Source organism: Cellulophaga baltica 18, from assembly GCF_000468615.2.
Classification (GTDB): Bacteria; Bacteroidota; Bacteroidia; order Flavobacteriales; family Flavobacteriaceae; genus Cellulophaga; species Cellulophaga baltica.
The window spans coordinates 4,210,011-4,267,681 of sequence record NZ_CP009976.1 but is presented as its reverse complement, the minus strand read 5'-3'; the positions used below and the strand labels follow the sequence as shown (position 1 = coordinate 4,267,681).

49 protein-coding genes and 1 pseudogene (2 of these 50 cut by a window edge) are annotated in these 57,671 nt (G+C 34.6%); 6 read left to right on the top strand and 44 right to left on the bottom strand.

What is annotated here, in order from left to right; translation table 11 throughout:
* Positions 1-93, top strand: the final stretch of a protein-coding gene (locus tag M666_RS18440; protein WP_029445689.1) for a bestrophin family protein. It extends 771 nt beyond the left edge of the window; 93 of the gene's 864 nt are visible here — the last part of the coding sequence; its start codon lies off the left edge, out of view; its stop codon occupies positions 91-93.
* Positions 94-104: 11 nt separating this feature from the next.
* On the opposite strand, the gene M666_RS18435 is transcribed toward M666_RS18440, so the two are convergent.
* The 26 genes and pseudogenes from M666_RS18435 to M666_RS18315 all read right to left on the bottom strand — a co-directional run bounded on the left by M666_RS18435 (position 105) and on the right by M666_RS18315 (position 24,716).
* Positions 105-557 (bottom strand): hypothetical protein, encoded by a 453-nt coding sequence (locus tag M666_RS18435; RefSeq protein WP_151198090.1) that lies wholly within the window; start codon positions 555-557, stop codon positions 105-107.
* Between the two features lie 112 nt (positions 558-669).
* Positions 670-1,275 (bottom strand): porin family protein, encoded by a 606-nt coding sequence (locus tag M666_RS18430; RefSeq protein WP_029445691.1) that lies wholly within the window; start codon positions 1,273-1,275, stop codon positions 670-672.
* Between the two features lie 225 nt (positions 1,276-1,500).
* Complete coding sequence (locus tag M666_RS18425; RefSeq protein ID WP_226989930.1) at positions 1,501-2,019, bottom strand: hypothetical protein; 519 nt, start codon at positions 2,017-2,019, stop codon at positions 1,501-1,503.
* A 239-nt stretch (positions 2,020-2,258) separates the two neighbouring features.
* The gene (locus M666_RS18420) at positions 2,259-3,437 is read right to left on the bottom strand and encodes an aspartyl protease family protein (protein ID WP_029445693.1); all 1,179 of its coding nucleotides are present in this window, start codon (positions 3,435-3,437) and stop codon (positions 2,259-2,261) included.
* Between the two features lie 56 nt (positions 3,438-3,493).
* A complete protein-coding gene (locus tag M666_RS18415) occupies positions 3,494-3,886 on the bottom strand; it encodes a hypothetical protein (protein WP_029445694.1) in 393 nt (130 codons plus the stop codon).
* A 95-nt stretch (positions 3,887-3,981) separates the two neighbouring features.
* Positions 3,982-5,079, bottom strand: a complete 1,098-nt coding sequence (locus tag M666_RS18410) for a carboxypeptidase regulatory-like domain-containing protein (RefSeq protein WP_029445695.1) — start codon at positions 5,077-5,079, stop codon at positions 3,982-3,984.
* Positions 5,080-5,435: 356 nt separating this feature from the next.
* Positions 5,436-6,188: pseudogene (locus tag M666_RS18405) on the bottom strand (ADP-ribosylglycohydrolase family protein); the annotation flags it as partial.
* A 60-nt stretch (positions 6,189-6,248) separates the two neighbouring features.
* Positions 6,249-6,641: a hypothetical protein gene (locus M666_RS20710; protein ID WP_226989929.1), complete on the bottom strand. Its 393-nt coding sequence runs from the start codon at positions 6,639-6,641 to the stop codon at positions 6,249-6,251.
* A 213-nt stretch (positions 6,642-6,854) separates the two neighbouring features.
* Entirely contained in the window at positions 6,855-7,463 is a 609-nt protein-coding gene (locus M666_RS18400; RefSeq protein WP_029445696.1) for a hypothetical protein, read from the bottom strand.
* Between the two features lie 226 nt (positions 7,464-7,689).
* Complete coding sequence (locus M666_RS18395) at positions 7,690-8,607, bottom strand: SH3 domain-containing protein (RefSeq protein ID WP_039326034.1); 918 nt, start codon at positions 8,605-8,607, stop codon at positions 7,690-7,692.
* A gap of 221 nt (positions 8,608-8,828) precedes the next feature.
* Positions 8,829-9,626: a lipid II flippase Amj family protein gene (locus M666_RS18390; protein WP_029445698.1), complete on the bottom strand. Its 798-nt coding sequence runs from the start codon at positions 9,624-9,626 to the stop codon at positions 8,829-8,831.
* Between the two features lie 356 nt (positions 9,627-9,982).
* Positions 9,983-10,306 (bottom strand): hypothetical protein, encoded by a 324-nt coding sequence (locus M666_RS18385; protein WP_029445699.1) that lies wholly within the window; start codon positions 10,304-10,306, stop codon positions 9,983-9,985.
* Between the two features lie 569 nt (positions 10,307-10,875).
* Positions 10,876-11,892, bottom strand: a complete 1,017-nt coding sequence (locus M666_RS18380) for an LLM class flavin-dependent oxidoreductase (protein ID WP_029445700.1) — start codon at positions 11,890-11,892, stop codon at positions 10,876-10,878.
* A gap of 171 nt (positions 11,893-12,063) precedes the next feature.
* On the bottom strand, positions 12,064-13,098 hold the full coding sequence (locus M666_RS18375) for a S41 family peptidase (RefSeq protein ID WP_029445701.1): 1,035 nt from the start codon (positions 13,096-13,098) through the stop codon (positions 12,064-12,066).
* A gap of 1 nt (position 13,099) precedes the next feature.
* On the bottom strand, positions 13,100-13,876 hold the full coding sequence (locus M666_RS18370) for a hypothetical protein (protein WP_029445702.1): 777 nt from the start codon (positions 13,874-13,876) through the stop codon (positions 13,100-13,102).
* 82 nt (positions 13,877-13,958) lie between these two features.
* A complete protein-coding gene (locus M666_RS18365) occupies positions 13,959-15,098 on the bottom strand; it encodes a helix-turn-helix domain-containing protein (protein ID WP_029445703.1) in 1,140 nt (379 codons plus the stop codon).
* A 119-nt stretch (positions 15,099-15,217) separates the two neighbouring features.
* Positions 15,218-15,877 carry a hypothetical protein gene (locus M666_RS18360; protein ID WP_029445704.1) on the bottom strand — a complete coding sequence of 220 codons (660 nt, stop codon included), beginning with the start codon at positions 15,875-15,877 and terminating at the stop codon, positions 15,218-15,220.
* 86 nt (positions 15,878-15,963) lie between these two features.
* Positions 15,964-17,103, bottom strand: coding sequence for an epoxide hydrolase family protein (locus M666_RS18355; protein ID WP_029445705.1), 1,140 nt, complete (start codon positions 17,101-17,103; stop codon positions 15,964-15,966).
* 48 nt (positions 17,104-17,151) lie between these two features.
* A complete protein-coding gene (locus M666_RS18350) occupies positions 17,152-17,472 on the bottom strand; it encodes an EF-hand domain-containing protein (RefSeq protein ID WP_029445706.1) in 321 nt (106 codons plus the stop codon).
* 537 nt (positions 17,473-18,009) lie between these two features.
* Positions 18,010-18,501: a nuclear transport factor 2 family protein gene (locus M666_RS18345; RefSeq protein WP_029445707.1), complete on the bottom strand. Its 492-nt coding sequence runs from the start codon at positions 18,499-18,501 to the stop codon at positions 18,010-18,012.
* 75 nt (positions 18,502-18,576) lie between these two features.
* Positions 18,577-19,656 (bottom strand): hypothetical protein, encoded by a 1,080-nt coding sequence (locus tag M666_RS18340; RefSeq protein WP_029445708.1) that lies wholly within the window; start codon positions 19,654-19,656, stop codon positions 18,577-18,579.
* A gap of 39 nt (positions 19,657-19,695) precedes the next feature.
* Positions 19,696-20,166, bottom strand: coding sequence for a hypothetical protein (locus M666_RS18335; RefSeq protein ID WP_024479795.1), 471 nt, complete (start codon positions 20,164-20,166; stop codon positions 19,696-19,698).
* 95 nt (positions 20,167-20,261) lie between these two features.
* Entirely contained in the window at positions 20,262-21,065 is an 804-nt protein-coding gene (locus M666_RS18330; RefSeq protein WP_029445709.1) for a BatD family protein, read from the bottom strand.
* 181 nt (positions 21,066-21,246) lie between these two features.
* Positions 21,247-21,912: a hypothetical protein gene (locus M666_RS18325; RefSeq protein WP_029445710.1), complete on the bottom strand. Its 666-nt coding sequence runs from the start codon at positions 21,910-21,912 to the stop codon at positions 21,247-21,249.
* 174 nt (positions 21,913-22,086) lie between these two features.
* Positions 22,087-23,007 (bottom strand): hypothetical protein, encoded by a 921-nt coding sequence (locus tag M666_RS18320; protein ID WP_029445711.1) that lies wholly within the window; start codon positions 23,005-23,007, stop codon positions 22,087-22,089.
* Between the two features lie 62 nt (positions 23,008-23,069).
* Positions 23,070-24,716 (bottom strand): M1 family metallopeptidase, encoded by a 1,647-nt coding sequence (locus M666_RS18315; protein ID WP_029445712.1) that lies wholly within the window; start codon positions 24,714-24,716, stop codon positions 23,070-23,072.
* 149 nt (positions 24,717-24,865) lie between these two features.
* Between M666_RS18315 and M666_RS18310 the strand changes: the two genes are divergently transcribed.
* Positions 24,866-25,807 carry a 3-keto-disaccharide hydrolase gene (locus tag M666_RS18310; RefSeq protein WP_029445713.1) on the top strand — a complete coding sequence of 314 codons (942 nt, stop codon included), beginning with the start codon at positions 24,866-24,868 and terminating at the stop codon, positions 25,805-25,807.
* 69 nt (positions 25,808-25,876) lie between these two features.
* On the opposite strand, the gene M666_RS18305 is transcribed toward M666_RS18310, so the two are convergent.
* From M666_RS18305 to M666_RS18295, 3 genes are read right to left on the bottom strand one after another with little or no spacing between them, the layout of a single operon-like run.
* The gene (locus M666_RS18305) at positions 25,877-27,214 is read right to left on the bottom strand and encodes a M28 family peptidase (protein WP_039326577.1); all 1,338 of its coding nucleotides are present in this window, start codon (positions 27,212-27,214) and stop codon (positions 25,877-25,879) included.
* A gap of 22 nt (positions 27,215-27,236) precedes the next feature.
* Positions 27,237-28,397, bottom strand: a complete 1,161-nt coding sequence (locus tag M666_RS18300; protein WP_029445716.1) for an MFS transporter — start codon at positions 28,395-28,397, stop codon at positions 27,237-27,239.
* Between the two features lie 41 nt (positions 28,398-28,438).
* The gene (locus M666_RS18295) at positions 28,439-30,646 is read right to left on the bottom strand and encodes a bifunctional alpha,alpha-trehalose-phosphate synthase (UDP-forming)/trehalose-phosphatase (RefSeq protein ID WP_029445717.1); all 2,208 of its coding nucleotides are present in this window, start codon (positions 30,644-30,646) and stop codon (positions 28,439-28,441) included.
* Positions 30,647-30,750: 104 nt separating this feature from the next.
* On the opposite strand from M666_RS18295, the gene M666_RS18290 reads away from it, so the two are divergent.
* The gene (locus M666_RS18290; RefSeq protein ID WP_029445718.1) at positions 30,751-32,556 is read left to right on the top strand and encodes a glycoside hydrolase family 15 protein; all 1,806 of its coding nucleotides are present in this window, start codon (positions 30,751-30,753) and stop codon (positions 32,554-32,556) included.
* A 283-nt stretch (positions 32,557-32,839) separates the two neighbouring features.
* On the opposite strand, the gene M666_RS18285 is transcribed toward M666_RS18290, so the two are convergent.
* The 5 genes from M666_RS18285 to M666_RS18265 all read right to left on the bottom strand — a co-directional run bounded on the left by M666_RS18285 (position 32,840) and on the right by M666_RS18265 (position 41,032).
* Positions 32,840-34,639 carry an acyl-CoA dehydrogenase FadE gene (locus M666_RS18285; RefSeq protein ID WP_025614405.1) on the bottom strand — a complete coding sequence of 600 codons (1,800 nt, stop codon included), beginning with the start codon at positions 34,637-34,639 and terminating at the stop codon, positions 32,840-32,842.
* A gap of 120 nt (positions 34,640-34,759) precedes the next feature.
* Positions 34,760-35,950 carry an acetyl-CoA C-acyltransferase gene (locus tag M666_RS18280; RefSeq protein WP_025614406.1) on the bottom strand — a complete coding sequence of 397 codons (1,191 nt, stop codon included), beginning with the start codon at positions 35,948-35,950 and terminating at the stop codon, positions 34,760-34,762.
* A 4-nt stretch (positions 35,951-35,954) separates the two neighbouring features.
* A complete protein-coding gene (locus tag M666_RS18275; protein ID WP_029445719.1) occupies positions 35,955-38,360 on the bottom strand; it encodes a 3-hydroxyacyl-CoA dehydrogenase/enoyl-CoA hydratase family protein in 2,406 nt (801 codons plus the stop codon).
* Positions 38,361-38,374: 14 nt separating this feature from the next.
* Positions 38,375-38,827, bottom strand: coding sequence for a MarR family winged helix-turn-helix transcriptional regulator (locus M666_RS18270; protein ID WP_029445720.1), 453 nt, complete (start codon positions 38,825-38,827; stop codon positions 38,375-38,377).
* 435 nt (positions 38,828-39,262) lie between these two features.
* Positions 39,263-41,032, bottom strand: coding sequence for an AMP-dependent synthetase/ligase (locus M666_RS18265; RefSeq protein WP_024479809.1), 1,770 nt, complete (start codon positions 41,030-41,032; stop codon positions 39,263-39,265).
* Positions 41,033-41,279: 247 nt separating this feature from the next.
* Between M666_RS18265 and M666_RS18260 the strand changes: the two genes are divergently transcribed.
* On the top strand, positions 41,280-43,880 hold the full coding sequence (locus tag M666_RS18260; protein ID WP_029445721.1) for a T9SS type A sorting domain-containing protein: 2,601 nt from the start codon (positions 41,280-41,282) through the stop codon (positions 43,878-43,880).
* A gap of 111 nt (positions 43,881-43,991) precedes the next feature.
* Positions 43,992-44,114: a hypothetical protein gene (locus tag M666_RS20820; RefSeq protein ID WP_262486527.1), complete on the top strand. Its 123-nt coding sequence runs from the start codon at positions 43,992-43,994 to the stop codon at positions 44,112-44,114.
* Positions 44,115-44,165: 51 nt separating this feature from the next.
* Here the strand turns inward: M666_RS20820 and purL are convergent, their stop codons facing one another.
* On the bottom strand, positions 44,166-47,825 hold the full coding sequence (purL, locus tag M666_RS18255; RefSeq protein ID WP_029445722.1) for a phosphoribosylformylglycinamidine synthase: 3,660 nt from the start codon (positions 47,823-47,825) through the stop codon (positions 44,166-44,168).
* A gap of 114 nt (positions 47,826-47,939) precedes the next feature.
* Complete coding sequence (locus M666_RS18250; protein ID WP_029445723.1) at positions 47,940-49,166, bottom strand: RsmB/NOP family class I SAM-dependent RNA methyltransferase; 1,227 nt, start codon at positions 49,164-49,166, stop codon at positions 47,940-47,942.
* A 164-nt stretch (positions 49,167-49,330) separates the two neighbouring features.
* Between M666_RS18250 and M666_RS18245 the strand changes: the two genes are divergently transcribed.
* Positions 49,331-50,359, top strand: coding sequence for a WD40/YVTN/BNR-like repeat-containing protein (locus tag M666_RS18245; RefSeq protein ID WP_029445724.1), 1,029 nt, complete (start codon positions 49,331-49,333; stop codon positions 50,357-50,359).
* A gap of 40 nt (positions 50,360-50,399) precedes the next feature.
* On the opposite strand, the gene M666_RS18240 is transcribed toward M666_RS18245, so the two are convergent.
* From M666_RS18240 to M666_RS18205, 8 genes are all read right to left on the bottom strand, one after another.
* Complete coding sequence (locus M666_RS18240; RefSeq protein WP_024479814.1) at positions 50,400-50,852, bottom strand: hypothetical protein; 453 nt, start codon at positions 50,850-50,852, stop codon at positions 50,400-50,402.
* Entirely contained in the window at positions 50,845-51,351 is a 507-nt protein-coding gene (locus M666_RS18235; RefSeq protein ID WP_029445725.1) for a hypothetical protein, read from the bottom strand. The genes M666_RS18240 and M666_RS18235 overlap by 8 nt, the downstream gene beginning before the upstream one ends.
* Positions 51,352-51,384: 33 nt before the next feature.
* On the bottom strand, positions 51,385-51,927 hold the full coding sequence (locus M666_RS18230) for an RNA polymerase sigma factor (protein ID WP_025614414.1): 543 nt from the start codon (positions 51,925-51,927) through the stop codon (positions 51,385-51,387).
* A gap of 250 nt (positions 51,928-52,177) precedes the next feature.
* The gene (locus tag M666_RS18225) at positions 52,178-54,001 is read right to left on the bottom strand and encodes an ABC transporter ATP-binding protein (protein ID WP_029445726.1); all 1,824 of its coding nucleotides are present in this window, start codon (positions 53,999-54,001) and stop codon (positions 52,178-52,180) included.
* Positions 54,001-55,710, bottom strand: coding sequence for a phospho-sugar mutase (locus M666_RS18220; RefSeq protein WP_029445727.1), 1,710 nt, complete (start codon positions 55,708-55,710; stop codon positions 54,001-54,003). Before M666_RS18220 ends, M666_RS18225 begins: the two co-directional genes overlap by 1 nt.
* A 30-nt stretch (positions 55,711-55,740) precedes the next feature.
* Complete coding sequence (locus tag M666_RS18215) at positions 55,741-56,712, bottom strand: glycosyltransferase family 2 protein (RefSeq protein WP_029445728.1); 972 nt, start codon at positions 56,710-56,712, stop codon at positions 55,741-55,743.
* Between the two features lie 34 nt (positions 56,713-56,746).
* Positions 56,747-57,268, bottom strand: a complete 522-nt coding sequence (locus M666_RS18210; RefSeq protein WP_029445729.1) for a DUF4199 domain-containing protein — start codon at positions 57,266-57,268, stop codon at positions 56,747-56,749.
* 92 nt (positions 57,269-57,360) lie between these two features.
* Positions 57,361-57,671, bottom strand: partial view of a DUF4199 domain-containing protein gene (locus M666_RS18205; protein WP_029445730.1) — the 3' portion only. The gene runs 196 nt beyond the window's last position; only the last 311 of its 507 coding nucleotides appear in the window; its start codon lies beyond the right edge, outside the window; the stop codon is at positions 57,361-57,363.

The window sequence follows — 57,671 nt, the reverse complement described above, 5'->3', positions numbered from 1 at the left end:
GAAATTGAAGATCCGTTTGGGTTTGATGCCAATGATTTACCGATTAAAAAAATAGCGGAGAATATTGAAAAACACGTGGGAGAGCTGCTTTAGAAGGAGTTTTTTTAGTGAAGTAGTTCTGCTAATTCAAAGTTTTTTGGTGCGCGCTCAGAGTTTATAAACTGATTAGCACTTATATATAACGTAGCAAGTAAGGTACCATGTAGTGTTATTTTATAAATAGCAATAGGGGTTTCTATAAGAGGCGTATTGGTGATACCTACTTTTTTATAAGCAACTTTTTTACCCTCTATAGTTCTTAATCTTTTTAAATACGTAGCAATTTCTAATTCAGATTTTACGGGAATAGGGTTCGATGCTTGGTACCCAAATTCTCCATAATCAGCTGTGGTAGTTTCTTCTTCAGATGTTGACATTTCAGTCATCATTTTAAATAGCGGATTTTCCTCAATTTCTTCCATAATATTTTTCGATTTCTTCTTTGGTTTGGAATTGAATAATTTCGAAATAATGAGGACAACAATTACAACTAATACGATGATAAAAATTCTTTTCATAGTCTGATTGTATACAGTAGCTAACGTTTATTATGTTATAAATAGTGTATTAAGATTGATGCTAGGGTCTTTACGTTTCACAGAGTTCCTCTGATACACAATAGTAACGGCATTACAGCACTTTCTTTACTCCAACGGCAACTCCAAAAGAATGATTAAATAAACTCTCACCTTCTGCTCTGATGATTTTGCTCCAGCCTCTATCTATACCACCCACTACTTCTAGAAATAGCTTATTTTTTACATTATACTTCACGCCAAGGCCAAAATTAGAACTCAAGTCAGACGTGCTGCGCAAGTCATCTTTAATGTCATTACCCATTTGTGTAGCAGATATAGTATAGCTGATGCCTGGACCTATTGCAATGAAAGGTCTCAGTTTATTTTCTTTCATTAGATAATACCGCAGTATTAAGGTGAGGCTGATATATTCAAGCTTTGTTCTAAGACCATCTATGCCGGAGCTAAGTTTTTCTTCTTCCTCAAAATTACCACCACCTTTCCCAATGTAGCCTAGTGAGCCCTCTAGAGACCACCGCTCAGATAACCTATATTCTGTGGTAAAACTGATAATAGGTCTTAGTAGTTTTTCGGTACTAGACTCGGCATATTTCAATTTGGTACTATTTAAACCGGCTCTTGCTCCTAATTCAAAGTTTTGAGCATGAAGCGAAGCGGAAATTAAGGTGAAAAGTGCTAGGAGTAGAGTTTTTTGCATTTTTTAATTTATATCTTTTAATTTATAGGAATTGTGATTTATTAATTACCGAATTTAAAACATTCTAATGTTATTATATCAGGAAGTCATAGGATGAAACTTAGCTTTAATTAACCGATTGCTTAAAATTACTTTGTTGCTTGACTTTTAAAAAGTAACTATAAACTGTTCTATTTTTTAGGGAAGCCAACAAATATTAATTTTAGTTTAGTAAAGTTATGTGTTCTAAAGTTTCATTATTTTTCCAGAAGTATCAATTTTAAAATTTTCTGTTTTTGGACTAGACATAATACTATCCTTAATTATAATAGAAGTAAGTTCAATCTCATGATTAGAAAAGAGTTTAAAAGTTGTTTTAGTACCATTTGCCAAATCGACATTCATCCCACCTTCAACATCAATTTCATAAGATTCTTGTTCAATTAATAACTTAGAAATTATTTTATTGTCGTTATAAACTAAGAGGTCTACCCACTCAGAATCATAGCAACCACTATTTGAAATTATTAAAACCTTATTCTCACTTAAATTTCCTAAATCATAGTAAGGTGTTTCGTCTCCACAAGAATACTCTGAGAATAAGGAGTTATTTGTAAGTTTATATCCAGATCTTTCAATTGAGTCCCAAATATCAGTGCGATCAATTGGAGGATTTTCTTGATTTTGATTTGAACTATTAAAATCTGTTTCAATCATTAATTTTGAAGATTCCTTTTCCTTAATTAATTTTTCTTTGTTGTTCATGTTACACGACATTAAAAAAATAGGAAAGAAAACTAAAATGTTGATATAATTATTTTTAGTCATTTTAATATTTATAATAGTAAATCTCATTAAATATTTGCTAAACGGCTTAGAATATGAAAAGTTGCGATTTTTAAAACGCAATTTTCCAATGTTTAAGGTTCGTATTTTTATATTTTATACACATTCTATATTGTTGAATTTAGCAATTTTTTATATGAATTGCTGGTAATAGTTTTTCAATTTATTAAAGTTTCTTTTTCTAGCTGTAAGGATTGTTTATTTCCGTTTCTTGAAAAAAGAATATTCATTGAGTCCATTTCCTTGATAGGATTATTAAATAAAATATTACAAGCATCTTTCGATATTAATTCTGAAAAATTCAAATCATTAACGCTTACTATTTCATCGCCCAATTGAACTCCTTTTTTTTCAGCGTTAGAATTTTTATACACGAGAGCGACAAATGCTTTTTGGTCAATTATACCAGTTTGAAAACCAAAATTTTCCAATACTGTATTACTGTATTCTTTTTGCTTTATCATATATATGTTATTCTCATCATAGCTTATGATAATCTTGAAATTTTTAAAGAATTTATTGCCAATTGTTGGAAAGTTTTCGTCAAAGGTCACAATCTGATTTTGCAGTTGTAAATCACCGATTTCAATAGAATTTACTTTTGAATCTACATATTTTTTGTTTTGGCCTTTACCATATATTGCAGTAGAAGCCTTACCATAATATTCAACACTTTTATTTATGTCAAGAACATTTGAGTAAAAATCCAATGGTAATTTAATTCCACCAGTAGAGCCAGTGTCAAATTTCACACCTTTTCTTTTCTTCTTATTTACTTTAACATTTATATTAGGCGAATAATATCCTTTTTTCTCATTTGTTTTAAACTTAATAATATCAGCACTTTCGGGAATTTGAAAATTATCAATATTGTCAGTGAGGCGAATTACCTTTTTTTCATAATCTATTTCCCAAATGGCATTCTTGATTAAATTATTTCCAATTACTCCATCTAAATTTAGACAACCAATTTCGAAACCAGCGCTTAAATCAGTTGTAAGGGTTTCAATTTTTTTAAAACTAATTCCTCCAACAATAATTTCATTAACTATAACATAACTTTCCTGTTTTTTGTTACCATTAACATCCATTCCCATTATATCGCGAATACTTTTCAGATTAAGTTCATTAGATATACTTTCTGAAAGAACAGTTGGCATTCCTGTATCAAATAGGAAGTTGTATTCTATATCATTAATTAAGGCTTTAATAATTGGTACTCCATAATCAAAATTGAACGGAATTTCTTTAATATAGTTAGTTTCTAACAATTCAGTTCTTGTAGTAAAACTAGATAATACAAAAATTAATGCTAGAGATGTAAGTAATTTATTCATATGTTTTTTTAAATATACGCAGACCTTTCGTTTTAGCCCAAAAGTCCGCATTACGTTTAGGCTTTGTTACCAGCTTTTTTAATTTCCCACAATTCATCTGTAAACCTCTCAATAAGTGTTAAAGTTTCGTTTTTTTCCGATTGATTAGGTATTCCTAGTGAATCCAAGAATTTTCCATTCGTCATATTAGAAATTAAGTTGTTTACTGCGGAGGTTTGTCCTTTCTCAATATTGGAGAATAGCTTATTTGTTAATTCTATAAAAGGGTTGTCATCTTCTTTAATAATTAATTCTATTTTTTCAGAAACCGTCAATTTTTGAACTTCATATTTTTTTGAGTCACTTATCAACGAGTCTATTTTCCATTCAGGTTGAGTAGAAAGTTTAGACCTTCGTGTTTTCCTGTATTCAAACAAGAAATTATTCGTCTTTACTTTTAATTCACTCATACTTTAGTTTCATTTTTTCAATTGCTGGTAACGGTTCAAGTAAAAAGTCGTTTTAATGCTTTTTACTTTTGTGTTATAAGTTATTTTTCTAGCTTTTATAATTCAACTAACTCCAAATCATCAAGCCATAAGTCTTCTAATTCGGTTCTTATGTATAAGAAATACGGATCGGTATTTTCACCATTATACACTGTAGTAGTGATAAACGTCCAATCATCTTCTCGATAGCCGTCAGAACCGATGTTATCGTCAGGAACTCGTAGGTCATTAAGTGTTACACCAGAACCTTCTTTTGTTAACTCTAATCTAAAATGCCAGTAACCACTATCTCCTCCTGATCCTTTTCCTTTATACCAGCAGGAAAACTTATACGAAGTGTTTGGTTTTAAATATATTTTTTTATTTACCCAAGCAGATATTTGTGAACCTGTGTTATTATTATAGTACAAAGATTTCGTTCCACTATACATAATCGCTTCGTCAAGAGTTATAGTACCGTTTCCATTGCTGTGCTCTATCAGATCTAATATTGAATGATCTTCAAAATTTCCAAAAGTAATAAGCTCACCTTCTTGAGTAGAAGTTTTGATTAAATTACTCCCGCCTAATCTTCCTACATCATTCATTACGTAAACTCTGTAAAAATATTCTTGATCAAACAAAAGATCGTTATCTACAAAAACAGTGTCATTTCGTACCGTAGATACATGTACTAATTCTCCTGTCGTCTCGTCTAATCCACTGTCAGTCTTTCTGTAAACTTTATATTCTCTAAAATCATCTGCTTGAGAAGAGTTCCAATTAAGCTTAATTGAATTTAAATTGATTTCAGGTTCATTAAGAGATACAGGGTTAGGGAGGGTTAATATATTCAATACAATATCGACAGCAGAATTTATTTCATATGATTTCTCAATAAAACTGCCTTCATCGAAATTTTTTGAAATCATTAATTGATGTTCACCTTTAGTTACATCTTCTATTTTAAAATAACCATTTTCATCTGTCTTTGTTGACCAGTTGATTTTAGAATCGATAATTACTGTTGCATTCGGTATTACCGAAGAATTTGTTTGTACTTTACCTTCAATCGTTATTACATCACTAATCTCATCAGAGTCTTTATCACAAGCGCATAAAATAGTAAGTAAAAAAAAGATGTTTAAAAATTTGTTTTTCATTCTGATTTTCATTTTGGTTCTTGTATAGATTAGTGTCTAGATACTCTAAATTGTTACTCTTGAATTAATAGAAATTACTTATAACGTTAAGTATAAGAAACGTAGGGCAGGTGATAAGCACTATCGTTTCGGTTTATTACTTAGCTAAATATAAATATTTTGCTTTTATCTTTTTTACTTTAAACGCCAAATTTTATATTTAGCGGACTCCATAAATAAGCACAGAACTTTCGGTTTAGCACAAATGCCCTATGTTTTTTATACATTGTTAGCACCTGGCTATTTTGTACTTGTCACTTAATTTATTAGTTAATTCCTCAATATCTTTTTTTCTTACAATTTTTTCAATCCATTCTTTAGGTATTGAGTTAATGCCATAAAAAAAGTCCAGCTAATCCACCAACTACAGCTCCAGTTGTATCTGTGTCTTCTCCTAAGTTTATTGCTTTTAAAACAGCTTCTTTATATGATTTTGTTGTCAATAAACACCAAATTGAAGCCTCAAGTGTATGAATTACATAACCCGAAGATTGAATAGAATTTTCTTTCAATTTTGCTAAATTACCTCCCGTTATTCTATCAAATAACTTTATTTCTTTAGGATTTATATCCAGTTCCTCTGTTAGTTTTAGTAGAGAATGGTTTGCAACTTTGTAAGCGTCTGTCATTGGATATTTAATCTCAGAACTAAGAAAAGAGGCAATTTCAAGGTAATAAAAACAAGCTAAGCAAGACCTAATATGTCCGTGGGTAATACTTGAAACCTTTTTAATTAAATCATATTTTTCTATTCGGCCTTTAATTTTCTGAACTTCAAACAGTAACGGTAGAATTCTCATTAATGAGCCATTCCCATTTGAGTTTTCTTCCCAATTTCCCGCTAATTCAGCTTTTTCTCCTTTTTTTAACCTAATTATTGCTTCTCTTGTTGAAATTCCAATATCGAATACTTTTCCGTGAGGTGTCCAATGATTTTCATAAAACCACCTAACAAAGCTATTCCCGATTTCTTGAAGGTTTAGTTCTTTTGTTAATTCATCTGCAAGGCAAAATGCCAAAGAACTATCATCAGACCAAGTCCCTTCTGGTTGATTGTAAGTTCCAAACCCAATCATATCGGTTAATGGATTTTGTTTTAGATAATCTCTGCTTTTGAATTCTACAGGAACGCCAAGTGCATCTCAAATAACTAAACCCCAAAGTCCGTTCTTTACAGGGTTATTTATTTCTCTGTTTGAGAGATATTCAATATGATTTTTGAAATTGTAAATATTTCTTTCATCATCTGCTTCTTTGTACTTTTCAAGATTTTGTTCAACCCTAAATTCGTTTATTTCACAACCATTTTCATTAAGATTCAGTTTTGCTTTGAAAATTTCGTAACCTGTCCAAGAACGGTTAAAATAGATATTATCATTATTGAAATAAACAAACCATTTATCTTCCATTTGGTTTGGAACTAACCCTAATTTTAGTTTATTTAATTGCTCAAAATTTAAAAATATAGATACATCCAGTCTTTTTGGATTATCCATTGGAATAGTTTTCCATTTGTCTTTAGTTGCTATTTCCATTTTTTTTCTGCTTGGTGCTAACGGTTTGGCTAAGCGTAGTGCGGGGGCAAGGAAACATTTTCGTTTCCGTATGCGCACGAAGCTAAAGCTTATTGTTTTGCTTTTTCTTTTTTTGTTCCAAAGCTAAATCCATAAGGTTTATTGACATTATAAATATACACAGACCTTTCGGTTTTAGCTTAAAATCCGCATTACGTTTAGGATTTGTTAGCCTTAGTTTTTCTTATCGTAAATTAATAATTCAGTAGGTCTTTGGAATTTCTGCCATAATGAGTAAGCTCCAAGCAAGGAAATAAATATTCCAATAAACAACGATAAAGTTGGCCCAAGGGATTCGAAAATTAAGCTGAGTAATTTGCCAGCTATTTTTCTTTTTCCACTCGAAGAATCGAAATCAAGATCATTCTGAGAACTTAGATAAGATAGGGTTAAGCCAAATATTAATATAATAACCCCTGGACTCTTATAGGCGCTTTTAAATTTGTTCTCAGTCACTTGTTTTTTGTTGAGTATCTGAATTTTATCTATAATTGATAAAAAATCTTTCAAATTCATTTCCGAGTCGAATGTAATGTCTTTTATTGATATGTCAAATCCGTCAGATTTTTGATTTCCTTTAAAATTAACTTTTTGATTTTCTACTTTAATTTGTTTGATTTCCGTAAAAGTAAATTTTAAAACTATGTCATACATTTCAGAGTATTCATACATCTTTATAAATTTACTTTTGTCCAAGACCCTTTTTTCAGCTAAATAAAATGTTGATTCGTCAATAAATATTGTTTTAATTCTTTTGCTTTCAACTTGGAATAGTTTTTCCATTTTAAATAAAATTTTCGTCTAATTAAGGCTAACGTTTAGGCTATGGTTATTACGAGGTTAAAAGAAACTTACCTTTCGATTAAGCACTTAGCCAAAACTTTTTATTTTGTTTTATCTTTTTTGTTCATAAAGCCAAATCAAAAGATTTGGCGGACTTGGTTTAAAGCTCAAAACTTAGGGTTAAGCACGTAAACCCGTATTAACTATAGCCATTGTTAGCTGTAGGCTATTTTTTTAATTCAAATTTTCCATTAAAATATTCATATTTAACATTGTTGTTTAGTATTAAAATATCTTCACTACCTGGTTTTAATAGCAATGAGTCAGAATTAAATAAAAATGTTTTCTTGTTGTCAATTTCTTTTATTGTTAGTATGTCAATTAGACTTTTTTCCATATCATTGGGTTCAATATCTAAATTCCCTAAATACTTTATTTTTTTATCTTTAATCAAGAAAACTTCTCCTCCAAAAAAATATTCATAAGATTTTAAACATACAACAATGATATCTTCGTTTTGGTTATTTTTATAAAAATAAGGTTTATATAAATATAAATCCCCAACTCCTTTTGATTTGAAATTAATGTTTTTTTTATCATCCAAAAAAAGTAATCTTTGTCCATAATCTTTAGTGAATTCTGTTATTTTTTCATTTGTAAAATGACCGACAGCGACATAATTTCCTTGTGTATAGTATAAGTATTCAGCCCTAAAGTTGTTGATATTAATATCTGATATTTTTTTTGGAGTAAATTTATAAAAATCTGTTAGCTCAATTTTTTCTGATAAAAAACCTCCGAATACATATTTTATCACTGTATCGTTATCTATTGTAACACCTAACCATTCACCAGATATTGTTTTATCATTATCCTTTATTTTTTGAAAAATATTACAATATTCTACTATTTGTATTTTTTGTCCATAACTTAGTTTGCCAATAATTTCACCTTTTGGTTTTTTTCTATAATTCAATCCTGATTTAGCTGATACAAATTTTTCAACAATATTTTTAGAATTATATTTTCCTGCATTTTCAATATTCTCTTTCTCAATTATTGTTTTGAGATTAGAATTACTTTTGTCATTGTTTCTACAGTTAAAAAAAATAACTAAGACAATAAAATATGCTAAATTTTTCATTTTCATTTCTTGCTTACAGCTAACGGTTTAGCTATGAACAGTACGGGAGCAAACTAGCGTTTGCTTTCCGCCACGCACATAGCGAAATCTTTTGGTTTTGTTTTTTCTTTTCCTTGTCAAAGCAAAATCCCAAAGATTTTGCGGACTTCATAAAAATACACAAACCTTTCGATTTAGCCCGAAGCCCGTATTGTTTATAGGTTTTGTTGTGCTTTCGTGTTTTATATTACTTTGGCGGCAAACGCAATAAAATGGGCAAAAGGAACTAGTAAAAACTGAGCAAGAACGGTACCTATCAATCTAGCAAGTACCATAAATCGTATAGTACGCCTAAATTCACTTTCCGAAAATTTACCTTCAACAACTTCATCAGTTAAAATCGAGAGATAAGGGTCAATAATCACAAACATAAGTATTGTGGCAAATCCATTTACGATAGCAGACATAGAGCTTGCTGTAGTTCTTAATTCGGGTGTAATAAACCCTGCATATAGTGAGGATAATACACCTACTGATAATATTGCTACCGCGATAATGTTAAATATGAATATTTTTAATGGAAATTTGGTTTTGGAGTTTAAAGTGAAATTTCCTTTGTCAGGGATACTAATTTCATTCCGCAATTGATTAACTCCTGTTTTCGTGAAACTATGTAAGATTAACTTAGGTATTGATTTATGAATACTGAAATTCATAACAGCTTTAGATAATATTCTTTGAAATGTTGGTATTAATAAAGCTCCAACGATAGTGGCTATAGTAGTGGCAAGTAAAATCAACCTTATTTCATAAGTTCCTGGGTCAATGTTTAGATTAATATTATTTTCAACCCATTTTGCAAGTAACGGAGCCTGAAAGGAATTTGAAGTTCTTGAAATCAGAACCATAATATTAAATAGTGCAAATGAAACTGCGATTTTCCGAGTTCTAGTTCCTACAATCCTAACCGAATAAGATAAAGTACTAATCAAGTGTATAACAAATGTTAGAAGTAGTACTATTATTATTTGTATTGTCATTTATTCTTTCTCATATTTTTTGACATGAAGCACAACAATTGTATAATGAACATATGTTCATTATACTGCCAATTTAAGATATATTGAACATATGTTCATTATATCTTTTATATTTTTCTAGGAATTAAGTGGATTTACTATTTTTTTAAGAGTGCTAGTAGCTATATGAGTGCTCAACTGCTTACGTCTATCGTCCTTAGAAGCTAAAATATAATACGGAGTAGAATATTAGAGCAAGCCTAAAGTTTTAGAGCTTTCTGACTTTTTTTGCTTTTTGAAGTACTGTTCATATAAGAAGCCTAGGGATGGTGTTAAATTGGAGCTTATAAATGTCAACTATAACTATTTTATTCTTTTTAGATAATACTCCAAGGGTCAAAACCCGCAGCTTCAATGGCCGGAGCTATAACCTCGCTTAAAAATTCTTTTTCCTCCGTATCTAAATCGTCCCAAGGGAGCTTATCAACGATATTCTGGATAGCAGTAAGCTTAGATTCTTTGGGGGTGTTAGCGTTTACAATTGTGCAGAGTTTATCAAGAAAATCATTGGTAGAAATCCGTAATATATGAACTACTTCGGCATCAGATTGATTTAATCCTCTTTCTTCCCAATGCTGTTTATTTTCATAAATAGCAGAGTTTTTTATGTTTTCTACGGTCTCTTTAAATTCTTTGGTCATATCAAAGTTTAAGTTAGTCCTACTGGTTTCTGTACTATAGCGGATGGTAATTTTTCTTCCATAAAAATAAACGGAATCAGTTTTTCTAAGGACCTCTGCATATGGCGGAATTACAATTTCTGCGAACGGTCATTAAGCCATCGCCTATTTATATTGCTATCGTTATCAGAAGATACGTCTAAAAATTTGCCACCTCCTTGCTGTTCTTTTTCTTTAACCAAGTATTAAGCGCCGTGTAAATTTCTAACGTAATACCTCTTAGATAAATTAACGTCGAGGAGCAAAAGTTGCTCCTAAAAATAACTATTATTTTCTTTATTAATTCAGCATTTAGACAAAGAAGTTGAATTTTTTTCTATAGCTAATTTATTTTGGGTCATTCAGAACGAAGGCTATAAGGGGGAGTAAGCCCAATGGTAGCCAATTAAAGTATTGCTTGTTTTATTGTTGAAATGTTTATTGCATAAAAAAAGTGTTGCTTGTAATTCGTTTAATATTACAAACGCTACAACCAACACTTTAGAATACCTTACCCTAGAGAGGAACTCCTAATAGCTATGTTTTATAGCTTAGGCGCTTTCCTCATTGAGCTCTTGCATGATTTCTGCAAATAATTGATATGATTTTATACGGTCTTCTGCACTGTAAATATTAGTCACCGCTATAAGCTCATCAACTTTAGTGGCCGCTATGAATTGTGCCACTTGTTTTTTTACCGTTGCTTTGCTTCCTATAAAAGAATATTTAAGCATCTGGTCTACTGCAGGGTGTTTTGCCATTTCTTTTAATTCTGGCGTCATAGGAGTAGGGGGTTGCATAAAATCTCTCTTCCCCGTCAGAAGCCCAATGATAATTTTGTATAAGGATGTGGCTATGGTTTCCGCTTCCTCATCCGTTTCTGCTACAATAACATTAACTCCAGCCATGGTGTAGGGTTTTGCTAAATAAGGCGAAGGGGTAAATTCTTCGTGATAAATTTTTAAGGCATCAAACAACTTAGCGGTAGCAAAATGGCTTGCAAAGGCATAGGGTAAACCTTTTTTAGCAGACAAATGTGCGCTGTCTGTACTAGAGCCCAAAATGTATAAAGGCACAGGAACACCTTCTGCAACGGTGGCACGTACGCGGGCATTTCTATTTTCTTCCGCAAAATACTTTTGAATTTCGCCTACCTCTTCAGGAAATGTAAATGCAGCTTGCCGATGGTCTGAACGTATGGCTTGTGCCGTTTCTTGATCTGTTCCTGGTGCTCTTCCTAAGCCTAAATCGATCCGATTAGGGTACAAGGTGCCCAATGTACCAAACTGCTCTGCAATAATAAGCGGAGAATGGTTAGGGAGCATAATACCCCCAGAACCAACTTTAATTGTTTTAGTGCCTTCTGCTACATAACCAATAAGCACAGCGGTAGCTGCACTCCCAATATGATCAGAATTATGATGCTCTGCGAGCCAGAAACGAGTGTAGCCCGCTTCTTCCGCTTTTTGGGCTAAGGTTAATGTGTTTTTAAAAGTTTCGTTTAATGTGTTGCCCTTAGATACTATGGCTAGATCTAAAACAGAATAGGCTATATTTTTTGTTGACATATGCTTAATTTTTTTTGAAAAAATGATACAAAGTAATAGATTCTTTACATTGGAATCTACTTATAATTTCATAAAAATTAGTCGTAACAAAACACCAAAAATTACACCTGCGTACTTAAATATAACCTTAGCTGCATAGCTTGTTTAGAACCATCGTTTTTTGTTTAAAAATTAATCTATACCATAGGTGTCTAACAAGTATTCTAGTGCGGTATCTAATACCTTATCTTCTTTAGCTGCAATATCTTCTACTGTGTTTTTTACGTACACGTCTGGGATATGCCCAATACCGTCTAAGCTTTCGCCATTAGGGAGTAAAACTTTCTGTATAGAATACCTATAATGCCATCCGTTGGGTAAAAAACGCATATTGCTTATGGTAGAAAAATCGCCTGCTGTAGTATCACCAATTTGAGTTACATGCTCAAAAGATTTCATATGCAGCAAAAAGATTTCTCCGGCACTGATGGTCTTCCTATCCGTAAGTATGACAACCGGTTTAGAAAATGTTTGGCTCGCATCATACGCAGTGTAATAGTTCTTTTTTGCATCAAAATCATCATGGTTAGGGCCATTACGGGTTGCTACCGTATAAATTAGATGCTTCCCATCTGAAAAAGCTTTTGCAATTGCTGCGGCATAGCGATCATCTCCTCCTGTATTTTGCCGTACATCGAGTAGAATAGCCTCCACATTTGAAAATTCCTCTATAATGGTATGGATACTAGCGGGGTTTTGTCCATCCATGGAGCCTAAGTAAATGTACCCTATATTTTTGCCTATTATCTTCCCATACGCTAACTGATCTTCAGAGCTAACTTCTTTTAGCCCTTCTACATAGGAGGTGCGTATCAATTCTTCACTAATTTCAGCTATAGATTGCTCGTTTAAAGCATAGCCAGAACGGTAGCTGTGCCCATTACCATCATATAAAACGGTATGGCTATCGTCTAAATTTTCAATGAGGCTAGCGAGAAGGTTCCATAAGTCGGCTTCCGAGAGTTCTTCATGTATTCGGGGTTGGTAGCTGCTGTAGAGGGCATCCCAATCTATACTTCGGACATCAAATAAGCTATAATGTTGGTCAAAATCGGTCCAGAAAAGTTCAAAAGTAGCGCTATTGGTCAGTGGCTCTTCCTTGGATATAAAAGTTTTGGCACAAGAAACGAGTAGTACTAGAGTACCTATTAGAATGATCTTTTTCATATTAAAATTTATAAAGTACACTTGTAGAAATGCGGTTAGAAATGCTTTTGTATTCTTGTTCTTGGTCTACCTTTTGAAGACGGAAGTCATAGTTTACATTCCAATTAAAATGTGCTAAAATTTCCCGACTATAATTGATGTTCCAGGTAATGGCTTTGTAGCTTTCAAATGAAGCTAATTTTCCATTAAAAATAATAGCAGCAGGATTGTCTTGGTGTGCTATGATAAACTCGTCGATGCCATTGTATGGCGGTCTACTCAAAAATTGTACTACAGGAATACCTACCGTAGTTCCTATTCGTTGCTTGTCGTTTATTTTGGTTTCTACTGCTCCAGAAAGCGATAATCCATTAGTGGCGATATAGCTAAATGCATCTTGGTCTTTCCAATCTAAATAGGTTATTCTTAAACCATAGGCACCACCTAAATAAAATTTTGTTACAGCATCTGAAGCGGCTAGATTTTTTAAGTAGGAGATTCCTACATCGACAAAATAGTGATCGCTAGCGAAGTCATCATTAGCGCCAGATTTTAAAGAATTATTTCCGTAGGTAAGGGCTATTTTTAAAATATTTTCCTTTCGTTGTTCATAAAATAAAGTATAAAATAGTCCTTGACCTTTCTGGTGTAAAGGCGAAAAATTCTGATCGCTGATATGGTCAAAACTATAGCCTATACCTATGCCAATATAATGGGTAGGAAAAGATTCTTGGGCTTGTGCTAACACACTAGGGTGTCTAAAGAAGAGTAAAAAAAATAAGGTAAGCGCTGTCTTCATGAGTTCTTAAGATTTTGATTGATAGCTCAATAGTACGATCAACCAAGACATTACGAGTCCCAAAAAGTTAGATTATGATTAATTAGGACTCATTCTTTAGCGCTTTAAATTGATTGGGAGTATATCCTGTATGCTTTTTAAAGGCAGTGTAAAATGTAGATTTAGATTTAAAGCCAGCCTCTAAACCAATGGCAACAATGCTATACTTATCAAAGTCTGAATCTAGTAGCATTTGTTTGGCATCGCTAATGCGATAATCGTTAATTAAAGAACTGAAATTGGAATGAACAGAAGCACTTATTAATTGTGAAAGATAGCCAGGACTTACGTTTAATTTATCGGCAATCAGGTCCCTACTTAATTCCGGATTTCTATACAATTTCTGGACCGTCATTAGTGCCGTAAATTCTTGAAAATAGTTGTTTTGAGGTTCAAAAGAAGGTTTAGAATTCTCGGTAACGCTAACGTCCTGAGGTTCTAGTTCTGGAGGTTTGCGTAATTCATGTATTTCTGATTTATCTTGAGAGAGTTTTAATTGTAGTAGTCCCCTGAATATGAGCCAATACACATAAAACGAAACTCCCAACCACACAGGGTAGGTAATGTCACTATGTGCAATAGGGTATAGGTCATCGGGAATAAAAGTATTAATCACCCAAATGAACAATAGGCCAGCATTAAATGCCCATATATTTTTTAGCCATTTTTTTTCATCAGGACTAATGGCACTTCTCTTAATAATAAAAAAGGAAATAGTGATCAATGTTGTATTGAATAGAATAGACGTATAAAATTCGGTTTCATATACCAGTCGGTAATAGTTGGTAATCAAGTCCCATTCTAGAAGCTGAAAATCTAATTGAATATCAATAATTGTATATAAGAGCCAGAAGAAAAAAAACGGTACGGTAAGAATCCATAATTTTTTGCTCTTCGCATAGCTGTTTTTTGTAGATTTTAAAAAGTAAATCAGCATGGGAATATAAAAGAGAAAAAGCCATGGGATATCATCTCCAAAATAATCAATGAAATAGTATTTCTCATCAAAATCTTTAGCGACCAAAAGTTCTATCACGCCAATATAGGATAACAAAAAAGTACTGTACGCTAGATATTTATTTGCTTTAACGCGGAAGGTTTTCTGAGTTAAAAGAACTACGGCGAAAAGCAGACCTTGAATTAAGCTTACAAAAACTAGAATTTCTAGCACATTTAAATTCATTCCGATGTGGTAAATTTTTTTATACTTCTTTTAGTGTGATGTGTTTGTGTATGAGATGAACGATCTTCAATTTTTCAGTGTTACCTCATCACGATGCCTGAAAATGAAGCTCCATAGTTTTATTCGTTTTTCGTGTTAAATGCTATCTCTTTAAAAGTTTCTGGATCTTCTTCAGAAAAAGGTTGAGGCTCAAGATGCGCATGACCTTCATCATACATAGTTCCCGTGTCTTTTTTTATCTTATACCAAGACTCTTGCATTTCAGAAACCAAACGAACAGCATAATAATCTTCTTTCTCACGGATAATGAGAGAACCTTCAAAATCCTTAAGGTCAGAAACATTTAAATTAGGGATGGCTTCCACAACAAAAGCGATATGTTCCGTAGCCGTTGCTGTTTCTTGGTATATAGGAATAGCGGTGGTAGGTTTAAAATCTTCAGGATTTGCAATGGTATTAGAAAATTGCGCGCCCGTCATAAGATGAACACCCATTGTATATTCAAAAATTGAATTTAGGGGCAAGTAGAGTATAGGGTTAGAAAAGACCACATACACTTCTTTACCATTGGTTTGTACGCTAGTTGTAGAAAAATTAGTTAAACTAGCATTTTTATCTAATGCTGTTAATGCCTGTTGGATGATAGCATCTTTCCCTAAATTCACCAGTGTTCTAACTTCTTTATTCATTTTTACTTTTTCTTTTTTTGGGGATTGGGCATTGCAATAGGAAAAAACCACAAGGAGTGGAATTAGTAAATGGGCCGTATATTTTTTCATGAGTTGTTTTTAAGAGCTAGATGCTATAGTTTGAACGCTAAGGTATAGGAGTAAGTATGTTATGTGACGTCTGTTTTTAACTATTTTCATAAGTAGGTATCATCTATTTTTGTAAAGAAGCTAATAATATCTTCAGCTAATAGTTCTGGTTGTTCTAACGCAGCAAAATGGCCGCCTTTTGGTAATATGCTGTATTGGATAAGGTTAAACCCTTTTGCGATATATTTTCTAGGAGGAGTCGGAATTTCTTTGGGGAATTTAGCAAAGCCTAGGGGTATTTTTACAAAATCATCCACTCCAAATTTTAAGGAATTTTGACTATTTTCATAGTACATTCTTGTTGATGAGTGTATGGTTTGTGTAAGCCAATACAAGGTAACATTAGCAAGTAATTCTTGTTTGGAAAAGCAATTTTCTATGGCACCTCCATGATCTCCCCACGCATTAAATTTTTCAATAATCCAAGCGCATAGCCCTACAGGAGAGTCGTTTAATCCATAGGCTAAAGACAGTGGCTTTGTACTGTGGATAAGGGCATAAGCACCTTCTTTTTGTTCCCATTCTTCTAACAATTTCTTGTAGTTAATAAATTCTTGTTCTTTTCTTTCAGCTTCATTTAAACAAGGTTCATAGGAATCTGATATATAATTCAAGTGTAGCCCGATACAATGTTCAGGAAACTGTTGTGCTATTTTTATGCTGATGCCTGCGCCAATATCTCCACCTTGTACACCGTATTTTTGATAGCCTAAGCTTATCATTAATTGATGCCATAAGGTGGCGTTAAAGCTATAATCACTTCCGTTTGTAGTAGGTTTACTAGAAAAACCAAAACCTATGATAGAGGGTATCACAACATCAAAAGTCAAGTTCTCTGCTGCAGTTAAATAAGGTATTATTTTGAGCATTTCTAAAAATGATCCAGGCCATCCATGTGTGATCAGTAGTGGGATAGCATTTTTTTTGCTACTTTTTATATGAATAAAGTGAATTTTATTTCCATCAATTTCTGCAATGAAATTAGGAAAAGTGTTAATCTGTTTTTCTATAGTTCGCCAATTAAACTCTAAAAGCCAGTAATCCGTTAATTCTTTAAGATAGGATAAGTCGGTACCATATTTCCAACCCGAATTATGGAGTACATCTGGCCACCTTGTTTTTTTTATTCGATCGTTTAAATCGTCAAGCTCAGATTGGGGAAAATTAATTTCAAATGGTGTAATCATTCTTAAGTTTTTAATGTCATACACATACTTCTTTATGGCGTGCTAGTTTTATTCTTTTGGTAATTGACCGTTTTTATGTGCTGCTTCTATCTCCGCAGGAGACACTTCCCCGTCATGGTTGGTATCTACTAAGTTAAAAAAATCATCCAATCCCATTTGGCGGTAGAGTCTATCACTGACATAATCTTCTACTTCGTTTTTAGATACCGTCCCATCTCCATTGGTATCAGTACCATCAAAATCAAAAGAAGGGGTTACTTGCGCCAATTCTTCAGCATTTAAAAAATCATTCTCATCCGCATCATACAATTCAAAATATGCAATCAATCCAAACTTTCGCTCCGGACCCATGGTGATAAATTCCTCCATTTCGGCTTTTGTAACCGTACCATCTCTATTAAAATCTGAAGCACTTAAAGGACCGTGGGGCCCAGGACTTCTAGGTCCGTCTTTTAATTTGTTATCTTGATTTTTACAACCAAAAAAGGATAGGATAATAAGTCCGAATACTATATTTTTTTAATCTGCTCATTTTAGTGATTCGTTTATAAATTATTATTTTTTTCGAAAAGATTGTACCAATATATACAGCGCGATTAACACCGAAGGGATCAATACAAAAACTCCGGGAAGGAGTAGCAATTTAATAAGACAGCCGTCTCCAGAACAAGCTCTGTTCCCCTTTAGAAGTAGTGTACTTGAAAAAATAATACCGGTGATGGCTAATGTGAATAACAACCAACTTATCCATCTATTTTTCATACTTATGTTTATATTACTAGCCTCTCATACCCCGAACGAATGTACTATTAAAGATAGCGCTAAAAAATCAATTAAGTTCCCAATGGGGTGTTAGAGTAACCCGAAAGTAAAGTGTCCATGCCCCTTTAATTTTGTATTGATGAATTAGTGTAAACTAATGACTTTAGTTATTTTCCATGTACTGTTGGTATGTTGCCACATGATTATAAATTTACTGGGTACAGCAACCGCATTGGGCTCCTGCTTATTAAAAAAGGTATGGTATCCTATTTCAACCGCGCCATAATCTTTTATAGGATATACTTCTAAACTACCTTTTACGAGCGTTCTGGTGATCTTATTGCAAATATTCTTTTCCGTTCCTTCAATAATTTTCTCCTTGGAGGTCATTAAGCCCCCTTTATCATGGTAAAACTCAATATTGTCCGAATATATAGAGGCTTGTTTTTCTAAATCACAGTGGTTATAGGCATCAAAAAAGTTAGCATCTAATGCTGCAATAGTTTTATGCAATGTGGCGTCTACGGGAGAATATTTAGGAATAGTATCGGAGTTGCCTTCTATTTTGGTGGCTTTGCAAGACAAAAGTATGAGTAGGGGTAGTGCCATGCTCAAGAAAAATTTGGATGCGCTCATAATTGGTCTTTTTTTTAAAGACGAATTAAAAGTATAGTTGTTACAGTAGTCCTTAATTAGATGCTATTCATAGGCTTATAGTGCACTCTTTTTTTCTAAGGCTTCCCAAAACTCTAAGGGTTCTGGGTTGGCCGATTTGACTAATCTTACAGTAATAAAACTACCTTGTTCATCATTACCTGAAACAAATAAAAAGCATTTCCAATCATTAGAAAGCTCAAATTGATGGTCTGCTCCGCCATATTCTCCAATAATTATATTCTCGGGGCTTAGTAGAATAACTTCGGTGAGTAATTCGGTAAAGACCGATTTGTACCGCGTGTGTTCTTTTAAAAAGCGAATATGTTTTAACCATTCATTTTTAATGGCTGAGGTATTGCTCTCAAGAGCACTTTGAAAAGGAATGGTATGTGAAAAATAGAGATTGATGTCTTCACAGCCCGTTATACTTGCATTATAGTGTGTGTTGTCTTTCAAATACAGTTGTTCTGTTTGCTCTATATTAAAAGAATCGTCCATGGAACTTCTTCTTTTTACCTCCAGATCTAAATCATTTTTGAAAACATCCTTGTTCATTTCTGCTATGGGACATTTTGTATAGTTTTTTTCTAATATATTTTGGCCTTCTAAGTAGAATTCTAGTGGTAGCTGTTTTTGGTTGTCATAAGTTACCTCTTGAAAACCATAACCATGAGGGTTCTGCTCATAGGTAGCATAGATTCTTCCATTGGCAACACGGTCTATGCTTAAAAGAGCATAAGACATTTTACCACCCCCGAAGAGGGAATAGCTTTCTTTTATGTTTTTCTCGTTATCAAGAGTTACTATTTCAAAGCTATATCCAAAGGCATTACCGCCACCACCTAAACCTTCATCGGTAATTTGGATGATGAGGTCGTTAATTCCATCTCCATTAAAATCAGAGATCCATTCAAGGTCCCAAGAACTAGAAATACAGGATAATGCATAACTGTTGGTATTATCATAGACGCAATTACCTTTTTGCACCAAACTTTCATCATCTAAATAATTACTTTCAAGGTACTGTTGAACCAGTTGTTCTGAAATTCTAGTAAATTCTACGGTGCCTAAATGCTGAGAATACATACTGGATGATAGCAAACACAATACCAGTAGGAGGTAAAAGTTTTTCATGGTGATAGATTACTTTGGTTAGAAGCTAAGAGTCCGTTCTTAATTTATTCGCTTATAGATTTCAATATTATGAAAAACGGTATCGTTATGACTATAGGTATTTACTTGTTTGTATGAGTTTTTAGTACGTTCTATAGGGATGATATAGGTGTTAATATCACTTTTCATAGAATACGACATAGAGGTCAATACTTCTGTGATGGTGTCATTTTTAAACGTGTAAGTTCCATACCCATGCCATTCAGAGGCATCTTCAGCTGGGCTCGTATTCCAAATAACATGACCATCAAGATAAATTTTGTGCTGTACTTTTGAGGTGTCTGTAATAAGTGTATCGCCATTGGCAAGATGATAGAAATGACTTAATTCCCAAACTCCTTCAATAGGATCTACATCTACAGGTGGTGTTATTTCTTTGTCTTTATTAGATGTATTACAGGAAGTGCATAGTAAAAGTGTTCCTGCGAAAGTAAAAAGAATAGAATTCTTGAAAGTGTTTTTTTTGGTCATGTTTAGTAGATTAGATACATAAGAAAAAATTAAGGTTTTTCTTACAGAATGAATATAGGGTAAATTTTCGATAAATGGTAAGTATCTTTAAGTAATCATAATACAGGGACACGTACTTCTTTTGATGTTACTTGTATGGTCTTCGTGTCATAAATAGGTTTTCCAAAAATATCATAGGTCCCGCTAAGATATTTGAACTCAATTTCCATTTGAACGGGTGCAATATGTATAAACCCTTTCTTTTTTGGCTTTAATACGTCTTGTTGCCAGGTGGTGGCCCTGAATTCTCTATTTTTATAGGTGATATTTTTAACCGCTAACTTTTCAATTTCAATACGATCCGAAGTACAATTGGTATATGAAGGTTTGGTGGCTAATTTCCAATCTATAATTCCAACATCGGGTGAAACATACACTTTATGGGAGACGATAAGAGAATCTTGCACTCCAATTCTTTCTTCTGATACCGTAGCCAACATATAAATATTTTCATGTGGGGCAGTAGGTATACTCGTACTATTAACCGCTTTACTAACTGTTATTGTAATGGGCACTGTCTGATACGTTTTTTCCTTAATGGTAATTTGGGCAGCCCCAATGGAAAAAGTACCTAAAGCTTTCGGAGTAATAATATAACTATAGACCGTTTCTAAAGTCTCCACTCCATTTACTATTGTCGTATTCATAGCCCGTATGGGGCCTCCAACTACTTTAAAATTTTCAAATTCAGGAGGTGTAAATGAACTGATATTCTCATCTTGATCCATAGAAAAATCAACCCGTAAATGTTGATCTAGACCTATAATTTTTTTAGCTACTTTAGCTGTAAATTTTACTTGTGCGCCTATGGTTGTAGAACAGAGTATAGCTAGTAGCAGTATAAAATTGAGGAATTTCATTTATATTCTTTAAATTTTTTTTTCTGAATTAAGCGGTTCTGTAATCCATTATGTGTTATGTATTAGAAGTATACAATTAGGATAAGAAAACTGAATTAAGAAAGGATATTATAGAAATTAGGTTTAAGTATTTGTCTATAGAAAAAAATAGTACTAAGAATTAAACTCTATATAAATGCTTTTAGTATTCCAAACCCATATCAAAGTCCTCAAAGTGTTCAATTTCAGAGAGCTTAAATAACCGATCTTGTTCAAATTTCACCCAAGTCTCTTCAAAAATTTCATCACCCCCTTCAGAATCTTGATTGGTATTTACTCTTGTTAGTTTCTTTTTGGTCAAAAAATTAATACTAGTTTCTCGATCTATAATCGGGCCATGATTACTGCTAGCATCATACCCAATAAGTTTAAATTCCGACTCTTGAAATCTAAAAATGTACCTCCAATAGCCGTATCTACCATGCGCAAAATGGATTATAAGATTAGATCTTTCTACTTCGATCCAAAGCTCTGGGGCATAATAAACTCCACCATCTTCATTTTCAGAATAAAAGCAATCATAGTTTTTATCTGCTACTTCATAACTGCCGTTATTTTTAAGGAGTACAATTATTCCTCTTCTATTACGGTCTACTTCTTGATCAAATCTATTGATGACTACATTTTTTTCATCCGTTCCTTTAATGATAAGAATACAATCCTCTTCTCCGTCTTTATTTACGTCACCATAATACGTCTCCGATAACACATAGCTTTCAGGAACAAAATTAGCGGTATTGGTAGGTTGTGCATGAACATGATACATTCCTACAGTATACAAGAGGGCAATTCCTAGAATTTTTTTCATGTGATATTTTTTATTCGTTTAATGAGGCATAAGATCATATCCGCTTTATTTTGAGGATGTTTTAGTGGTTAAAGAGAACAAAATTACAGTTATAACTATATATTAATGACTGTTTATATCTCAATCAAAGTCGCTCATAAAGCCACCATAACCATTTTTAAGCTCTAATTAAAGTTAATCAAGACTATAGCTATACTTCGTAAGGATAGAATTAGCGGTATTCATTTTTTGGATGGGAAAGTCTTCCGCATCATATTCATAGGAAAAAGTTTGATCTTCTAAATTGCCAAGGGTATAATTTTCGACAGTAAATTTTGTGAGGTTATTTGTGTTCTTCCAAAGATTATGGTCATCCGTAATCAAAAATTCCCATCCTCCGATAACATTTAAATAGTTTAAAATCGTAGCTAAATTTAATGATTCTAAAGTTTTTAGAGGATTGCGTTTATCATCATAAGCATACTCAAAAATGGAAGTTTCATTCAGAATTTTTTTTGTAAGGTTGTCATTAACATACTCAAATTGTATAGAAATGCCCTCCTGGGAAAATTTTGAAATAGTACCGTCACTATTCACAACGATAGTTCTATCCCGTGTTCCAAGTACATCTTTGAAAAGTATGGTTTGGTCAGTATACACTAAATCATACTTTTGATACACTTCTCCTTCATAGGTAGATGCTATATGATGAATAGTACTGCCATCATATTCAACAACGGTCTCCGTTATATTTGTAGCTTGGGTCTCTTTTTCAGTACTCGTAAATTTTAATTTCGTAATTTTTTTTCCTTCTGGGGAAATATCGATTTGCAAAGAATTGGTAGCTGTAATTTTCCAAGATGATAATTCCGCGTTGCTATTGTTGAGAAATAAATTATTTTCATCAGTAAAATCAAAAGAATTATTTGCTGTTGATGAATTTATATTGGAGGTTATTTCTACTAACGTTATTGTTCCTGCCTCTTTTGGTTCTGTGGCGACTTCTATTTCTCCTTCTGCTACCTCAATGGTTTGTAAAACCTCCTCTGATAGATTAACCTTGTTACATGAAATTAGTAGAAAAAGAGCGGTAAGAATTAAAGAATAGTGTTTCATTGTTTGGTTTAAAAAAGTAATGAGTTAGTTTAATAACGGAGTTAGAACATAAAGAAAACCGTTTATTGAACTACTGCTTTATGGTTGATGTAAAAATTACGGTTAATTTTAAAGCTAGAAGTATCACCTTTTAATTTGCTTGTTTTCCATTCGGCGGTAGGAGTAATCCAAAGTTCTTTTCCTGCAGTAGAAACGCTTACAGGTATGGCAAAACCAGCTACAATATGTGTATATCTATACTTTAGCTTTTTACCATCATAATGGTATTCCAATACAGGCACTTCTACAGTTCTTAAGTATTGCTCAAAAAAGACACTCAAATCTATTTTAGCGGCTTTAGAGATATAATTTTCTATTTGAGCGGTGGTAACCGTTGCATGGTAGAATTCTTTATTCAGACCTCTTAAAATACTTCTCCATTTTTCATCATCATTGAGTACATGTCGTAAGGTGTGTAGTACATTGGCACCTTTAAAGTACATATCACTGCTTCCTTCATTATTTACATGATAAGCACCAATAATAGGCCGATCGTTCTGGATTAATTTTCGAGTACCAATAACATAATCTTGTGCTGCCTCTTTGCCATAGTAGTAATCCACAAATAAGTTTTCGGAGTAGGTGGTAAAGCTTTCATGGATCCACATATCTGCAATATCCTTGTACGTAATATTATTGGCGAACCATTCATGACCGGCTTCGTGGATAATGATATAGTCAAACTTTAATCCCCAACCAGACCCAGAAAGATCACGGCCTAAATATCCTTTGTTGTATTGGTTGCCATAGGTAACAGAACTCTGGTGTTCCATTCCTAAATACGGCACTTCTACAAGTTTAAAACTATCTTCATAGAACGGGTACGGTCCAAACCAATGTTCAAAAGCTTTCATCATTTTTGGTGCATCTTTAAAATGCGCTTTTGCTTTCTCTAAATTATCTTTCAAAACATAATAGTCCATATCCAAAACACCCTTCTCTCCAGGGTATTGTTCTCCAAAATGCACATAGTCGCCCACATTTACATTTACTCCGTAATTATTGATAGGGTTTAGCACTTCCCATTCATAAGTGGTAGTTGTTTCATTTTCGATGACCGCTTTTAGTCGCCCGTTAGAAACATCCATTAATCCCTTAGGTACGGTAACACTAATGGCCATGCTGTCTACTTCATCATACATATGGTCTTTATTAGGCCACCAAACGCTTGCGCCTAAACCTTGGCAAGAAGTAGCTACAAAATCTTTTCCATTACTATCTTTTTTCCAAGAAAAACCGCCATCCCAAGGGGCATTTTTAGCGGCTCTAGGGGTTCCTGAATAGAACACGGTAATCTTATTTTTAGCGCCTTTTTTTTGTTCTTTTTTTAGGGTGATGAAATGCGCGTTTATGTTTGATCTTACGTCTAATTCTTCTCCATCTTGAGTAACTTTTTCTATTTGCAACGGGGGTTGTAAATCTATTTGTAAGATTTGTTGAGGAGTTAAAACAGTATAGGTAATAGTATTACTGCCTGAAATGAATTTTTTATCTGGTTGCACTGAAATCTTCAAATCGTAGAAATTTAAATCCCACCAGGCGCGTTCCGGGGTGATGCTCCCTCTCAAGGTATCTTGTTCGGAAAAATAATCTTTGGCTTGTAATAAGCCTTGACTATGGCTAGAAATATAAATAAAAAGGAAAAAAAATAGGGTTAAAAAATGTTTCATGCGGCTACCGTGCTATAATTATGCGGCTAAAGTTAAACTAATTTTTAAAATTTGTCGGCTTTGCCCTACAAGAATGAAGTTCGATCAGAATATTTAGAAGTTAATTGCCGAATAAGTATCTTTACCATTCACTCAAACATCACTTAAAAATGAAATTTTACGCTACAACATTGGCATTAGGTTTTCTCTTCCTTTTTACATCCGTTTCAAGTACAGCAATTGCACAAGATAAAAGTCCGTTTATAGGCCGATGGGATATGGTCATACAACAAGAAGGTAAAGAATTACCTTCTTGGTTAGAAATTACCAAATCGGGCAGATCTACTTTGGTTGGGCGTTTTGTATACGCCTTTGGTAGTGCAAGACCTATTGCAGAGGTACAAGTGAAAAATAATGGATTTAATTTTACCATTCCACGCCAATGGGAACCGGGAGATAAAGACCTGAAATTTGAAGGAGCACTGCAAGGAACAACACTTTCTGGAACGATGGTATATACTGATGGAAAAAAATACAAATGGACAGCAACGCCTGCCAAAGTAGCACCATATAAGGAAAATATTGTTTGGGGAGCTCCAAAAGCACTTTTCAATGAAACCGATTTAAAAGGGTGGAGTGCTATGGGCGATAACCAATGGATTGTAAAAAACGGGATACTAACAAGTCCAAAATCAGGAGCTAATTTGGTATCTGACGAAAAGTTTTTAAATTTTAAATTACATGTAGAATTTAAATATCCAGAAGGAAGTAATAGTGGTATTTACTTGCGAGGTCGTCATGAGGTACAGATTGAAGATAATAGAGGCTTAGAACCTTCTAATATTTTATTTGGAGGTATTTACGGATTTTTGACGCCTAATGAAATGATGGCAAAACCAGCAGGCGAATGGCAATCTTATGATATTACCTTAAATGGAAATCGAGTAAGTATTGTGGCTAATGGTAAGGCCATTATTACCGATCAAATTATACCAGGAATTACCGGAGGCGCTTTAGATAGTAATGAAGCTGAAGCAGGACCTTTATTAATTCAAGGAGATCATGGTCCTGTAGAATTTAGAAGTATTGTAATTACACCGGAGCTTAACTAGTGTTTTAAAACATATAAAAGCAAAACCCCATGCCTTGGCATGGGGTTTTGCTTTTTCCTCTGATTCAATTTATCGTAGAATAGCATTCGGAAATACTACGGGACTTTCAAAACCATCTTTCCCTACCGACGAAATTCCGAAGAAAAAATTATCAATAACAATCCCTTCTAAAAGAAACTCAGTTACATTGCCTACATAGCGGCTATGGTCCCATGTTGGAGAAGTAGTATCTCTCCAATATATTTTATAGCCTAGAGCACCATCTACTTTACTCCATTCGAATTTTGCTGCTGGTTCTACAATACCTCCAATTTTCACTTCTTTTGGTGCTGGAGGTGCCCATGCTAAGGACGCTAAGTTGATAGCGTTTACGGCCGTTAATTTTTTAGCATAACCAAAGTTTACATGCTCCAATACATCCCCATACTGTATTCCGTTTTCGGTTCTGATATCTTGGTGCTGCTGGGTGTAATTTTCATGGGCTTCCATGATACGGATTCCTGCAAAGCCAGCATCGTTAAATGGCCTGTGGTGCCCGCCACGACCAAAACGATCTAATCTATAGATCATCATAGGATTCATTTCGGGCATATACGTTTTTACATTTTTATGAATGTATCGTGCTAATTGTCTTGAAATTCCGTCTACTTCCCCGCCATAAAAACGACGCATTTGGCGTTGTTTATCTGTTTCTGTAGCAGGAACAGGCTCTGAGAAAATTCTAAAATCACGATTGCTCACCACACCATCTACTCCGGTGATATTTCCAATCATATCATTGTTCAAGATTCCAATAACATCCCAACCCTTTTCTACAGCGTATTTTGCTAATCCGCCCCCACCAAAGAGTCCTTGCTCTTCGCCAGAGAGTCCTACATAGATAATACTGTTCTCAAATTTATATTTAGAAAGTACACGAGCTGCTTCAATAGTCCCAGCCATTCCACTAGCATTATCATTGGCGCCAGGAGCGTCTGTGGTATAATCCATCGTATTACTAGCACGAGAATCAATATCACCACTCATTATTATATAGCGGTTTGGATATTTTGTTCCTTTTTGAATGGCAACTACATTTACAACCCAAGCATCTTTGGGAACACGTGCTCCCATATCTTTAGTGACAAAATCTTTCTGATAAAAAACATCCATACAGTCTGCACAGGAGCTAGAGATGATATCAAATTCAGACTTTATCCAACGTCTGGCAGCACCAATTCCGCGTGTATTAGAAAGGGTATCACTAAAGGTATTTCTTGTTCCAAATTCGGTCAAGGTCTTCACATCGTTTTTAATACGGTCTTCAGATACAGCAGCTATAATCTCATATATTCGAGCATCGGTCTGTGCTAGAATAGGGAATGATACAAAGGCAGTAAGGAGACAAAGGAGTAGTTTCTTTTTCATTTTTTTGAGTGTTAGCATTGAATTATTTTTTTTGAGTCATAACATATAGGCCGATAAGTGGTCCTATGCCTAAAAATAAGAAAATTAAAGTTGGATTTATTTGGGTAGACAATATAGTTAGCAGCTGTATGCTGATGATACTGATGGCGAAACCAAAACAATTTACGAGCGTTAGTCCTGTTCCTTTTAGTTCGGGAGGAACAGCATTAGCGACTAAACTAGAAAATTGGGGTGAATCTGCAGTAACTGCCATGCCCCAGAGGCTCCATCCTATCAGAAATAATACAGGAGGTAATTTGAAAAGCAAAGGGGAGAGAATACAAAACAGTGCAGAACCTAATAGGGCATAGTAGGCTATTTTAAAACTACCTATTTTCTGAGCCAAGTACCCGCCCAATGCGCAGGAGAGTCCGCCTAAAGCAATGATTACAAAAGTGAGCAGTGGAATTGAAAAGTTACTGCCGTTTAGCGCAGTGTACGTAAATAAGGCTAGTGGCGTAAATGCCCAAAATGCATATAGCTCCCACATATGGCCAAAATACCCAATGGCGGCTGTTCTAAACGCAGGAATTCTGAATAAAGAGATACCTGCTTTTATTTTTATATTGGTACTTCTTTTTCTAAATGGGCCGTTAGGAACAAAGAATACCACCACAATTCCTCCAACTACAGCAAGCACTGAAGTGATAATTAAGACGGTATCAGAATTGCTATTGAGCTCTAATCCTTGTAAGAGGTAAGGAAAGGAGGTTCCTAGAACTAGAGCTCCTACTAAAAAACCTAAGGCTTTACCTAGTCCGTTTTCATAATAATCTGCTGCAATTTTCATCCCGATTGGGTAAATGCCAGCAAGAAAAAAGCCCGTCCCAAAACGCGCAAAAAGCAAATGCCATTTGGAGAGTTCAGCCACTAGAAGGCTTAAATTGCAAGCAGCAGCGAATAGTGCGCAGATAAAAAATATTTTGGAAGGCGAAAACCGATCAGCAATCATCAAGAACGCAAAGACTAGCGTCCCCGTAATAAAGCCAAACTGAACAGAAGAGAGGACATATCCAATAATCTCTGGCCCTAATCCTGTTTTCAGTGCAATGTCATCTACAATAGCGTTGCCTGCAAACCATAAGGATGTGCAGGCAAATTGTGCTAGTATTAGTACGGGTAAAATATGCGGTTTATGCGTCAAGAGTCATGATTTGATCTTTTTAGTCGTTGAAAACTTAAAAACTAATCTATAAATCGTTTTAATAATTTACGAACATCTTTAGTACCGTCTACATAATATTTTGCAGATGTTTTCTGGAGTCCCACTTTTACCGTTACAGCAGTTTTTGGAAGCTCTTGGAACATAAATTCATCGGTCCAATCATCGCCAATAGCAAAAACAAAATCGTAGTCGTTTTTACCATACATACGCATTGCGGCACGGCCTTTATTTACGTTGCTGCTTTTTATTTCCATAACCTTATTCCCGTTTAAAACACTAAGGTCATCATTGGCAATTAGACTAGTTAATACCGTATTTAATTCCGAAGCTCTTTTTTGACCAAAATCAGGATCTGTTTTGCGGTAGTGCCAAGCTAAGGAGTAGTTTTTTTCTTCAATAAAACTACCCGGAGTTCTGTCTACGAACGATTCTAATACTGGAAGTATTTTTTCCATCCAGTCTTTCTTTACATTCTCTAACATGCTAAATTCTGCTCCGTTTTCAGAAATCCATACTCCATGTTCTACAATCATATTGTATTTTTTAGGTAAGAACCATTTGGTAAAAGTTTCTTTATCTCGACCACTGATAAGGTACATGTCTGTATTTTCTTGTGATGAAATAGCATCTAATAAATCATACAATTCTTCATCCGGACTCGCTTTTTGCGGATTGTTATGGAAGCCAGCTAAAGTACCATCATAATCTATAAACAGTAACCTTCTTTTTGAAGTTTTATAATCATCAGTAATTTTATCCAATAATTGTGCTGAGAGCTTTCTAGACACATAGCTACGGCTGTTTTCTTTTTGATCTGTTAAGGAGCTCATGAAATCATTAGCCCATCGTTCTACATTATACCGCTCTAATCGTTTTTGTAAAACATCATTACGTTCTTGCTGCTCTTCTTTAGGCATTTGAATTGCTTGATGGATGGTATCTGCAATCTGCTCAAAATTATTAGGGTTAATTAATAATGATTCATTCATTTCATTGGCGGCGCCTGCCATTTCACTCAAAATAAGCACTCCTGTTTTGTCTGTTCTTGTGGCTACATATTCTTTGGCCACAAGGTTCATACCATCACGAATAGGAGTAAGCCAAGCAATATCACTAGAGGTATATAAATCTATTAAGTTTTCAAAAGGCATAGACCTGTAGAAATACCAAATAGGTGTCCAACTTACGGTAGAGAATTCTCCATTAATTCTACCTACAAGCTCATCTACCTCTCTTTTTAAAAGTTGGTATTGTGGTACATTACTTCTAGAAGGCACAGCCAAAATAATTAAACGTACTTTTTCCTTGTATTGTGGGTATTTCGTTAAGAAATATTCAAAAGCATTTAAACGTTTCGCAATTCCTTTAGTATAGTCTAAACGGTCTATGGAAAGAATAAATTTGGCATCTGGGGCAGATTCCTTATGGTTATTTAAACGTTGCTGTAATTCAGATTGCTCTGCTTTTGAACGTTGTTGGTGTTCTAGTGCAGCATCACTAAATTTCTTATAATCAATTCCCATCGGGAAAGAATCTACTTTTATAATACGGTCTTCTAGGTAGATATCATTAAAACTTACATCTAAACCAAGAATACGACGTACAGAACTTAAAAAATGACGTTCATAATCATAGGTATGGAAGCCTATTAAGTCAGAACCTAATAATCCCTCTAATACTTCTTTACGCCATGGTAAGGTTCTAAATATTTCAAATGAAGGAAACGGAATGTGTAAAAAGAAACCAATAGAAATGTTTGGTAATTTTTCACGCACCATTTGCGGAACCAACATCAATTGATAATCATGTACCCATATCGTATCATCATCATCTGCTTTTGCTACAATGGCATCGGCAAATTTCTGATTTACTTTTTTATAGGTCTCCCAGCTTTCTATTTCAAATTCTGAATATTCTAAAAAATAATGGAATAGAGGCCAAACGGTTCTATTACTAAATCCGTAATAAAAGCCATCTACTTCTTGTTGGGATAGATTTACTTTTGATGATCCATGTTTTGACAGTGCATCATCAATATCACCTACTAAGTTTTCAGGGATTTCTTCGTCGGTTAAACCACTCCATCCAATCCAAAGGCTATCTCCACCAGAGTGCACAGATTTCATTCCAGTAGCCAATCCACCCACGCTTGGTATTGCAGTTATGCCTCCATTATGAATTTGTAATTGTATCGGTAGTCTGTTTGAGATTATGATAGTTTTGCCCATTATTCGGTTGTTTTTACAGTTTTTTAGAATTAATTTCTCTAAATTTCGTGAAAAAGAAGGGTAATGACAATTTTATTAACCTTTTGAGTTAGCAATTTATTGATATGGATAATTTAGACTACGGAATAATAGGAAATTGTAGGAGTGCAGCATTAGTTTCTAAGAATGGTTCAATGGACTGGTGTTGTTTGCCAGAATTTGATTCGTCTTCGGTGTTTGCAAAGCTATTGGATGAAGAAATAGGAGGGAGCTTTGGTTTTGAAGTTGAAGATACGTATGAGATACAACAGTTCTATGATGCTGAAACGGCAATATTAATTACCAAATTTACAGAAGGAGAAGAAAACTGTTTTGAAATTCATGACTTTATGCCAAGGTTTCATAAAGAGGATGATACGTTTTTTGCACCACCAGAAGTTTCGCGTTTCGTGAAACTTGTAGCAGGAAAACCAAAATTTAAAGTGGTTTACAACCCTAAATTGGAATATGCACAAGGCAAAACAGAATCTTTTATAAAGAAAGATTTTATAGCGAGTTTAACGCACGAAGTTAAGTTTGATACGGTATTCTTATACACTTCTTTTGATAAAGAGAAGGTATTGAATGGTGCAGAAATTACACTAGAAGAAAATGGTTTTTTTCTACTAGCTTATAACGAGAAAATATTCTTACCGACGACGGAAAAAGTGTTTTTAAACTTAGAACGTACGCGCATTTATTGGATGGATTGGTCTCAGAAAACGCCCACCTATAAGAAGTTTGATAAAGAAATTAAACGTAGTGCACTTACTTTGAAATTATTAAGTTATGATAAGACAGGAGCTGTTTTAGCAGCCGCTACAACATCACTTCCAGAGACCATTGGAGAAGTTCGTAATTGGGATTACCGTTTCTGTTGGATACGTGATGCATCTATGGTGATCAAAGTGGTTTCAGATCTTGGACATAAGAATGTAGCGAAACGTTACTTGCAGTTCATCATTGATTTGATTCCAGATAAGGATGAGAAGTTACAGATCATGTACGGTATTAATCGTGAGAAAAAGCTAACAGAGCAAACCTTAGAGCATTTAAGTGGTTACAAAGGCTCTAAACCTGTAAGAGTAGGTAATGCAGCTTACGAGCAAGTACAGAATGATATTTATGGGATCCTGATGGACGTGATCTACGAATTGATCAACCAGTTCAGTATAGGAATCCAAAACGGCGAAGAGCTTTGGGGGATTACCAAAGGAATTGTTTGGATTGTAGAAAAGCATTGGCAAGAACCAGATAAGGGTATTTGGGAATTTCGTTCAGAAGACCGGCACTTTACTTTTTCAAAAGTACTTTGTTGGACGGCTATAGATAGAGCTATAAAAGTAGCAGAGCTTTTAGATAAAAAACATAAAATTGAAAAGTGGAGGCCTCTAGAGCAAAAAATTAAGAAGGACATCATGGAAAATGCTTGGAATGAAGAAAAGCAAGCATTTACACAATCGTATGGTTCTTCAGATATGGATGCTTCTGTATTACTTATGGAGTCTTACGGATTTATTGAAGCCAAAGATCCAAAATTTGTGAGTACGGTATTGGCCGTAGAAAAAGACTTATGTAATGATGGCTTGTTATACCGTTATAAGAATGAGGACGATTTTGGTGAGCCTTCTTCTTCATTTACCATCTGTACCTTCTGGTTCATCAATAGCTTATTTAAAATAGGCCAGGAAGAAAAGGCACTGCATCATTTTGAGCAATTGTTAAGTTATAGCAACCACCTTGGCTTATTTAGTGAGGATGTAGATTTTAAAACAAAACGCTTATTAGGGAATTTCCCGCAAGCATATTCACACTTAGCATTGATAGAATGTGCTATTAACTTCTCTAACAAGGCTTCTGAAGAAAATGTTTTAGAGTCTATGAGAGAGTAATAGAATTATATTTAATTTGTATTTAGAACTAGTTTTCAATACTGAACTTTCAGTAAAGAAAGCTAGTTTTTTTATTTATACAAAAGCTGTAGCTTTAAGAATGCTTCCTTAAAGCTCCTTAGGGTTCATCTGAAGTATCAGGCAGTTCTAACCGCAGCGCCAAACTATTTCGTCTTGTGAAAAAAAACTAGCGCGTAAGTTGCTCCCAATATACTAAAAATAAAAAAACCGCTCTATTAAGAGCGGTTCTTCCTTCTGCGTTTAAAACAAATAATAATCAGAATTAGTCAAAGGTATAACCATTGTCTGCAGCTACTTTATCCGCAATTTGCGTGCGTAAAGCTACTACATTAGGGTTATTGGTATATTTTGTAAAACGCTTAAGGCCCATTAACATCATACGTTGCTCGTCACCTTCAGCAAAAGAAACAATAGCTTCTTTTCCTTTTTGGATAACAGTATCTACAGCAGTGTATAAGTATAATTTAGACATCGCAATTTGTGTAGCTTGTTCTGCTTCACCAAATCGTTTTACGTTTTTCTCAGTTCTTAGTATAGTAGACTCTGCCATGTATATTTCAATTAATATATCAGAAGCAGACATCATCAGTTGTTGATGGTTTTCTAATTCAGCACCGTATTTTTGCACAGCAGAACCAGCTACCATTAAAAATACTTTTTTCAATTTAGCCACCAAATCTTTTTCCTCAGCAAAAAGCTCAGAAAAATCTGGTGTTTCAAAAGAAGGGATACCCATTAATTCTTCACCAACTTTAGTTGCAGGACCTAAAAGATCTACATGACCTTTCATTGCTTTTTTAACAAGCATACCCACCGCTAACATACGGTTAATTTCATTGGTACCTTCATATATACGAGCAATACGAGAATCTCTCCAGGCAGATTCCATGGGTGTATCAGCACTAAAGCCCATACCTCCAAAAATCTGAATACCTTCATCCGTAGTACTTTGGCAATCTTCAGATACAGCTACTTTTAAAATAGAGCATTCTATAGCATATTCTTCAACACCTTTTAGTTCTGCTTCTTGATGAGAATTTCCTGCAGCTTCACGCATTGCAATTCTATCTTCAATATTTTTCGCAGCTCTATAAGCAGCAGATTCATCAGCATAAACATTAGTAACCATATTCGCTATTTTAGCTTTTATAGCACCAAAATTCATAATAGGAGTTTTAAACTGAATACGCTCATTGGCATATTTAGTAGCCTCGCCAATAACACGACGTTGTGCATCTAAACAAGCAGCAGCTAATTTAATTCTACCTACGTTAAGGGCATTCATGGCAATTTTGAATCCGTTTCCTCTATCAGAAAGCATATTCTCTACAGGTACCTTAGTTTCATTAAAGAATACTTGACGCGTAGAAGAAGAATGAATACCTAATTTTTTCTCTTCGTCACCTAAAGAAATACCATTACTAGGATCATTTTCCACGATAAATCCTGTGATGTTCTTATCATCACCAATTCTTGCAAAAACAATGAATACACTACAGAAACCTGCATTTGAAATCCACATTTTTTGACCAGAAATACTATAATGTTTACCATCATCAGACAAAACTGCTTTAGTTTTACCAGAGTTAGCATCAGATCCTGCACCTGGCTCTGTAAGGCAATAAGCGCCAAACCACTCACCAGAAGCCAATTTAGGAACGTATTTTTGTTTTTGCTCTTCCGTACCATATAATGTAATTGGCATAGTACCAATACCCGTATGGGCACCAAAAGCAGTACTAAAAGAACCTGTAGCACCAGAGATATAATCACAAACTAACATGGTAGATACAAAGCCCATACCCATTCCTCCATAAGATTCGGGTACAGCAACGCTTAACAATCCAAGTTCACCCGCTTTACGCATGGTCTCTTCTGTATAAGCGTAATCTTTTTTCTCAAAACGTTCCCAATGCGCCCAAAGTTCGCGGTCTACGAATTCTTTGGTGCTATCACGCATCATTTTTTGCTCTTCAGATAAATCTTCAAGCGTAAATATGTCTTCACAGTTGGTTTCTTTTACTAAGAACTGACCGCCACGTAGTATTTCTTTTTCTGCCATTGTTATAATTTTTCCTATCGCCATTTCTTTAAAAAAAGAGAAAAACGATGTTATTTTAAGTTAAGATTTTTATTTTTTTTATTCTCAATCCGGCCTTAATAGAAAGATTGAAATGGGATTTTATTTTAAGAATTCGAAAATTCCTGCAGCGCCTTGGCCAGTACCTACACACATAGTTACCATACCATACTTACCTTGCATATCTCTCTTGCGCATTTCATCAAAGAGTTGCACCGATAGTTTTGCTCCAGTACATCCTAGTGGGTGACCTAGGGCAATAGCACCACCATTAACGTTTACGATATCTTGATTTAATTTCAACTCACGCATTACGGCTAAAGACTGTGAAGCAAATGCTTCATTCAACTCAATCAATTCAATATCTTCTTGTTTTAATCCGGCTTGCTTTAATGCTTTCGGAATTGCTTTTACAGGACCGATACCCATGATACGTGGCTCAACACCTGCCGCAGCATAATTTACCAAACGAGCTATAGGTTCAAGGTTTAATTCTTTAACCATCTCTTCACTCATTACCATTACAAAAGCAGCACCATCACTCATTTGAGATGAGTTACCAGCAGTAACACTACCACCAGCAGCAAAAACAGCTCTTAAACCAGCTAAAGCTTCTTTACTTGTTCCTTTTCTAGGACCTTCGTCTTTAGTGACCGTATATTTTTTAGTTGCTTTTTTTCCATTTTCGTCCACGTAGATTTGCTCTACATCAATAGGAACAATTTGGTCTTGAAAACGATTTTCTGCTTGCGCTTTTAAAGCTTTCATATGAGAATGGTAAGCAAACTCATCTTGATCTTCACGAGATACTTTAAATTGTTTGGCTACGGCTTCTGCAGTATTTCCCATTCCCCAGTAGTAATCTTCATGACCAGATTTAACGAGGTCATAATTTAATTCTGGTTTGTTTCCCGTCATAGGAACAGAGCTCATGCTTTCTGCACCACCTGCGATGATACAGTCTGCCATTCCTGCCTGGATTTTTGCAGTTGCAATACCAATAGTTTCAATACCAGAAGAACAAAAACGGTTTACCGTTACTCCAGGAACATCCACCACGTCTAATCCCATTAAAGAAATTAAACGGGCCATGTTAAGTCCTTGAGAACCTTCTGGCATTGCATTCCCTACGATAACATCGTCAATTCTTTTTTTATCTAATTGCGGCAGCTCCTTCATCATATACTGAATGGTCTCTGCGGCTAATTCATCTGTTCTTTTGAATCGGAAGACCCCTTTTGGAGCTTTACCGACTGCTGTTCTATATGCTTTTACTATATATGCTGTTTTCATTTTTCTAGTTTCTTAAAGGTTTCCCAGTTTTCAACATGTGCTGAATTCTTTCTAATGTTTTACGTTCTGTACAAAGAGATAAAAATGCTTCACGCTCTAGATCCAACAAATATTGCTCCGTAACTAGTGTAGGTTCCGATAAATCTCCACCAGCCATAACATAAGCTAATTTGTTAGCAATCTTTTTGTCGTGCTCACTGATGTAGTTACTATCTTCCATAGAATCTGTACCTACTAAGAACATTCCTAAAGCTTGTTTTCCTAAAACTTTAATGTCTTTACGTTTTACCGGTTGCGTGTATCCAGCCTCTGCCATTAATTTAGCATGCGCTTTAGCTGTAGCAATTTGTCGGTCTTTATTAACAACAACAATATCTTTCCCTTTTTGTAAGATGCCTAAATCAAAGGCTTCATAGGCTGAGGTAGAAACCTTAGCCATACCAATAGTTAAGAAGTATTCTTGAAGCACGTTAAGCTCTACATCATTCTTATGAAATTGGTCTTGTGCTCTAACCGCAAACTCTTTAGAACCACCCCCGCCAGGGATGACACCAACACCAAATTCTACTAATCCAATATAAGTTTCTGCTGCAGCGACTACTTTATCTGCATGAAGTGAAAGCTCACAACCACCCCCTAGTGCCATTCCATGCGGAGCAGCTACAGTTGGTATCGCAGAATAACGCATGCGCATCATCGTATCTTGGAACATTTTAATAGCCATGTTCAACTCGTCATACTCTTGCTCTACGGCCATCATAAAAATCATTCCGATGTTTGCACCCACAGAGAAATTTGGCGCTTGATTACCAACGACTAAACCTTGGAAGTCTTTTTCAGCAAGGTCAATAGCCTTATTTAAACCGGCTAAAACATCACCACCAATGGTATTCATTTTAGATTGGAATTCTACATTCAAGATTCCATCTCCTAAATCTTCAACCACAACACCGCTGTTTTTGAAAACTTCTTTAGATTTTCTAATGTTGTCTAAAATGATAAACGAATCTTGACCTGGAATTTTTTCAATAGATTTCTTCGGGATATCATAGAAATAAGTAGCTCCGTCTTTAACAGCGTAGAACGATTTTGTTCCACTGGCTAACATATCATTGACCCAAGTAGCAGGAGTTTCTCCTTCTACCTTCATTATTTCAAGTCCTTTTTCAATGCCTATAGCATCCCAAATTTGGAAAGGTCCGTGTTCCCATCCAAATCCAGCTTTCATTGCATCATCAATCTTATAAAGCTCATCTGTAATTTCTGGAATTCTATGCGATACATACGCAAATAATGCAGCAAAACTCTTTCTGTAGAATTCACCAGCTTTATCTTTTCCAGCAACTAATACTTTAAATCGGTCAGCAACCTTATCAATAGTCCTTGTTAATTCTAAAGTGGCAAAACTCGCTCTCTTACTAGAACGATACTCCATGGTATCTAAATCTAGCGTTAAGATCTCTGTTTTTCCTTTAGCATCTTTTGATTTTTTGTAAAAACCTTGCCCTGTTTTACTTCCCAGCCATTTATTTTCCATCATAGTATTGATGAAGGCTGGTAATTTAAATAGGTCTAATTTTTCATCGTCTTTGCAATTCTCAGCAATTCCGTTTGCCACATGAACCAACGTATCTAAACCTACTACATCAACAGTTCTGAAGGTAGCAGATTTAGGACGGCCAATTACGGGGCCCGTTAATTTATCTACTTCTTCCACAGTCATTCCTAACTCTTTTACCATATGGAAAAGACTCTGAATGCTAAAAATACCAATTCTGTTTCCAATAAAAGCAGGAGTATCTTTAGCAACAACTGAAGTTTTACCTAAAAACTGTTCCCCATATCCATTTAAAAAGTCTAATACTTCAGGTGAAGTTTTAGGACCAGGAATTATTTCAAAAAGTTTTAAGTATCGTGCAGGGTTAAAAAAGTGCGTTCCACAGAAATGTTTCTGGAAATCTTCACTACGCCCTTCACTCATGAATTTTATAGGAATACCAGAGGTGTTTGAGGTAATCAAAGTACCTGGTGTTCTATGTTTTTCTAAATTTTCAAAGACTATCTTTTTAATGTCAAGTCGTTCTACCACCACTTCAATAATCCAATCTACCTTAGAAACTTTAGCAATATCATCTTCAAGGTTTCCTGTTGTGATACGATCAGCAAATTTCTGATTATAAATTGGTGACGGTTTAGATTTTAATGCTGCGGTTAATGAGTCATTTACCAATCTATTGCGAACCACTTTATCTTCAAGCGTAAAGCCTTTAGCTTTTTCTTTCTCATTTAGTTCTCTAGGGACAATATCTAGTAATAATACTTCAACTCCGATATTAGCAAAATGACATGCTATGCCACTTCCCATAATTCCAGAACCAACAACGGCTACTTTCTTAATGTGTTTATTCATCGAATTCATTACGATTAAATTGTTTTTGAATCTTTAGTGTAAATTTTCTTATCTATAACCAACTTATTAATGGTATCCATAACTTCAAAAAAACCATTTAAGTGATCTTCCTGAACGTTGTCTTTAACTACTTCATTAAAACGAAGTACAACATTTTTTGAATCCACTCTTTTTTCTAGGCCAAATGGTGTTAGGTGAATTAAAACACCTCTTCCATCATTAGGATTTGGTTTTCTAATAATCAAGCCTTTTTCTTCCATACTTTTTAGTATTCTAGAAAGGCTCGTTGCTTCCATGCCCATTTTAGGACCTAGTGCAGTAGAAGGGGTGCCTGTTTTTGGATCAATACTTAATAAAGTGAAACCTACCGCCATGGTGGTCTCAAAATTTTTAGCCTCTTCATTATACATTCTGGCAACTGCTTGCCAAGTGGCTCTTAAAGCATAATCTATTGTAAGCTCCTTCATACATTATTTATAGAACTCAAATATAGTAAAATTTATTATGCATGCATAATAAATTTGTGGAAATTTTTTGATGTTGATTGTTAATTCTTTAAACTACAATCTAAGATAATGTATTACACTAAGGTTTTAACGTACTGTAGACTAATTAATTATAAAAGCAGCTCGGTTTTTGTAAGAAATTTTCTACTCATAACAACAGGGTGGTAGGTTTAGAATGCATTGGGTCCGTTGAGCCTGTATTTTTGCAAAAAAAATAAATTTATGATGGAGTGGTGGTGAAATAAAAATTTTACTATCTAGGTTTTAGTATAGGTTCTAAAAAGTGTAATAAGGTAGCTTGATTGTAGAATGAAGGGTAAAAATAAAAATGCCAATACAATCTGCGTTTTAACTGCATATCGTATTGGCATTGTTTTTTAGAACTTATAAAAATGATTAATGTCCGTAAATGTCATTGTATAATTCTACGTATTTCTCTTTTACAATCTTACGACGTAATTTTAGGGTAGGGGTCAGATGTCCGTTTTCAACACTCCATGCATCTGGTGTTAATCGGAATTGTTTCACCGTTTCCCATTTTGCAAAGTTTGTATTGGCATCATCTACTTCTTCTTGAATTCTAGCAATAACCTTTTCATTTTTAACAAGGTCTTCATTACTTGTGATGGTGACATTGTGAATCTTAGCCCAATTTTTAACAAAATCAAAATCGGGTTGAATAAATGCGGCAGGCATTTTCTCACCTTCTCCAATCACCATAATTTGGTCTATAAATCTAGATTGCTTAAATCTGTTTTCTAACAATTGAGGCGCTACATATTTACCGCCCGATGTTTTAAACATTTCTTTTTTACGATCAGTGATTTTTAAAAACCCTTCTGCATCTATCTCTCCAATATCTCCGGTATGGAAATAGCCATTGATGATTACTTCTTTAGTTTTAGCCTCATCTTTAAAGTACCCTAGCATTACTTGTGGCCCTTTAATACAAATTTCACCATCACTTTCGATCTTAACTTCAGTTCTGTCAATTGGTTTTCCAACAGTACCTATTTTAAAACCGCCATTACGCATATCATTAACCGAAACTACTGGTGATGTCTCTGTTAAGCCGTAGCCTTCCATCACACCAAAATCTGCAGCATTAAAAATGCGCGCTAATCTAGGTTGTAGTGCAGCACTACCAGAAGCCATTACAGACAGCTCCCCACCTAGGGCAGCTTTCCATTTGCTGAAAATTAATTTACGCGCTAAGCTCAGTTTTTGTTCGTACCACCAGCCATTTTGTCCATAAGGCTCATATTGTAAGCCTATATCCACTGCCCAAAAGAATAATTTTTTCTTAATACCTGTTAAGTCAGTTCCTTTGGCAATAATTTTGTCATATACTTTTTCTAACAACCTAGGCACCGCCGTCATGACATGTGGTTTTACTTCCTGAGCATATTCACTTATTTGATCAATAGGAGCGTAGTAAATAGCACAGCCACAATATTGGTATAAATAAATGAGCATGCGCTCATACACATGGCATAAAGGTAAAAAGCTTAAGGCTCTTGATGCTCCTACTTCTATTGGAATCCGTTGAAAACTTCCAAGCGCATTGCTTACAATGTTCTCATGAGAAAGCATAACACCTTTTGGTCTTCCTGTGGTACCAGAAGTGTATATTAAAGTAGCTAAATCTGTGGTTTTAACCGCATTTTTTAAATCATCTACTTCATTTTGATTTGAAGTATCTTTTCCTAAATCTAAAACTTCTGACCAATTTTTGCAGTCACCTAGCGTATCAAAAGAGAAGACATCAATTAAGTTAGGCACCTCATGTCTAATCGCTTTAATTTTTTCATACACCTCTGAGCAAGAAACAAAACAGTAGCTTGCTTCTGAATGATTTAAAACATACGCATAATCTTCTTCCGATATTGTTGGGTATATAGGAACATTTTGCGCTCCTAATTGGAGTATGCCAATATCCATAATATTCCACTCGGTCCTATTCGAGGAAGAAATAAGAGCAATTTTGTCATTTGGTTTTACGCCCAAGCGTAATAAAGCTCTACTTATCGTATTTGCTTTGTCTATATACTCTTCTGTTGATGTCGCAACCCATTTCCCATCAGTTTTAGTAACTAGTGCCTTTTCAAGGTTGTATTTTTCTAGTTGATAATAAGGAAAATCAAAGAGTCGGGTTATGTTTTGCATAGGTTTAATCTGAATTTGTATTGCAAAATAAGAAAAAAACCGACTTTAAAACTGAGAATCACATAAATATTAACGTTTCTACCATCAAATTCGTTAAAATGATTTTATGCTTCTGATAAAATTATTTTTTCCAGTCATCTACAATAAACTGCAATTTAACTAGTTATAAGTACTATTAAATCAAATGTAGGAAAAATCCTTCGATTATTTTGTATTTTTGTTTTAATCAGTACCAAAACTAAAATCGATGAAAAAAAACTACTCCAATCTTAATTGTACTATTCTTATCCTACTAATCCTCTGTAATTTTACTTTTATAAAAGCGCAATCCGAGCCTTTTGAATGTGATTTTAATGCGTATTTATTTCAATATAACGATATCTATGCGGTCGATTTAGCTTCTGGAGGATCATATATTGTAGCAGAAAACGTAACTCCTGGAAGTATTAATGCAGCAGCATATAATTCTGCAGACGGATATTTATGGGGCTATTTGTCATCACCTTCTAAATCAATTGTCCGTATCGGAAAAGATTTTATACCAGAAATTTTTGAGATTCCAGAATTACCAGACACTAAAAATAAGTATGTAGGAGATATTAGTATTGATGGGATTTATTATTTCAAAGCAGGAGGTAGTACCTTTTATGGGATAGATTTAAATCCAGCTTCTGAAACGTACTTAGAATATCTTGGTTCTTTTACTTTAAATAAAAATATTAGTATACATGATTGGGCCTTTAATGCAGTGGATAACAAATTATATGCGGTTGAAAAAGGGTCCAATATTTTGTATAGAATTTCTGTAGCTACAGGAGACGTGGAAGACTTGGGCGTTGTGCCTATACTTTCAGGATTTGACTATACCTATGGAGCGGTATATTTTGATGTAGATGGTAATTTCTATATCTCTGCCAATCAAACGGGCTCTGTGTATAAAATAAACAATGTACATACTATTTCTAACGGTGCTATGGTGTCTAATATATTTGCCTTTGGTCCGGCGAGTGCAAGTAATGATGGTGCACGTTGTCCTACAGCACCTGTACCGCAAGAGGATTGTATAAATGGAGTAGATGATGATGGTGATGGATTGGTAGATTGTGATGATCCTTCTTGTTCAGGAATAAGTTCTTGCCCTACCATTACAACAACATCAGGAGGTAATGATGGAGGATTAGAAAGTAATGACAGACTCTCTAGTTTAATAAATCAGCGAAACTTTAATCGAGCAACAGCTAATTATAAGTTTGATAAAACCACCGCTAAAACCATAAAGAAAGGATTTAATTATAAAAGAAAAGGAGCCTATACCAGTAAAGAAATTCCATTAAATACGTTGGTGCCTTTAGGTATTGTAGGGGAGACTTCTACGATAGAATCTTCGCCAGCAGATTTATTAGCGCTTACAAATGCCTCTGATATTTTCTCTGTTGATTATTTAAAAGAGAGTGAAACCGTTAGTGCTTTAATGGTGATAAAAACGGATGATAATGTGTATGAACACAGTAAGTTTATATGTGATCGTTTTCTAGGCGCCCAATTATTATCGGTGTCTACGATTCAATTACGAGAAAAAGATTTTATTAAGTCAATTATTAAACAAGCCGACGGCAGTATAGAATTTGCTTTGACATTTTCTGCAAGAGTTAACGAGAATGATGAATTTGTAGTAGAATCTCATTGGAATATTGATGCTTATGAGAAGAATACAGCTTATTATAATTTTCAAATATGGTCTAATTCGGTTGACGATTTACTGAAGTTAGGAGATGAAATACTAAACCTTTTGGAGGCTAATAACATAATTATCGATTATAAAGGGTCTACACCACCTCCGGTTTTTGTAAGAAGTGCTAGTTATGCTAATGGTGCTATAAACTTACAGCTTACCAACAATAATAATAGTACGTCTATTACTATGGATGGTGGAATGAAAAAGACAGAAACTAGTGGTACAGATAACTTGAACTTAGCGACAACTATTGCTTCAAGGGTAGAAAGTATTACGGTAGAAACAGGAGCATTGTTTGATTTTGGATTTAGAATACAAAATGCGCAAGGCGATACACCAGATGATCTTTTTGTTGCAGATGCACCTTGGGGTTTAGATGAATCTTCTGACAATACCACCGTAACTGTGTATGATGTGCAGCAGAATGAAACTAGCTATGCACATAGTGGATATAGGATAGAACGGAATGTTCATGCTAAAGGAACGACTGCCAATTATTTAGGTGTTTATCGTGCATTAACACCACGTTTTCAAGCAGTAGATTTGTCTGCTTATGAGAAATTATCTTTTAATGCCTCTGGAACAGGAACTTTAGAAGTTAAAATATTAAAAGGTGATGGCGCTTTTTACACCACAGAACTTCTGCTAAGTGATGAAGATAAAATGTTTACGATTCTTGCTTCAGATTTTAAAAATGAAGCAAATAGTATAGGAAATTTTTCAAACTTAAAAGTGGTACTTTTTAATATGCATTCTACGGATGGAAGTGTTCAGGAAAAAGAAATGACAGTATCCGAGATCGATTTTAATAATAGATCTGCTATAGAAGAAGAAATTATCGTGGAGGAAGAAACGAGCACAAAAGCTTTAATATATCCTAACCCAGTAGAAGCTTCAACTACCTTATATTATACTTCAAGAACAGATGATACCTATACGTTGGAGTTATTTTCTCTAAATGGAATTTTATTAAATAACCATTCGCAAGAAGGAACAAGTGTAGTCGGAAAGAACGAAATTACAATACCTCGTAAAGACTTGAGTCCTGGAATTTATTTTTACAAGTTAGCGAGTAAAGATCAGATATGGAGCGGAAAGATTGTTGTTAAATGATATTGATTGATAATTAATTGCTATGAATAGAAAGGCCATTTAATTTTAGATGGTCTTTTTTATTGCAAATAAAATCAAACTACTCACCAACCTCATATTAATAGATTCCATATGGCATTAAAATCTTTAAGTACTAAAAACGGAATATTTGCTGTAGAAAGTGAAATTAATGCAGCTACAGCTTCTCACTTTAAATCGTATTTTGAAACTAACCTTAATGCTATTTCAAAATAAAAAAGACCACTTTGTGAAAAGTGGTCTTTTTTATATTCTAAACGAAGTTTATTATTCTTGTGTTTCAATCCAAACTCTAGCATTTATAAAAGCTTGTAGCCAAGGCGTTACTTCATCTTTTCTATAGGATGGGTAATGTGCCCAGTTCCAAGGAAATGTAGAACGTTCAATATGTGGCATCGTAACCAAGTGTCTTCCTGTTTTATCACAAAGCATAGCGGTATTAAAATCACTACCATTTGGGTTTGCAGGATAGCCCTCATAACCATATTTAGCTACAATAGCATAATCAGACTCAGAAAGCGGTAGATTAAATTTACCTTCACCATGAGAAATCCATACACCTAGTTTTAAACCTTCAAGAGAGGAAAGCATTACAGAATTGTTTTTCTGAATTTCTACAGAAGTAAAGTTGCTTTCGTGTTTGTTAGAATCATTATGCGTCATTTTTCCATGGGTATGATGTTCCGGATTAATTAGGTCTAGTTCCATGAATAGTTGACAACCATTGCAAATACCTACCGATAATGTGTCTGGTCTTGCAAAGAAATTCTTTAGCGCAGTATTTGCTTTCTCATTGTATTTAAAAGCTCCTGCCCATCCTTTGGCACTTCCTAAAACATCTGAATTAGAGAAGCCACCAACAGCACCAATAAACTGTATGTCTTCTAGATTCTCACGACCAGAGATTAAATCGGTCATATGTACATCCTTCACATCAAAACCAGCTAGGTACATCGCATTAGCCATTTCTCGTTCAGAATTACTACCTTTTTCTCTTAAAATTGCCGCTTTTGGTCGTTTTCCTTCAATTTTCGGTAATTTACCTTCAAAACCAACTGGGAAGACATAGTCTAAAGCTTGATTCTTGTAATTATCAAATCGGTCTTTAGCTAAGCCATTTGCCGTTTGTTTATTATCTAATAAATAAGAAGTTTTAAACCAAGTATCTCTTAAGGAAACAATGTTTAATCCCATTTCCATACCACCATTTTTAATGGTTAAGGTACTCTCGTGAGTAACGGTTCCTATCTTTTTAAAATCTATGCCTGCAGCTTTTAATAAGGTCTCAATGGTGTCATCTTTTGCTTGAAAAACAACTCCTGCATTCTCAGCGAATAATAATTTTATGGTATCTTCTTCACCTAAACTAGAGAGGTCCAGCGTAGCTCCTAAATCAACATCAGCAAAGCATAATTCTAATAAAGTAGTAATTAGTCCGCCTGAAGCAACATCATGACCAGCTGTAATTTTATCTTCTTTTATTAATGTTTGTAGCGTATTAAATACAGTTTTCACGTACTCAGCATCTGTAACCGTAGGCGCTTCATTACCAATTTTATTTAATACTTGTGAAAAAGAGGAGCCCCCTAATTTATAGTTGTCTTTAGATAGGTTGATGTAGTAGATAGCACCCCCATTTTTTTGTAATACGGGTTCTACTACTTTCGTAATATCGTTACAATTTCCTGCTGCTGATATAATTACGGTACCTGGAGAAATTACATCACCATCTTTATATTTTTGCTTCATGGAAAGAGAATCTTTTCCAGTGGGTACATTAACCCCTAATGCAATAGAGAAATCCGAAATTGCTTGAACAGCTTCATATAAACGGGCATCTTCACCTTCATTTTTACAAGGCCACATCCAGTTAGCAGATAGCGAAACAGATGCCAAGCCATCTTTTAATGGCGCCCAAACAAGATTTGTAAGTGCTTCTGTAATACTATTTTTACTTCCTGCCGCAGGATCTATTAAACCAGAAATAGGAGAGTGGCCAATAGAAGTAGCGATACCTTCTTTACCTTTAAAATCTAAGGCCATTACACCACAATTGTTTAAGGGTAATTGTAATGGACCAGCACATTGTTGCTTGGCTACTTTACCTCCTACACAACGGTCTACTTTATTGGTAAGCCAATCTTTAGATCCTACCGCTTCTAATTGTAAAACATGATCTAAGTAATCATGGAAAAACTCTAAAGAATACTGGGCATTATCATAGTTTCTAGGGATTGTTTTATCGGTCATTACCGTCTTTGGAGAGCTGCCAAACATATCTTCCAAGGCTAAATCCATAGGTTTTTCTCCTGTAGTTTTAGATTCGAAAGTAAACCGATTATCACCAGTTACTTCTCCTACTTCATACATAGGAGAACGCTCGCGTTCTGCAATACGCGCTAGGAGATCTACATCTTTTTTGCCAATAACTAATCCCATACGTTCTTGAGATTCGTTCCCTATAATTTCTTTAGCCGATAAGGTAGGGTCGCCTACAGGTAATTTATCTAAATCTATCTTACCACCCGTTTCTTCTACTAATTCTGATAAGCAATTTAGATGCCCGCCTGCTCCATGATCGTGAATAGAAACAATGGTATTCACATCACTCTCTACCATGCCACGAACGGCGTTAGCGGCACGTTTCTGCATTTCAGGATTGGAACGTTGTATAGCATTTAATTCTATGGAAGCACTAAATTCTCCCGTATCTGCACTAGACACAGCAGCGCCACCCATCCCAATACGGTAATTGTCACCACCAAGGATTACAATTTTATCTCCAGTCTCCGGCTTGTCTTTTATTGCTTGTTCTGCTTTTCCGTAGCCGATACCACCTGCTTGCATAATTACTTTGTCATAGGCTAAACGACGATCATCTTCTGTGTGTTCAAAGGTTAACACCGAACCTGTAATTAGCGGTTGTCCAAATTTGTTTCCAAAATCAGACGCGCCATTAGATGCTTTTATTAAGATATCCATAGGGGTTTGGTACAACCATTCACGCTCAGGCATCCCTTTTTCCCATGGTCTGTTTTCTTCTAGTCTAGAATAAGCAGTCATGTATACCGCAGTTCCTGCTAAAGGTAAAGAACCTTTACCACCTGCTAGTCGGTCTCTAATTTCGCCTCCAGCGCCCGTAGCTGCGCCATTAAATGGCTCTACAGTGGTAGGGAAGTTATGTGTCTCTGCTTTTAATGAAATGACAGAATCAAAATCTTTTTCTTCGTAGAAATCTGGTTTATCGGCACTTTTTGGAGCAAATTGTACCACTTTAGGGCCTGAGACAAAGGCTACATTATCTTTATAAGCAGATACTATGGTTCCAGGATTTTCTTTAGAAGTCTTTTTAATTAATTTGAAAAGCGAAGACGGCTTTTCTTTTCCGTCAATGACAAAAGTACCATTGAAAATTTTATGACGACAATGTTCTGAGTTTACTTGGCTAAAGCCAAAAACTTCAGAATCTGTAAGTTTACGGCCTAACTTTTTAGCGAGTGTTTCTAGATAGCCTACTTCTTCATCACTTAAGGCTAAACCTTCTTTTTGATTGAAAGCGGCAATATCTTGAATATTTAATACCGCTTCAGGAGCAATCGCTACCGTAAATATAGCTTGATCCAATGCCTTGTATTTCTGTAAGAGCATTGGATCAAAGCCGTTATCTGTTTCATTCGAAGCAGAAAACTCCTCAATTCTAAGAATACCTTCGATACCCATATTCTGAGTAATCTCAGTAGCATTGGTGCTCCAAGGTGTGATCATCGCTGCCCGTGGGCCAACAAAAAAGGCGTCAAGAGACGCCGTATTTATTTTAGGTTGGTTGCCAAACAACCACGATAATTTTGAAATATTTTCTTCTGATAGTTCGTTTTTGGTTTGTACTGCAAAAACTTTACTGGTGACTTCCCCGAAAAAGTGAATCATGTGCGGTCTAAATTGTTCGTTTAAGAAAGCACAAATTTACATTTTTTTCATTGAATTATTTACAGGAATAGTTAACAGTTTTTAGCTTAATTGTTGATTACTTTTTAATCGACTTTATGCTTTTTTCTCAGCTACTTTTTCTAATAGAGCCATATAGAACCCATCATACCCACTTTCAGAGGAGTAAATTTTGTTTTCTTTTAGCAATCTAAAATCTCTTCCTTCCTCAGAAGCTAAGAAAGTTTTTACCTGTTCATTGTTCTCTTGCGGTAAAATAGAACAGGTAGCATATACCATTTTCCCTTCTGGTTTCAACATTCTACTGTAACTACGAAGAATTTCTTGCTGAGTAGCCATTATTTTTTCTAAAAACTCTGGTTGTAGCTTCCATTTTGCATCTGGGTTTCTACGTAAAACACCTAAGCCAGTACAAGGCGCATCAATCAAAATACGATCTGCCTTACCATATAGCTTTTTAATTACTTTGGTAGAATCAATAACTCTAGGCTCTATATTAAAAGCACCATTTCGCTTTGCTCTACGTTTTAATTCTTTTAGCTTGTTTTCGTAGATATCCATGGCAATTAATTGCCCTTTGTTTTCCATTAAGGCAGCAATATGCAAGGTTTTACCACCAGCACCAGCACAAGTGTCTATTACACGTTGCCCAGGTTTTACATCTAAAAATTCTGCAACTAGCTGCGAAGAAGCATCTTGTACTTCAAACATTCCGTTTTGAAATGCATCTGTTCTAAATACATTGCCACGTTCTGCTAATTTTAGAGCATCTGTATACCCTGCAATAGGTTCACAATCTATACCGTTTTCTAATAAATTAGCTCTAAGTGCTTCTTTGGTAGTTTTTAAAGTATTTGCTCTTAAAATTACATCTGCTTGTTGGTTTAAAGCGCTTATTTCTTTAGTCCAGCGTTTTTCACCTAATGATTTTTCTCCAATTTCATCCATCCAATCTGGAATAGATTCTTTAAATTTTCTAATTTTTGAAAGCTCATCAAAACGTCCTTTAATCTTACGAGTAGGAACGGTTTCTATTTGTTTCCAATCGGGTAATTCAATACCTCTAAGTACAGCCCAAACAGCAAATACCCTAAATAAATTAGGCCTACTAAATGGTGCTTTTACTTCTGCAATTTCTATATATAAACGTTTGTAACGTACAATTTCATAGGTAGTTTCTGCTATAAAACCTCTATCACGAGCACCCCATCGTTTATCAAACTTTAATACTTTCTGAACTACTTTATCAGCATATTCCTCTTCATTAAAAATGAGGTTTAAGGCATCCACAACAGCAAACACCAAATTTCTATGTAGCTTCATTTATTTAAATCTTTTTGTTTTAACTAAAAATTAAGGCTGCAAAGGTATTGTATTAGAACTGATTCCCTTTAATTTTGATTAAAATTATCATTGTCGCGGTCTAGATTAGACCTTAATCGAAAAAAAGAACCAATACCTCTTGGTTTTTGTAAATGTTGAGTGTTATGAAATACGTATTTATTGCTATAATTTCCCTGCTAGTAGTTTCCTGTCATGAAGAAACCACCCGTAAACCGTTTACGGCCGTGACAGTAGACACTATTTATGAAGACTCCTTAAGTATACGTGCTATAGAGCTTATAGATAATACCCTAGCTTTTTCTGCTAATAAGGGATTTGTAGGGACTGTAAATTTAACTACAGGAAAAGTTTTTGGAACTAATGTTCAGTATGATTCTATTCGCCCAGAATTTAGAAGTATTGCAGATACAGGAACCGATGTTTTTGTATTATCTATTGGAACGCCCGCTTTATTATACAAAACAGGGGATCATGGCAAACTAGAATTAGTGTATAAGGAAGAAGGGGAAAATGTATTTTATGATGCAATGACCTTTTGGAATGATCAGGAAGGGATTGCTATTGGCGATAGTAGTAATGGATGCTTATCAATTATAATAACCAGAGATGGAGGGAAAACTTGGCACAAGCAAGATTGTACTTCCTTACCTAAAGGAAAAGCGGATGAAGGGGCTTTTGCAGCCAGCAACACCAATATTAAAGTGATTGGGAATCAAACCTGGGTGGCAACTACCCACGGACGTATTTATTATTCGGACGACAAAGCTAATACTTGGTCGGTTATCCAAACTCCAGTGTTACACAAAGAAGCTACTCAGGGTATTTATTCTCTAGATTTTTATGATGATCGTTTAGGATTTGCTGTAGGAGGAGATTATACGCAACCGGAAAGCAATAAGGCCAATAAAGCGATGACTACAGATGGTGGGAAAACATGGAATTTAGTAGCCGATGGTGTGGAACCTAATTATAAAAGTTGTGTGCAATTTATACCAAATTCTGATGGGAAAGGATTAGTTGCTGTGGGCTTTACGGGAATTAGCTATTCTACTGATACAGGCGCTACGTGGAAAAAATTATCGGATGAAGGCTTCTTTACGCTCCGTTTTAAAAATGATTCTGTGGCGTATGCAGCAGGAAAAGGAAGAGTGTCTAAATTAATTTTCAACTAAAAAAACCGCTACATAGATGAGTAACGGTTTTTAAAGATATTTACTTGTTATTTTTATGCTTATCGCGATATTGCTTGATCAATTTTCGTTTAAAGTCTCCTTCAGATCTAATCAATAATAAAGTTTTCTTTGCAGAGATAACCTTCTGAATTTTCTTTAGGTATGTTTGCTCTAATTCTTCTTCTTCTTTCTCAAACTGAAGGTATTTATCTAAAAGCTTGGCAGAATCGTTTTCGGATAAATTATCAGAAGCATCGAGTTTCTTTCTTATTTCAGTATGACCTTTTTCGTGCAAGTCTTCTCTTTTAGCTTGGTATTCATTATAAATAGGCCAAAAGGTCTGCGCTTCTTTACTAGAAAGATCTAAACGTTCAGTGATAAACGCTATTTTAAGCGTTCTAATCTTATCCCAATCGCCATTTCGTTGCCCAAAAGAAAGCGAAACGGTAAGCATAAGTAGTAGTATGGGAATTATATTTTTTAAGTTATTCATTGCTTTCTATGTTTAATTCATCAAAATCATCAATATTGTTTTCTAGATAATCCATTACATTTTCATCACTCAAATGGTTGTCTATAACATCGTAAATTTCCAATTCATCTACCGGAATAATTTCGGCGATATCATAACTGCTCAAGCTAGATTCGTTACTGTCAAAATAATTTTCAATATCTACATCGGCTAAATCATCAAAGCTTAATTCCGGAGTTTTATTTAAATTTAGACCAATGGCTATGGTAATTGCTGCTGCTATTGATGCTGCAGCGTAATAGTATTTTTTATAAGATTTTAAAGCGATTACTTTAGGTTCTTTTATTTCAAGTTTGGCTTCTAATTCTTTATTGAAATTCTCAAAATAACCTTCTGGAACTTTAAACCCTTCATTTTTAGGGGTAATAGCTGCTTCTTCAGGTAAATTATCGAGTAATTTACTAGTGAAGTTATCAAAATAACCTTCTGGAACCTTGAAACTATTTCCTGTTTTTTTCATTGCTATTGTTTGACTATCAATTTGTTAATAGGTTTAATCGTCTTTTAAAAATGCTTCAATTTTTTTAGTTGCTAAATGATAAGATGCTTTCAAGGCTCCTACCGATGTCTCAAGAATATCTGAAATTTCTTCATATTTCATTTCTTGATAATATTTCATGTTGAAAACTAATTTCTGCTTTTCGGGTAATGTGGCAATAGCTTTTTGCAATGCCAATTGAATATAATCACCTTCAAAATAAACATCAGATTCTAAGTTAGCAATCATCTTTTCCTGAATTTCAGAATTGCCAATATTCAATTTTTTACTTTTTGAATTTAGAAACGACAGTGCTTCGTTTGTGGCTATCCGATACATCCAAGAATATAGTTTGCTTTCGCCTTTAAAGCCGTTAATATTTTTGAACACCTTTATAAATGTGTTCTGTAAAACATCATCGGTATCGTCATGATCTAAAACAATCCGTCTTATATGCCAATAGAGTTTCTCCTTGTAGGTATTCACCAACAATTCAAAAGCCCGTTTTTGCGTGGCCTCAGTCTGTAGTTGCTTAACCAGGAGTGCTTCTTCTATCAAATTTTAATGCATTAGATGTAGGTAGGACTCTAAATTTATAAAAAGGTTTAATGGGAATAGAGAAATTTGTTAAAATTTATGAAGTGTACTGAGAATTTACATTGTTCTGGTGTGTGAAGAAAAGTTCTGTAGCCTTCTGTATATCAGTATCTACATACTTCGAATTGATTTTAAATCAGGCTAAAATCAATTCGAAATTTATAAACATCAGACGCGTCTGTATCATCTATTAAAATAGGTGGACAAAATATTATCCTAAGGATTGCATGGTCACTAACTTCTTGTAGGTGCCATTCATTGCTAAAAGTTTGGTATGTGAACCTTGCTCTACAATTTCTCCTTTTTGTAATACCACAATATTGTCTGCACTTTGTATGGTAGATAAACGGTGTGCAATAACAATAGAAGTACGGTTACGCATCATTTTTTCTAAGGCATCTTGCACCAAACGTTCACTTTCTGTATCTAAAGCAGAAGTAGCTTCATCAAGAATCATGATAGGAGGGTTTTTTAAGACGGCACGTGCAATAGACAAACGTTGTTTTTGCCCGCCGCTTAATTTATTCCCACTGTCTCCAATGTTGGTATCATAGCCTTTTGGTAGCTCCATAATAAAATCATGAGCATTTGCTATTTTTGCAGCTTCTATTATCTCTTCATCTGTAGCATTTTCTTTTCCTAAACTGATGTTATTACGAACTGTCTCGTTAAAAAGAATAGAATCTTGTGTTACTAAACCTAAAAGGCCGCGTAAAGAGCCTTTGGAGTATTCTTTAATATTGACTCCGTCGATACTGATGCTTCCTTCATTAACATCATAAAAGCGCGTAACAAGATTAGCTATAGTACTTTTTCCACTTCCAGATTGTCCTACCAATGCCACTGTAGATCCTTTTGGTACGTTCAGGTTGAAGTTTTTAAGTACATATTCATCATCATACTTAAAACTTATATTTTGTAGTGCTATACCAGTATCGAACGTATTTTTTTCTATTGGATTCGTGATTTCGGTAATCGGATTTTCTGTTTCAAGTATTTCTAAAATACGTTCTGCTGCAGCGTCTCCTTTTTTAACGCCATAAGAAGCTTTACTAATAGCTTTTGCGGGAGTAAGAATGTTATACGCTAATCCCATGTAGGCTATGAAGGAAGACGCGTCTAGTGTTTTGTCAACAAGTACCATTTTCCCTCCAAACCAGAGTAAAACGCCTATTACCAAAATCCCTAGAAATTCCCCAGTAGGAGAGGCTAAATTTTGTTTATTCAGTAAAATGTTTGAAAATTTAAAAAATCTTTCTGTTGAATTATTAAACATTTTATTAAAACGGGATTCCGCATTAAAAGCTTTTATAACTTTTAATCCACTTAATGTTTCTTCCGTAATAGATAAAAATTCTCCTTGCTCGCGCTGCACGTCATCAGATTTCTTTTTTAATGATTTCCCAATTAAAGAAATAATATATCCGGCTATAGGTATAAATATAAAAACAAATAATGTAAGGTTTGTGCTTATGCCAAACATTATAAAAATGGTGAAAATTATTGTTAATGGTTCGCGTACAATTAGTTCTAATACTGACAAGAAGGAGTGTTGTATCTCTAATACATCGGAAGTAATCCGGGCAATTACATCTCCTTTTCGCTTTTCAGAATAAAAGGAAATAGGAAGCTCTGTAATTTTTTGATACATTTTATTTCGTATATCCTTCAAAACGCCATTTCTCAAAAATGTAATAAAATACATGGCAAGATAATTAAAGAGATTCTTGAATAAGAACAAAAACAACACAAGGCCAATTACTAAAATTAGTCCTTTCATATCGTCATCACCAGAGTATGCGGTAACTTTGTAATTGATGGTCTCTTGTAGGTAATCTTTTAAATGCCCCATATCTGTATATACGGGTTCCTTGAGCACTTTTTTCTCGGGTTTAAATAGGACATCTAACATTGGAATCAGCGCGGCAAAAGATAGCGCGCTGAACAATGCGTATAAAATGTTGAAAAATATGTTTAAATATCCGTAGCTACGGTAAGGTTTCGCGTAGCGAAGAATCTTTTTGTAATTATCCATTAATTCAATTTAAGTTCACTCAAAATACGAGCAACTTTAGCTTCTAATTTGGCATTAACTTCTTTGAATGCCGAGGCTGTATCTAAAGAAGTATTGATGCTGAAATAAAATTTAATTTTAGGTTCAGTTCCACTTGGTCTAGCGGCCATTTTGGTGCCATCTTCTGTAGTATAGATTAGTACGTTAGATTTAGGAATATCAATAGTAGAAACTTCGCCAGTATTAAGGTTTTTAGAGGTTGATGTGTTGTAATCATCAACGATAATTACTTTTGAGCCATCAATACTAAGAACAGGGTTTTCTTTAAAATCAATCATCATCTGCTTGATCTCTTCCGCACCTTGCATTCCTTTTTTAGTTAAAGAAATAAGTTTTTCTTTGTAGAAGCCGTAATCAACATAACAATCAATTAAATCTTTGTAGAATGAGCTGCCATTTGCTTTTGCGTTTGCAGCAATCTCACAAGCCAATAGGGTAGAAGTAACGGCATCTTTATCGCGAACAAAATCACCTACCATAAAACCAAAGCTTTCCTCGCCACCACCAATAAAGTTTTGGTTAGGGAAATCTTTAATCATTTTTCCAATCCACTTAAATCCTGTTAATGCAGTTTTGTATTCTACACCATAGGCATTAGACATCGCTTCCATCATTGGCGTGGAAACAATAGTAGAGGCAACAAATTCGTTACCCTTAAAACCTTCTTGCTTGGCTTTTTCTAAAAGAAATTTAGTCATTAAAACCATCGTCTGGTTTCCATTCAAAATTTCCATTTCGCCATCAAGATTACGTACGGCAATACCTAATCTATCACTATCAGGATCGGTACCTACTACCATATCAGCTCCAATTTCCGTAGCTTTTTTAATCGCCATAGAAAGCGCTTCCGGCTCTTCTGGGTTGGGAGACTTTACCGTTGGGAAATTACCATCTGGTTTAGCTTGCTCTTCTATAATCGTCACGTTTTTATATCCAGCGCGTTTTAGAACTTCTGGAATAGCAGTGATGGATGTTCCGTGTAAGGAAGTGAATACTATTTTAAAATCGTCTTTACCTTTTGCATTAAAACTGCCTCTGGCAACAGATTCTGAAATAAAAGCTTCATCAACTTCTTTATCTATTAATTCAATTAAGTCAGGGTTAGCTTTAAAATTAATATCCTCAAAAGAAAGCGAATTAATTTCTGCTACAATTTTCCCGTCTTGTGGGGGTACTATTTGTCCGCCATCTGTCCAGTATACTTTGTACCCATTATATTCAGGTGGGTTGTGTGACGCAGTCAGTACAATACCTGCATGGCAATTTAAATGTCTTACCGCAAAAGAAAGCTCAGGAGTAGTTCTTAATTCAGAAAACAAAAATACTTTAATTCCGTTTGCAGAGAATACTTCAGCCACTGTTTTTGCTAAAGTGTCACTATTATGGCGGCAATCAAAAGCAATAACCACTTTTAATTCTTCTCCTTTATATACTTCGTTTAAGTAATTACTTAAACCTTGTGTACTTTTTCCTAAAGTGTATTTGTTTATTCTATTTGTTCCAGCGCCCATTACACCGCGCATACCGCCAGTACCAAACTCCATATTCTTATAGAACCTGTCTTTTAGTTCTTCGGTATTGTTATCTATTAAATCTTGAACTTCTTTTTTAGTATCAGCATCAAAGAAATCGGTTAACCAGGTTTTGGCTGTATTTAGTATATTGTCCATAAAAGTAGTGCTTTAGGGTGTGTCGTAAATTTATTTAGAATATTCGTTTAAAATTGTTGTGTTTAATTCTTCCGCTACGGTATAGCGTGTTTCATTTGTTTTAGATCGTACCATTATTTCTCCTAAAAAACCAGCCAAAAATAACTGTGTACCAATAATCATAGCGGTTAAAGAGATGAAAAATTGTGGTCGGTCTGTAATCAATCTTCCTGTTCTATGAATAAATAGTTTATCAATACCCAAATATAAGGCAAAAGAAAAACCTACAAAAAACATTAATACGCCTAAAGCACCAAATAAATGCATAGGACGTTTTCCGAATTTAGAAACAAACCAAATGGTAATTAAATCTAGAAAGCCATTAATAAAGCGTTCCATGCCAAATTTGGTCTTCCCGTATTTACGGGCTTGGTGTTGTACGACTTTCTCTCCAATATTAGAAAAGCCTGCGTTTTTGGCTAAAACAGGAATGTATCGGTGCATTTCTCCAGAAACCTCAATGTTTTTAATCACTTTGCTGTTAAACGCTTTAAGTCCGCAATTAAAATCGTGAAGTTTTACCCCTGAAGTTTTGCGTGCCGCCCAATTAAAAAGTTTAGAAGGCATGTTTTTACTTAAAACTGAGTCGTACCTTTTTTTCTTCCATCCAGAAACAAGATCATATCCTTCTGTTTTTATGGCAGTATATAGTTCCGGGATTTCGTCTGGATTATCCTGTAAATCGGCATCCATAGTAATAATCACATCACCAGCCGCCGCTTTAAAACCTGCATGTAAAGCTTGTGATTTTCCGTAATTACGTAAAAATCTAATTCCTTTTACAGCAGGATTAGCGTTTGATAAAGCCGAAATTTCTTGCCATGAAGTATCTGTACTACCATCATCGATGAAAATAATCTCGTAGGAGAAGTTATTGCTTTCCATGACGGAAACAATCCAATTATGTAATTCTTTTAAAGATTCTTCTTCATTAAGAAGAGGTATAATAATAGATAAATTCATGCAATACTTCTGAAAATCTTTTCAAAAGTACGGATTAATATAAATTTTCAGTCTTTTTTAATATCAGACCTGTAATTAATGCTGTAAAAAATCCTACGACAAGATTCATAACTAACATAGCAGGATAGATAATCCAATTAAATTTACTTTGCATTTCTAGCATGTTTTCAAGATCTTTAGGAGATAATGAAGGGTTGTTTTCAATCATAATAGCTCTGGTTACTTCTGCGTTTTGCGCCCAAAAGTCAGGAACTATAAAGGTGGTTAGGCAATACATGAAAATAAGACCGATGATAGAAGCAACTATAGCTACTATAGCGCCTATAGCTAAAGATTGTCCTAGAGATAAGTAGTTGTCATTATTTTTTTTGAAATTATAAATTGCTAGGATAACAATGACGATAAATATGATGGCTTGCACAATAGATTTTACGGGCGATGGATCAAAAAGCAAATCGCTAGCCATGAGCATGAATGTGAATACAATACCGATTATAGCTGCTGCTGTTCCGTAAATTAATCCAAATTTTCCTGTTGTTGGTTTCTTAGCTTCCATGTCATCTTACTTAAAGTGGTTCTACTACTTAGTATCAGTTTAATGTAAAATGTTACAAGAATTAACGGATAAATAAAGAATTTAACGAAGTATTATTTAGTTTTTAGTGCAATTCCGGTGAGCAGTGATACTACAAAACCAATGCATAAATTGAATAATAAGATGAAAGGATAGGTGATCCAAGACATTTTTTGCTTTAATGCAATGTTCTCTTGTAGCTGCTCAGGAGTAATTGCTGGGTATTGTTCTTTGAGTTGTATTCTGTTAATGGCAGCAGAGTTATCCCAGAAATCTGTTAAGATAAAATTGGTTAATAGGTAGGTAAAGAGAATGGTAACTATTGCCGCAACCAAAGCGGTAATAACGCCAACACCTATGGCTTGTTCTACGGCTAAACTGTTGT

Bases quoted from the DNA above. Each gene is read 5' to 3' on its own strand.
- M666_RS18435 (WP_151198090.1), bottom strand. From the start codon at position 557: ATGAAAAGAATTTTTATCATCGTATTAGTTGTAATTGTTGTCCTCATT.
- M666_RS18430 (WP_029445691.1), bottom strand. From the start codon at position 1,275: ATGCAAAAAACTCTACTCCTAGCACTTTTCACCTTAATTTCCGCTTCG.
- M666_RS18425 (WP_226989930.1), bottom strand. From the start codon at position 2,019: ATGAACAACAAAGAAAAATTAATTAAGGAAAAGGAATCTTCAAAATTA.
- M666_RS18420 (WP_029445693.1), bottom strand. From the start codon at position 3,437: ATGAATAAATTACTTACATCTCTAGCATTAATTTTTGTATTATCTAGT.
- M666_RS18415 (WP_029445694.1), bottom strand. From the start codon at position 3,886: ATGAGTGAATTAAAAGTAAAGACGAATAATTTCTTGTTTGAATACAGG.
- M666_RS18410 (WP_029445695.1), bottom strand. From the start codon at position 5,079: ATGAAAATCAGAATGAAAAACAAATTTTTAAACATCTTTTTTTTACTT.
- M666_RS20710 (WP_226989929.1), bottom strand. From the start codon at position 6,641: ATGGAAATAGCAACTAAAGACAAATGGAAAACTATTCCAATGGATAAT.
- M666_RS18400 (WP_029445696.1), bottom strand. From the start codon at position 7,463: ATGGAAAAACTATTCCAAGTTGAAAGCAAAAGAATTAAAACAATATTT.
- M666_RS18395 (WP_039326034.1), bottom strand. From the start codon at position 8,607: ATGAAAAATTTAGCATATTTTATTGTCTTAGTTATTTTTTTTAACTGT.
- M666_RS18390 (WP_029445698.1), bottom strand. From the start codon at position 9,626: ATGACAATACAAATAATAATAGTACTACTTCTAACATTTGTTATACAC.
- M666_RS18385 (WP_029445699.1), bottom strand. From the start codon at position 10,306: ATGACCAAAGAATTTAAAGAGACCGTAGAAAACATAAAAAACTCTGCT.
- M666_RS18380 (WP_029445700.1), bottom strand. From the start codon at position 11,892: ATGTCAACAAAAAATATAGCCTATTCTGTTTTAGATCTAGCCATAGTA.
- M666_RS18375 (WP_029445701.1), bottom strand. From the start codon at position 13,098: ATGAAAAAGATCATTCTAATAGGTACTCTAGTACTACTCGTTTCTTGT.
- M666_RS18370 (WP_029445702.1), bottom strand. From the start codon at position 13,876: ATGAAGACAGCGCTTACCTTATTTTTTTTACTCTTCTTTAGACACCCT.
- M666_RS18365 (WP_029445703.1), bottom strand. From the start codon at position 15,098: ATGAATTTAAATGTGCTAGAAATTCTAGTTTTTGTAAGCTTAATTCAA.
- M666_RS18360 (WP_029445704.1), bottom strand. From the start codon at position 15,877: ATGAAAAAATATACGGCCCATTTACTAATTCCACTCCTTGTGGTTTTT.
- M666_RS18355 (WP_029445705.1), bottom strand. From the start codon at position 17,103: ATGATTACACCATTTGAAATTAATTTTCCCCAATCTGAGCTTGACGAT.
- M666_RS18350 (WP_029445706.1), bottom strand. From the start codon at position 17,472: ATGGAGGAATTTATCACCATGGGTCCGGAGCGAAAGTTTGGATTGATT.
- M666_RS18345 (WP_029445707.1), bottom strand. From the start codon at position 18,501: ATGAGCGCATCCAAATTTTTCTTGAGCATGGCACTACCCCTACTCATA.
- M666_RS18340 (WP_029445708.1), bottom strand. From the start codon at position 19,656: ATGAAAAACTTTTACCTCCTACTGGTATTGTGTTTGCTATCATCCAGT.
- M666_RS18335 (WP_024479795.1), bottom strand. From the start codon at position 20,166: ATGACCAAAAAAAACACTTTCAAGAATTCTATTCTTTTTACTTTCGCA.
- M666_RS18330 (WP_029445709.1), bottom strand. From the start codon at position 21,065: ATGAAATTCCTCAATTTTATACTGCTACTAGCTATACTCTGTTCTACA.
- M666_RS18325 (WP_029445710.1), bottom strand. From the start codon at position 21,912: ATGAAAAAAATTCTAGGAATTGCCCTCTTGTATACTGTAGGAATGTAT.
- M666_RS18320 (WP_029445711.1), bottom strand. From the start codon at position 23,007: ATGAAACACTATTCTTTAATTCTTACCGCTCTTTTTCTACTAATTTCA.
- M666_RS18315 (WP_029445712.1), bottom strand. From the start codon at position 24,716: ATGAAACATTTTTTAACCCTATTTTTTTTCCTTTTTATTTATATTTCT.
- M666_RS18310 (WP_029445713.1), top strand. From the start codon at position 24,866: ATGAAATTTTACGCTACAACATTGGCATTAGGTTTTCTCTTCCTTTTT.
- M666_RS18305 (WP_039326577.1), bottom strand. From the start codon at position 27,214: ATGAAAAAGAAACTACTCCTTTGTCTCCTTACTGCCTTTGTATCATTC.
- M666_RS18295 (WP_029445717.1), bottom strand. From the start codon at position 30,646: ATGGGCAAAACTATCATAATCTCAAACAGACTACCGATACAATTACAA.
- M666_RS18290 (WP_029445718.1), top strand. From the start codon at position 30,751: ATGGATAATTTAGACTACGGAATAATAGGAAATTGTAGGAGTGCAGCA.
- M666_RS18285 (WP_025614405.1), bottom strand. From the start codon at position 34,639: ATGGCAGAAAAAGAAATACTACGTGGCGGTCAGTTCTTAGTAAAAGAA.
- M666_RS18280 (WP_025614406.1), bottom strand. From the start codon at position 35,950: ATGAAAACAGCATATATAGTAAAAGCATATAGAACAGCAGTCGGTAAA.
- M666_RS18275 (WP_029445719.1), bottom strand. From the start codon at position 38,360: ATGAATAAACACATTAAGAAAGTAGCCGTTGTTGGTTCTGGAATTATG.
- M666_RS18270 (WP_029445720.1), bottom strand. From the start codon at position 38,827: ATGAAGGAGCTTACAATAGATTATGCTTTAAGAGCCACTTGGCAAGCA.
- M666_RS18265 (WP_024479809.1), bottom strand. From the start codon at position 41,032: ATGCAAAACATAACCCGACTCTTTGATTTTCCTTATTATCAACTAGAA.
- M666_RS18260 (WP_029445721.1), top strand. From the start codon at position 41,280: ATGAAAAAAAACTACTCCAATCTTAATTGTACTATTCTTATCCTACTA.
- M666_RS20820 (WP_262486527.1), top strand. From the start codon at position 43,992: ATGGCATTAAAATCTTTAAGTACTAAAAACGGAATATTTGCTGTAGAA.
- purL (WP_029445722.1), bottom strand. From the start codon at position 47,825: ATGATTCACTTTTTCGGGGAAGTCACCAGTAAAGTTTTTGCAGTACAA.
- M666_RS18250 (WP_029445723.1), bottom strand. From the start codon at position 49,166: ATGAAGCTACATAGAAATTTGGTGTTTGCTGTTGTGGATGCCTTAAAC.
- M666_RS18245 (WP_029445724.1), top strand. From the start codon at position 49,331: ATGAAATACGTATTTATTGCTATAATTTCCCTGCTAGTAGTTTCCTGT.
- M666_RS18240 (WP_024479814.1), bottom strand. From the start codon at position 50,852: ATGAATAACTTAAAAAATATAATTCCCATACTACTACTTATGCTTACC.
- M666_RS18235 (WP_029445725.1), bottom strand. From the start codon at position 51,351: ATGAAAAAAACAGGAAATAGTTTCAAGGTTCCAGAAGGTTATTTTGAT.
- M666_RS18225 (WP_029445726.1), bottom strand. From the start codon at position 54,001: ATGGATAATTACAAAAAGATTCTTCGCTACGCGAAACCTTACCGTAGC.
- M666_RS18220 (WP_029445727.1), bottom strand. From the start codon at position 55,710: ATGGACAATATACTAAATACAGCCAAAACCTGGTTAACCGATTTCTTT.
- M666_RS18215 (WP_029445728.1), bottom strand. From the start codon at position 56,712: ATGAATTTATCTATTATTATACCTCTTCTTAATGAAGAAGAATCTTTA.
- M666_RS18210 (WP_029445729.1), bottom strand. From the start codon at position 57,268: ATGGAAGCTAAGAAACCAACAACAGGAAAATTTGGATTAATTTACGGA.